Below are 57,356 nucleotides of genomic sequence, written 5' to 3'. Positions count from 1 at the left end.
CATGGTGGACGGCCAGTGAATTTCGCGGGTCACGCCGTCGACCTGGCGGACGGTCGGCCGGTTCACCTGGTAGTCGTAGTAATCCTCGGAGTCCAGCTCGGCGAGCGGCTGCGCGTCCCAGATCAACTCCAGATGCTCGACTGCTCCACTCGCCGCATCCGCCGCGTCGTTCCAGCCTTCGAATGCGGCGACAAGGATCGGATCCCGCAGCGTAGGCAGGTCCGAATCGGGTGGCACCGGGGGTTCACTGGCGTTCACCCGGTCAGCTTAGGGGGTTGGGCTCGCGGACGCGCCAGCGACGCGCAACCGTGCTGGTCGGCGGGGCGCACCTGGCTGGTGCGAAAGTGTTCGGAGAGAACTGCTGTGACGCCCGACCCGCCGTGCGGCGCGCGGGCCGTGCGGGTCTCGGAGCGGTCCGACGCCGGGATTGTCCCCGGCTCCCACTACTCTTGAGTACATGTCTGTGTCCCCACGCGCCGAGTTCGACACCACCCTACTCGACACGCTCAGTCGGCGTGTCGTCATCGGCGACGGTGCCATGGGCACGATGTTGCAGGCCGCTGATCTGACGCTCGATGATTTCCGTGGGCTCGAGGGCTGTAACGAGATCCTCAATGAAACCCGTCCTGACGTGCTCGCGAGCATTCACCGTGCCTACTTCGAGGCGGGCGCGGACGCGGTGGAGACCAATACCTTCGGCTGCAATCTGCCCAACCTCGCCGACTACGACATCTCCGATCGCATTCGTGATCTGTCCGAGCGCGGCACCCGGATCGCGCGGCAGGTCGCCGATGAGATGGGTCCGTCCGTGGACGGGACTCCTCGGTATGTGCTCGGCTCGATGGGGCCGGGTACCAAACTGCCGACCCTGGGCCATGCGCCCTATGCCTCGCTGCGCGATGCCTATGCCGAGGCCGCGATGGGCATGCTCGAGGGTGGCGCGGACGCGATCCTGGTCGAGACCTGCCAGGACCTGCTGCAGGTGAAGTCGGCGATCGTCGGCAGCCATCACGCCATGGCCCGGGTGGGTCGCAAGATCCCGATCATCACGCATGTGACGGTGGAGACCACCGGCACCATGCTGGTGGGTTCGGAGATCGGTGCGGCGCTGACCGCGCTGGAGAACCTGGGCATCGACATGATCGGATTGAACTGCGCCACCGGCCCGGACGAGATGAGCGAGCATCTGCGCCATCTGTCCAAGCACGCCAACCTGCCGGTCTCGGTCATGCCCAACGCCGGTCTGCCGGTGCTCGGCGCGCATGGCGCGGAGTACCCGCTCACGCCCGAAGAGCTCGCGATCGCGTTGAGCGGCTTCGTCTCCGAGTTCGGTCTGGCGCTGGTCGGCGGCTGCTGCGGTACGACACCGGAGCACATTCGACAGGTCGCCGAAGCGGTGCGCACCACGACGCCCGCGGTGCGTGAGCCCGTGCACGAACCCTCGGTGTCCTCGATCTACAGCCAGGTGCCGTTCGAACAGGACTCCTCGGTGCTGATGATCGGTGAGCGCACCAATGCCAACGGCTCCAAGGCATTCCGTGATGCCATGCTGGCGCAGGATTGGCAGAAGTGCCTCGATATCGCCAAGGATCAGATTCGCGACGGCGCGCACATGCTGGATTTGTGCGTGGACTACGTGGGTCGCGACGGCGCGGTCGATATGACCGAGTTGGCCTCGCGCCTGGCCACGGCCTCGACGCTGCCGATCATGCTCGACTCCACCGAATTGCCGGTGCTGCGTGCGGGTTTGGAGCAGCTGGGCGGGCGTTGCGCGATCAACTCGGTGAACTATGAGGACGGCGCCGGGCCCGAGTCGCGCTTCCAGCAGACCATGGCGCTGGTCGCCGAACACGGTGCGGCCGTGGTGGCTTTGACCATCGACGAGGAGGGCCAGGCGCGCACCGCCGCGACCAAGGTCGCCATCGCCGAACGCCTCATCGAGGACATCACCACCAATTGGGGGCTGGCCGAGTCCGACATCATCATCGATACGCTGACCTTCACCCTGGGCACCGGCCAGGAGGAGTCGCGCAAGGACGGCGTCGAAACCATCGAGGCCATCCGGCTTTTGAAGTCCAAGCACCCGAATGTGCAGACCACGCTGGGTCTTTCGAATATCTCCTTCGGTTTGAACCCGGCCGCGCGCCAGGTGCTGAACTCGGTGTTCATGCACGAATGTGTCGAGGCCGGACTGGATTCGGCGATCGTGCACGCCTCCAAGATCCTGCCCATGGCGCGGATTCCCGAGGACCAGCGCAAGGTGGCCCTGGATCTGGTGTACGACCGCCGGACCGAGGATTACGACCCGCTGCAAGAGCTGATGGCCATGTTCGAGGGCGTATCGACGGCCTCGTCCAAGGCCTCGCGCGCCGAGGAGTTGGCGCAGCTGCCGCTGTTCGAGCGCCTGGCCCGCCGCATCGTCGACGGTGAGCGCAACGGCCTGGAAGCGGACCTCGACGAGGCCATGAAAGAGGTTCCGCCGCTTGCGATCATCAACGAGACGCTGCTCTCGGGGATGAAGACCGTCGGTGAGCTGTTCGGTTCGGGTCAGATGCAGCTGCCGTTCGTGCTGCAGTCCGCCGAGGTGATGAAAACCGCTGTGGCGCACCTGGAACCGCATATGGAGGCCACCGACGACTCCGGTAAGGGTCGCATCGTGCTGGCCACCGTCAAGGGCGACGTGCACGATATCGGCAAGAACCTGGTCGACATCATCCTGTCCAACAACGGCTACGAGGTCGTGAATCTCGGTATCAAGCAGCCGATTTCGGCGATTCTGGATGCCGCGGTGGACAAGAAGGCCGATGTGGTCGGCATGTCCGGGCTGCTGGTCAAGTCGACGGTGGTCATGAAGGAGAACCTCGCGGAGATGAACGCGCGCGGTGTCGCGCAACAGTTCCCGGTGCTCCTGGGCGGTGCCGCGCTCACCCGCGGCTATGTCGAGAACGATCTCACCGAGGTCTACGAGGGCGATGTGCACTACGCCCGCGACGCCTTCGAAGGTCTGAACCTGATGGATCAGATCATGACCCGCAAGCGTGGCGGCGGACCAGATCCCGACAGTCCCGAGGCCCTGGCGGAGGCGGCCAAGGTCGCCGAACGCAAAGCCCGGCACGAACGGTCCAAGCGCATCGCCGCCGAGCGCAAGGCCAACGAGGTGCCGGTCGAGGTGCCCGCGCGCTCGGACGTCGCCGCGGACCTGGCGGTGCCGACTCCGCCGTTCTGGGGCACCCGGATCGTGAAGGGCCTGTCCGTCGGCGAGTACTCGGGTCTGCTGGACGAGCGCGCGCTGTTCCTGGGGCAGTGGGGGCTTCGCGGTCAGCGCGGCGGCGACGGACCCTCCTATGAGGAGCTGGTGGAGACCGAAGGCCGTCCGCGCCTGCGGTATTGGCTCGATCGTTTGATCGCCGAGGGTGTGCTCCAGCATGCCGCGGTGGTGTACGGGTACTTCCCGGCCGTCTCCGAGGGCGATGATGTGATTGTTCTCACCGAGCCGAAACCCGATGCGCCCGAACGGTATCGGTTCACCTTCCCGCGTCAGCAGCGGGACCGGTTCCTGAACATCGCCGACTTCATCCGTTCACGGGAGTTGGCCGTACAGACCGGTCAGGTCGATGTGCTGCCGTTCCAGCTGGTCACCATGGGCCAGCCCATCGCCGACTTCGCGAATGTGCTGTTCGCCCAGGACAATTACCGTGATTACCTCGAAGTTCACGGTATCGGCGTCCAGCTCACCGAGGCCCTCGCCGAGTTCTGGCATCGCCGCATCCGGGAAGAGCTCGTACTGGAAGGACATTCCGTCGCCGATGACGACCCGACCGATGTGCTCGAGTACTTCAATCTCGGCTACCGTGGCGCTCGGTACTCGTTCGGATACGGTGCCTGCCCCAACCTGGAAGACCGAGCGAAACTCGTTGACCTGCTGGACGCGGGCCGGATCGGAGTAGAGCTGTCGGAGGAGTTGCAATTGCATCCGGAGCAGTCGACGGATGCGTTCGTACTGCTGCACCCGGAGGCGAAGTACTTCAACGCCTAAGATTCGCACAAGGGTTCAGTCGGGCTTGTCGCGCAATGTTGCAGGGTGGCTCGGTGCGACAAGCCAGCAGGAGGGGCACAACCACATGACATCAGACCGGCTGATTACGGGGCGGTACCGACTAACGGATCCGATCGGCACCGGTGCGATGGGGGTCGTGTGGCGCGCGACCGATGTTCGACTGCGGCGCACCGTCGCGGTCAAGCAGTTGCTGTTGGGACCGGGGCTCACCCGGTCGCAGGCGATCGAGGCCAAGATGCGCGCGATGCGGGAGGGTCGTATCGCGGCACGGCTGCACCATCCCAACGCGGTCACAGTCTTCGACGTGGCGGAGGAGGACGGCCAGCCCTGGCTGGTCATGGAGTACGTCGACGCCGTCTCGCTGGCGGCGCTCATGCGGGAGAAGGGCAATCTCGCACCCACCGAGGTGGCGCGGATCGGGGCCAAGGTGGCGGCGGCGCTGGCGGCCGCGCACAAGGCCGGAATCGTGCACCGGGATGTGAAGCCCGCCAATATCCTGGTGGCCGATGACGGGACGGTGAAGATCACCGACTTCGGCATCTCGCGTGCCATCGGTGATGTGACGGTGACCTCCACCGGATTCCTCGCCGGGACGCCCGCGTATCTGTCGCCGGAGGTGGCGCGCGGGGAGAATCCGGAGCCGCCGTCGGATGTATTCGCTTTGGGTTCAACGCTTTACGCGGCAGTGGAGGGAATGCCGCCGTTCGGTGAGGGCGATAATCCGCTCGCCGTACTGCATTCGGTGGCGCGGGCGCAGGTGCCCGAGCCCCGGCATGCCGCCGCGCTCGGGCCGGTGCTGATGGAGCTGCTGGCCGCCGAGGCGCAGGATCGCCCGACCATGGAGCAGGCGGCCGAACGACTCCAGGAGGTCGCGGACGGCCGGGTGACCGCGCCGATTCAGGCGACCAAGGTATTGCCAGCGGTGAAAAGTGGTGCTGCCGTGGACGGTTCGGCGCCCACCACGGTGCTCTCCACCTCGCGGACCGGGCAGTCGACGGGGAACTCCGCCGATGAGACCGTGCATATCGATATGGCCGAGCCTTCGGCTCGCAACACCATTCCGGGGACGCCGGTACCGCCGGGGTCTGGATTCTCGGCCAAACTCGGTGGCGGGGACGGGAATCGGCGGCAGCTCGGGCTGGTGGCCGTGGGTGTGGTCGCCGCGCTGTTGATCGCCGCGGTGGTGGCGTACGCGGTGAGCCGGAATTCGGGTAGCGAGACTCCCAACGCCAATGGGACGACTTCGGTTGCGGCACCGGTGAATCCGGGGCCGGGTCCGGCGACCTCACAGGCCGTCGGACCGGCCGACAGCGGTGCGGGCGATACCACCGCGCCGAGTCAGAGCGCGGCGCCGGTCACACAGCCGCCCAGCACGACTCCGGCGCCGACCACGACCCCGGCGCCGACCACGTCCGCCAAGCCGAGTACGACCACGACGGCGCCGCCGACCACGACGCCGGCGGGTCCGCCCTCGGCGGCCTCGGTGACCTCGTTCATCCAGGGTTACTACGGGATGCTGCCGGGCAATGTCAGTGGTGCGTGGGGCATGCTCTCGCCGAGCTATCAGGCGCAGACCGGCGGGTTCGGTTCGTACTCGCAGTTCTGGGGGAGTATCTCCTCGGTCAGCGTCGGCGGGGTTACCCCGACCGGTGACAACCGGGCCGTGGTGAATCTGACGTACCGGATGAAGAACGGGCAGGTCAACAGCGAGAGCCGGTGGATTCAGGTGGATTCCTCCAGCGGCCGAATGGTGATCGCGGCCTCCGGGCTGTAATCGATCGCGCCGCCTCGCAGTCACCTCGGGGCGGCCCGATACCCTGAACAGCGCCTCGCCTTCGCGAGCGCCAGTGGGAGTGGATGACAGGAGTGGTGGTTCCGGTGACGCGGTTGGACGCGGTGTTGTGGGATATGGACGGGACCCTGCTCGACTCGGAGAAGCTCTGGGATATCGCGGTGCGCGAACTCGCGGGCGAGTTGGGGCATGAGATGGACGATGCGATGCGGCATGCGCTCATCGGCGCCTCGGGGCCGAATGCCATGCACATCATGTTCACCGGGCTCGGGATCGATCCCACTCCCACGGCATTGGACGACGCGGGGGAGTGGATCGAGCGGCGCATCATCGAACTGTTCCAGGATCCGGTGCCGTGGCGGCCGGGCGCGCAGGATGTGCTGTCCACCCTGCATACGGCGGGTATCCCGATGGCGCTGGTCACCAATACCAAGCGGTCGCTGACCGAGTACGGACTGGACACCCTGGGTAGGCACCACTTCGGTGCCACCGTCTGCGCCGACGAAGTGCCGCAGGGCAAGCCCGCACCGGATGTCTACCTGCGCGCCGCCGAGCTGCTGGGTGTCGCGCCGGAACATACCGTGGCCATCGAGGATTCGCCCACCGGTGCCGAGGCCGCCGCCCTGGCGGGCTGCAATGTCCTGGTAATCCCCTGTGAGATAGCGGTTCCCGAGGCTCCGGGCCGCACCTTCCGGGAATCGCTGGTCGGTCTGACCCACGATGAATTGCTCGGTCTCATCCTCGCCCGTTGAGCTGAGCGTGTGCCGGGGGTACGGCCCCGTGATAGAAGTAGCGGCCCAATCCGACCGTGAAGATGAGGATTCCGTACACCGAATGCTCGACCGACGCGGTGAACAGGGACTGGCTCCGCAGGTAGCGGGTGGCGAAAATCCACCCGCCCACCCCGCTGGCGGCGACCGAGAACCAGCTGCCGAAGACGATATGCACGTATCCGAAGGCCGCCGCACTGGCGGCCACAATGCCCGGCCCCGTGCCGAAAACCGGTGCGTACCTGTGGAACAGGAATGACCGGAAGATCAACTCCTGCGGGTATACGCTGAGCGCCGGATACAGCACCAGCACCGCCAACCAGATCCCCGGGTTGCGGCGCGGCAGATCGAACAGATCCTCCCGCCGCCGCACCGCGACCGCCGCGGTGAGCGCGAGCGCGCTGGCCCCGGCCAAGGTCGCCATCGACCGGCCCTGACCGCGCAGCGCTTCCGTGCGCCACAGTGCGGCCCGGTCGAAATCGGCGGACCGCCGCAGATAGAGGGTTGCACCCGCCCCCAGCGCGAGCAGCGCCGGAATCGGCGACTTCCCACGCAGAAACGCGTTGTAAACGGTTGTCCCACCGAAGAAGAGCGCTCCGTACTCGGCCGCCAGATACACCCGCCGCCAGGGTCGAATCCTCATGCCCACACCCTAGGTTCCGCACGGCGAACGCGCTGACCGGGTGCATCGGCGCCACCGCTGCGCCGTTCGCCCACCGCACCGACACGCGTGGTCAGGGAACGTTCGGGAGGGAGCGGAGTTGGGCTACCGCGCGGACGTCACCGTCGATGGTGAACCAGAGGGTTTGGGCTTCGGGGGTGCGGTGGGTGTGGATGGTGAGGGGTTCGCCGTGGCGGATGGGTTTGTTGTACTCGAGGATGAAGCGGTGCGGGGAGGCGGTGAGATCGGTGGCTTCCGTGGTGAATTCGTGTACCGCGTGCCAGTAGGCGGTATTGGTTACGTGCTGGAAGTGGTCGATATCGGTGCGGCGCAGGGGGAATAGTGCGGGCGCTACCGGGGGCAGGGGTGCGGTGAGCCATTGTTGCCAGCGGAGGCGTTGTTCCGAGGTTGTGGTGCACATCAATTCGAAGAACTTGTCGTCCACTCTGGACGGGCTCATCGTCTCCTTGTTCATGTGGATCCAGAAGCCTTCGGTTTCTATGCGGCCGCCGGAGTCGGAGTCGATGCGGACGCGCATGGTGCACCAGCGGGGGGAGATGCCCGAGCACCAGCGGCGGGTGCGGAGCTTCGCGGGCCAGGTGATGGGGCGGATCACGTCGATGACGGTGCGGCGGACTATCCAGTGCGGGTGGGATTCCAGGGCTCCGCAGTGCACCAGGTGATCGACACCCGCCTCTTGGATGTGGCGGGCGATGCCGTCGACGCGCAGGCCCTCGTTCTCATCCATATCGACGGTGCCCAGACGGCCGGGAAAATCGAAGATGTGGCCCGAATCAGGGACGGGGGCCAGCGGGCGGAGCATGGGATGGTCGGAAAGCACCGGGAGGACCGGTGGTGGATCGGCGAGCTGGTTCATCATCGGCAAACCTCCGGGGCATCCATCCGAGTGGCGGGGCGGGGAGTGCGAAAAGGCCGCGGCGGCAATGCCGGGGCGCGATGAAAACAGCGTAATGCAGATCCGGGCGCGGGACCGGGTGAGGCCGGCCCGCGCCCGGTGGCGTGTCACCATTGCAGCAGATCCTGCCGTCACGGCTACGACATCGAGTCAGCGCCTTTCAGCACACACTGCCCGTGCCCGCGCGCGGCCCACTGGTCGATCCCGACGTCCTCACCGTCATCGCCACCGCCTGCCGCGATCGTGAACGCCTGCGCTTGGACTACGAATCGAACGGTGGTGCGGCTACCCGCCGCGAAATCGAACCGTATCGCCTGGTCAGCCTGCGGCAACGCTGGTACCTGTTGGCATGGGATCTGGGACGCGACGATTGGCGCACCTTCCGAGTCGACCGGATCCACCCGCGCACCCCCGCCGGCTCGCGCTTCACCCCGCGCGCCATGCCGCCCGACGCGGATATCGCCACCCGCGTGGAACGCGCTGTGGGCGAGTCTGTTTGGCGATTCCGGGCCCGAGTGATCGTGCACGCGCCGGCATCGCATGTGCGGCAACGTCTTCCGATCCAGGTCGATGTCGAATCATTGGGGGAGAACCGCTGCGCCTTCGAACCCGGTTCGGACGACCCGCAACAACTCGCCCGCTACCTGGGCATGCTCGACGCCGACTTCGAGATCGTCGAGTCCCCGGAGTTGGCCGCGGCCCTGCTTACCTTGATCGGCCGATATCAGCGGGCCCTGGCCGACCCCACCGCGGCAAGCCGCGACCCCGTTTCATAACGCTTCCCATTCGTACAAGTCCGCGCCCGAGCTGACCGATTAGCCTTCGGGCATGGGTGAACCCGTCGAATCCCTGCGTGCCCTGTGTACCGCCCTGCCCGAGGTCACCGAACGCCTCAGCCACGGCGAACCGACCTGGTTCGTGCGCGGTAAGAAGACCTTCGTCATGTTCGCCGACCACCACCATGACGACCGCCTCGGCTTCTGGTGCGCGGCCCCGCCCGGCGTCCAGGAGGAGTTGGTCACCGCCTACCCGGTCCGTTACTTCCGCCCGCCCTATGTGGGTCACCGCGGCTGGCTCGGTGTCTACCTCGACGTCCCCGTCGACTGGTCCGAAATCGCCGAGATAGTGGAAGACGCCTACCGCCTGATCGCCCCCAAAAACCTGGTGGCCCAACTGGATTCCACCACCCATCCGTAGTCACAGGGCGGTCTGTCGACCGGGGGATAGGAGTGTGCGGAAGTGGGCGTCCAGGAGGGGGACCGGGTCGAGGTCGGGGATGTGGTGGCCCGCGTTGCAGTGGTCGGTGAGGTCCTTGCCGTCGCGGGCTTGGACTATGCGGAGTTCGTCGACGAGGTTGGTGAGTGATCGGGCGACTTTGGCGGCGTGGCGGTAGCCGGGGGCGTCGCGGTCGGCGATGATCCAGACTCGGTGGGCACCGGCGAGCCATGCGGCGTGATCGGGGTGCCAGCCTTGTGCGCCACCGGCATTGCAGGTGGCGGTCAGGCCCGCGCGGGTGGCGGTCAATACGTCCGCTTCGCCCTCGCAGACGAAGATGTCCTGGCCGGTGCGGACGGCGTCGAGCAGTTCGGGGAGATGGAATGGGATGTGGGCGAAACCGCCTGGTTCCCAACGGTTCTCGGTGCGGCGCTGCTGCCGGAAGGATTTCGCGTATCCGTGTAGGTGGGCGGTGTGAACGCGGATGACGCAACCGGCCGGGCGGCCATTCGGCCACCGGTATATATAGGTGGCCCTGCGCTGCGGGCGGGCCAGGCGCGGGCCCAGGTCGCGCCTGTGAACCTCTAGGGGCAGGCCCGCGACCTGTAGTGCTCGATCGGCCAATGCCGGTTCGGGAGAACGGGATTGGCGTCGGGCGGGGTGCGGGGTCTGTGGATTGTCGAAGAGATCGCGGACGCGCAGGCCGAGACGGTTCAGCACATCGGCATCGGAGCAGCCCGCGAAGCATCGCACCACGGTGCGCCCGCGCGAACGGTTGTAGACCACACCGAGCGACGGGTGGTGGTGACGGCCGTCGGATTCGTGGACGGGGCAGAGGTAGGTGGTCCAATCGCCGCCGCGCCTGCCCGGTCCGGAGACCCGGTTCAGGGCGGAGGTGATGGTGTCCCAGGATCGATTGGTGTCCATGACGCAGTCCTCTCTATACCGGTGTACCCGGATCGAGGGGAGTGTCAAACGGCGCGAAAACCGATGGAGTGCACGCTAAATCGTGCTTGCAGATGTGCACTTCGGGAGTCGGTCGGACGCTGCACGAATATGTAGATGGAAATATGCGCATCAAAACATGTGATGCGGCGTTTTGGACCTGAAGCCGGCAACCGTTGGGATGCGCGACTCGGTCCGGAATGCCTTCGGTACCGGCAAGGAGGAGCGGCCCTGCCCGCGATGTCTTCATCACGGGCAGGGGGAGTATCAGCGACCGGAGATGAGGTTGGCCATCTTGGCGATTCGCGAGGTGTGACCCAGGCGGGTCTCGCGATGGTCGGCGGCGCGGTAGAGGCTGTACATCAGCTGTACGCCGATCCAGCGCAGCGGCTCCGGCTCCCAGCGGCGCACCCGCCAGTTCACCCAGGGGAGTGAGGTGAGTTCGGTGTCCTGGCGAAGTACCAGATCACGGAGGGTGCGGCCGGCGAGGTTGGTGGTCGCGACACCGTGGCCGGTGTAACCGCCCGCGAAGCCGAGACCCGTCGTATGGTCCAGGGCCACACTGGAACACCAGTCGCGCGGGACCGCGAGCACCCCGGACCAGGCGTGCGCGAGCGGCGTCTCGGCCGCGGCCGGGAAGAAGTCGGTGAGCATCGAGCGCAGGACGTCGACGGTCCACTGCTGGGTGTGCCCGCCGTCGTCGATGCGGCTGCCGTACCGATACGGCTTACCGCGCCCGCCGAAGGCGATGCGCCCATCGGCCGTGCGCTGCGCGTACATGTAGTAGTGCGCCATATCGCCGAGCAGTTCGGCCTGCTGCCAGCCGATCTGCTCCCACGCCGATTCGGCCAGCGGTTCGGTGACGATCATCGAACTGTTCATGGGCAGCCAATCGCGATGTGTCGCACCGAAGGTGGCGGTGAAGCCCTCGGTCGCGCGAATCACGTAATCGGCGGTGACCGTGCCGCGCGCGGTGACGGCCGCGGCGGTACTGGATTCGGTGCGCGGGCGTACGGATTCCACGGTGGTGTCCTCGTAGATCCGCACTCCGCGGGCGCGCACCGTATCGGCAAGTCCGCGTGCGAGTTTCGCGGGCTGTACGCGTGCGCAATGCGGCGTCCAGAGCGCTCCGGTGGCGTCGGCGATGCGGATTCGCTCGTCGGTGCCGACGGTCATGAGATCGTCTTCGCCCCAGCCCCATTCGCGCGCGTGCGCCAGGGTGTCGCCGAGCCGGGTCTGCTGTGCGCTGTTGCGGGCCACGGTCAGCTGCCCGCTCTTGACCACATCGGCGTCGATGCCCTCGGCCGCGGTGACGTTCACGATCTCCTCGACCGTGTCGAACATGGTGCGCTGCAGGCGCACCGCGGCCTCGCGGCCGTGGGTGCGCGCATACACCTCGGCCGATCCCGCTATTTCTCCGACAACCCAGCCGCCATTGCGTCCGGAGGCTCCGTATCCGGCGAACTCCTTCTCCAGGATCACGATTCGCAGGTCCGGTTGCGCCTTTTTGAGGTAGTACGCCGTCCACAGCCCGGTGTATCCAGCTCCGATGATGCACACATCCGCCTGGGTGTGCCCGGGCAGCGGCGCTCCGGGGTCGACGGGGGCGAGCTCACGGAACCAATACGACACCGAACCATTGACAAAGGACATACCGACATCCTGAGCTATCGCCGAGCATTCGGCTACTCGGTATTTCAGATGGTCTCGGGGAGTGCGGCCCGGCGCGACCTGCGGTGCGCCGAGCATTCGGCGTGACGCATGAAATCTGTTGGTGCACAGGAATAGTGAATTTCCACAATCCCTGCGTATCCCGGGCGTGTCGGGCGATTTGCCATCCAGAATGGTCGGCATGGTTGCGACAGGGGGTAGGGCAGACGTGTGCGATACGGACGGTTCAGGGGTGGTGCGGACCGCTCCGGCGGGTACCGCGCTGCCCGGTGTGGATACCGACCGCTACCCGCTCGACGCGCGGTTGAGTCCAGCAGAATGGTGTACGAGCTGGCGGCCTGATCTGCCGCCGAGTCTGGCGTAATCCCCGGACAGCAAGGTGGTCACCGCGTGATCCTCGAAGGACCTCTCACAGTCTCTCGAAGGAGAACTCACGCGATGACCGATATCCAGCCTATCGACCCGACCGCCGTACTGTCCGAGCAACCGGACCTGCTGCGCGGGTTGTTGTCCACGTTCATCCAGTCCTTGATGAGTGCCGAGGCCGACGCGCTCTGCGGCGCCGACTACGGGCAACGCAGCGACGAGCGCGTCAACCAGCGCAACGGCTACCGCCACCGCGACTTCGACACCCGCCTGGGCACCGTCGATGTCGCGATCCCGAAACTGCGCTCGGGCAACTACTTTCCCGACTGGCTCCTCGAGCGCCGCAAACGCGCAGAGCGTGCCCTCACCAGCGTGGTCGCCACCTGCTACCTACTCGGCGTGTCCACGCGCCGGATGGAGAAGCTCGTCGAATCCCTCGGGGTCACAACACTTTCCAAGTCACAGGTCTCGATCATGGCCCGTGATCTGGACGCCCAGGTCGAAGCATTCCGCACCCGCCCCCTCGATGCCGGTCCCTACACGTTCGTCGCCGCGGACGCCCTGGTACTCAAAGTGCGTGAGAACGGGCGGGTGGTCAACGTTCACGCCCTGGTCGCGACCGGCGTCAATGCCGACGGGCACCGCGAAATCCTGGGGCTGCAGGTGGTTTCCGGGGAAAACAAGGCCGGCTGGCTGGCGTTCTTCCGTGACCTGGTCGCGCGCGGGCTGAGCGGGGTTGCCTTGGTGACCTCCGATGCCCATACCGGCCTCGTGGCCGCGATCGGGGCGACCCTGCCCGGCGCGTCCTGGCAGCGTTGCCGCACCCACTACACGGTCAATCTCATGTCGGTTTGCCCGAAATCGTCGTGGCCGTGGGTTCGCACGTTGTTGCACTCGGTATTCGATCAGGCCGACACCGAATCGGTTGCCGCCCAGTATGATCGGATGCTCGACGCGCTCGCCGGCAAGCTCCCGAAAGTCGCCGATCACCTCGATGGGGCCCGCGCGGATCTGCTGTCGTTCACCGCGTTTCCCAAACAGATCTGGCGCCAGATCTGGTCCAACAATCCCCAAGAACGGTTGAACAAGGAGATCCGCCGCCGCACCGACGTGGTCGGCATCTTCCCGGACCGCGGCTCGATCATCCGCCTGGTCGGGGCGGTCCTGGCCGAGCAACACGACGAATGGATCGAAGCCAAACGCTACCTCGGCCTCGAGGTGCTCGCCCGCTCACGCGGGCTGGCACCCACCGACGAACAGGAGGAACCAGCACCCACCGAACTCACCGCCTGACACGACAATTCGGATCCTGCGGTGACCACCGAGTTACACCACGCATTTGGACTTGACCCGACGCGCCCGGCAGTGTGGGCTGGCGGGACGCGGTGGCGGCCGCGCGCGCCGAACTGGCCGCCGACGGCTGCACGGTACTGCGCGGATTCATCCGTCCGGCCGAGGCCGAGACCATGCGCGAGGAGGGCGTGGCGCTCGCACCGCACGCCTACTACACCGTTGAGAACGTCAACGCCTACAACATCCCGCTCGACTCGGACCTACCGTCCGACCATCCCGGGCGGATTGTGTTGCGGCGCGGAAATGCTTTCGTCGCAAGGGATCTGATCCCTCTCGAGATGGTCATCCATCAGCTCTACGTCGATACGCGCTTCCAGCGTTTCATCGCCGATTGCTTCGGCCTGGCCGCGCTGTACGAGTTCACCGATCCGCTCGCCGGGCTGTGCCTGAATGTGGTGGCTCCCGGCATGTCGCATCCGTGGCATTTCGACACCAACGAGTTCACCGTCAGCATGCTCACCCAGGAGCCCGAAGCCGGCGGAAACTTCGAGTACTGCCCCGATATTCGCTCCCGCACCGCCGAGAACCTCGACGATGTGCACGCGGTACTCACCGGTCACGGCGAACATCTCATCCGGCGGCTCGAACTCTGCCCCGGTGATCTGCAGCTGTTCCAGGGTCGCTTCTCCCTGCATCGCGTCGCGCCCGTCGGTGGCACCGTGCAGCGGCATTCGGCGATCTTCGCGTACAGCGATACCCCGGGCGTCATCGGCACCGCCGAACGGACCCGGCAATTGTTCGGGCGGGTTCTGCCCGATCACCTCGCGGCCGATGCTGTCCGCGGCGACCGTCTGCTCGACTGAGAAGAGGACCTGCACGTGCCAGCCTCGTTCCGAAGCACCGTGCTGCACAGCACCGGGAAAGCGTCTTTCGACGACATCTATGACAGACCCGACCCGCGTGCCTACTACGCCCGCATGTCCGAATTGGATTATCGGATACCGGAACTGGCCAAACCGCATTTCCAGCAACTGCTCGCCGATCACCGCGCCGCGACCGGTATCACCGCGCCGGCGGTCCTGGATATCGGCTGCTCCTACGGGGTGAACGCGGCCCTGCTGCGACTGGACACCACCATGTCCGATCTGGTGGAGAGCTACGCCGAACCCGCCGCGCCCGATCCGGTGGCGCGCGACCGCGCCCGGCTCGCCGCCGAGGACACCCTGCCGGGTGTCCGATTCATCGGGATGGACGCCTCCGGTCCCGCACTGGATTACGCGCGCAGCGCGGGCCTGCTGCACGCCACCGTGCACGCCGACCTCGAGGCCGCCGACCCCACCGAGGCGCAGCGCCGCACCCTGGCCACCGCGGATCTGGTCATCTCCACCGGCTGCGTCGGCTATGTCACCGAGCGCACCCTGCTGCGGGTGGCCCGCGCGCACGGTGGAAAGCTGCCCTGGATGGCGCATTTCGTGCTGCGCATGTTCTCGTTCGACCCGATCGCCACCCACCTGGCCGCACTCGGTTACCGCACCGAACTGGCGCCCGGTGTCTTCCGGCAGCGTCGCTTCGCCTCGCCGGAGGAGCAGTCGCAGGTGTGTAATACGTTGGCGGCCAATGGAATCGATACGCACGGCATCGAGTCCGAAGGCTGGCTGTATGCCCAGCTCTATCTGTCCCGCCCGTCCCCGAACCTATCCATCGACCACGAGGACCTGCATTGAGCGAACGGACCTTCGCCCACGACGACCAGCTGCCGCGGGTGCCGCTCCCCACCTTGGAGGAGAGCTGCACCCGCTTCCTGCACTGGTGCGCGCCGCTGCTCACCGGCGACGAGTACGCCGCCACCGCGGCGACCGTCGAGGATCTGCTACGCCCCGACAGCCCGGCCCGCATCCTGCACGCGGATCTGCGGCGGTTCGACGCGGAACCGGGTGTGGGCAGCTGGCTGGACGAATTCTGGCCCTCGCGCTACCTGGGCCGCCGCGACCGAATCGCGTTGAACGCCAACTTCTTCTTCCTGTTCCGCGATGACACGGTGCTGGCATCGTCCACCGGCGCCGGACAGAGCGCGCGGGCGGCGGCGCTGATCAGCGCGGCGGTCGATTACAAGCTGCTGCTCGACGCCGAGGAGATCCCGCCGGTCACCCAGCGCGGGCAGCGACTCAATATGGCGCAGAACAAGTTCCTGTTCTCCGAGACCCGGATTCCCGGGACTCCGCAGGACACGGTGCGGGTGCCGTACAGCGACGAATGGCCCGGGCCTTCGGATGCTCGGCATATCGTTGTCCTGTACCGCGGCAATATGTTTCGGATGGACGTGCTCGGGCCGAACGGTGCGCCGTACTCGCCCGAGGATCTGGCCGCCGGACTGGAAGCGGTGATGAAGGCCGGGGCGCGGCGCGCACCGGTCAATGCCTCTGCCGGGCATCTGACCACCCTGGCCCGTAAGGACTGGGCTCCGCTGTACGAGCAACTGCGCACGACCAACGCCGCCGCCTTCGATACCGTCGAAACCGCGCTGTTCTGTCTCTGCCTGGAGGATTTCACCCCGCGTGACACCCTGCACGCGTGTGATCAACTCCTGCACGGGGACAGCGGGAATCGCTGGTTCGACAAGGCGGTGTCGTTCATCGTCTTCGCCGACGGCCAGGCCGGAATCAATATCGAGCACTGCGGGCTGGACGGCACCACCATCCTGTCCTTCGTCGACGCGCTGCTGGAGACCCCGGTCGCTGAGCATGCCGCGCGATCGGGTGCGCAGCCGCAGGGGCTGCCCGCCTCCGAGCCCATCGAATTCGTCCTCGATGACACGCAGAAGTCCCGAACGGCCGCCGCGGCAGCGGCTTTCGCGCAGTACGAGTTGGACAATGCCACGAGTACGGTGTCGTTCGACTTCGGCACCTCGCATATCAAGACCCTGGGTATCTCCCCGGATGCGTTCGCGCAGTTGAGCTATCAGCTCGCGCACAAGCGCAGCAAGGGGCTCACCGGGGCCACCTATGAATCCATCGCCACCCGGCAGTTCCGTAACGGCCGCACCGAGGCCATGCGCGTGGTGACCCCGGAGATTCTGGAATTCATTGCCGCCATGGAGAATCCGGCCGCCAATGACGACCGCAAGCGGGAGGCCGTGCGGGCGGCCGCCACCGCGCATGTGCGGCGGGCGCAGGAGTGTCAGCGCGGTGAGGCTCCCGAGCAACACCTCTGGGAGTTGCAGATGATCCAGGGGCGGCGCGGTGACAAGCTCGGCGCCACAGCGCCGATGGCGTTCTACGACAGTCCGGGCTGGCGGATCGCCCGCGACGATTTCCTGAGCACCAGCTCCGCGCCCTCGGTGAATATCCAGTACTTCGGTTTCGGCTCCACCAGCCCGACCTGTATCGGCATCGCCTATGTGCTGCTGCCCGATCGCTGGAACCTCTACCTGGCCACCCCCAAATCCGTTGCGCAGCAGATGCACGATTTCGCGGCGCAACTGCGAACGGCCGCAGCGGAGTTGGAGAACTTGCTGGCCGGATGAGATTCGAGTCCACCACTGCTGTCTGATTTGTCGGTAACGTGACAATCGTGATTACGCTCAAGAAAGAAGACGGCGCAGCGGATCTCGGCGGCATCACCAAGATGAGTGTCGGGGTGAGCTGGGATCCGTCAGCCGGAAGCAGTGGTGGACTACTCGGTATCGCACGCCGCAAGAAGGGCGTCGATCTGGATCTGATCGCAGTACTCATGCAGGGCAGCGAACCCGTGCGCTTCGCCGGCCTGGACTCCCTCGACCCGTTCGGCAACGGTTCGGTGCAGCACACCGGCGACGAACAGACCGGTGCGGCCTCCGGCGACGATGAGACCGTGCACGTCACCTTCGCCACGGTGCCGCCCGCCATCGACTCGATCATCTTCGTCGCGGCCGCCTTCAAGAAGGGCAGCAGCTTCGAGAAGGCCAACAACGTCTCGTTCAAGATCTACGACGCCACCGGCGGGACCACCCAGCAGGTGGCCGATATCTGGCCGTCCCTGCTCGGTGCCGACAATGCCAATGCCATCGCCCGGGCCTTCCGCAGCGGCCCGGCCTGGCAGCTCGAGGTCCTGGACCGCAAAGGCAAAGTGAAGCAGGGCGATATGCAGGCGCTGCTCCGATTCGCCATGGCCTGACCTGGGATTCGTTCCAGGGAGTGGGGCCCGCGCCCGCGCGTGCACGCGCGGGCGCACCGTCCGGACCGGGGACTTTGCAGGGCGGATGCCGGGGTCTGGAACAATGACTCACCGTGAAGTCTTTCGAAGCCCTGTTCGCCGAGCTACAGGATCGTGCTGTCAACCGACCCGATGGGTCAGGAACCGTCGCCGCTTTGGACGCCGGTGTACACGCGCAGGGCAAGAAGGTGTTGGAGGAGGCCGGCGAGGTATGGCTGGCCGCGGAGCATGAGAGCGATGAGTCGCTGTCGGAGGAGATCTCCCAGCTGCTCTATTGGGTTCAGGTGCTGATGGTGGGCCGCGGTCTGCGGCTCGAAGACGTGTACCGACATCTGTGATGCGCCGTTTCACCGCACAGCCCGTGCGGCCGATGACCCCGCGTCCACTGTCCTCACGTCCCCCCACCCGTCCCGAAAGGAACATCTATGCTTCGCGTCGCCGTCCCAAATAAGGGCTCGCTGTCGGAGATGGCCGTGGCCATCCTCGGCGAGGCCGGATACCGCGGTCGCAAGGATGCCCGCGACCTGACCGTGCTGGATCCGGTCAACCAGGTCGAGTTCTTCTTCCTGCGCCCCAAGGACATTGCCATCTACGTCGGCTCCGGTGAGCTCGACCTCGGCATCACCGGTCGCGACCTCGCATTGGATTCCGGTGCGCCCGTTCAGGAACGCCTGGCCCTGGGCTTCGGCGGCTCCACCTTCCGCTATGCCGCCCCCGCGGGGCGCGAATGGAAGGTCGAGGACCTCTACGACAAGCGCATCGCCACCTCGTACCCCAACCTGGTCCTGACCGATCTGAAGGCCCGGGGCATCGAAGCCGAGGTCATCCGCCTCGACGGCGCGGTCGAGATCTCCATTCAGCTCGGTGTCGCCGATGCCATCGCCGATGTGGTCGGCTCCGGCCGCACCCTGCGCCAGCACAATCTGGTCGCCTTCGGTGAATCGCTCGTCGACTCCGAGGGCGTGCTCATCGAGGCCAAGGGCGCCGATCAGCACAACAAGGCCCGCAACCAGTTGGTCGCCCGCATCCAGGGTGTCGTCTTCGCCCAGCAGTACCTGATGCTCGACTACGACTGCCCCAAGTCGCTGCTCGAGGCCGCCGTCGAGATCACCCCCGGCCTGGAGTCGCCGACCGTCTCCCCGCTGACCGATCCGGAGTGGGTCGCCGTGCGCGCCCTGGTCCCGCGTAAGAACGGCAACGAGCTGATGGACAAGCTCGCCGACCTCGGCGCCAAGGCCATCCTGGCCACCGACATTCGCTCCTGCCGCGCCTTCTAGTCGGTTCGAGTTCCGATACCCGCGCCCGCTGCGATTTCGCAGCGGGCGCGGGTGCGTCCGGGCCGAGTGAGCGTCAGTCGGCGGTCTCGGTGAGAACGGTTACGGTGTCCTCGATGGGGGCTGCGGTCGGGAAAGGCGGTGGGGTGCCGCCGAATTCGGGGCACAGCGGTTTGAAGTCGCAGTACTGGCAGAGCCAGGAGCGGCTGGGTGGGAAATCGCCTGTCTTGGACGCGGATTCGATGGCCTGCCAGAGAGCGGAGACTATGCGTTCGAAGCGGAGCAACTCTTCGGCATCCGGTTCGTAGCTCAGCACCTGTTCATCGGCCAGGTACATCAGGCGGAGTTCGGCGGGGGTTGTCCCGAGGGTGCGCATGAGGACCAGGGCGTAGAACTTGAGCTGGAAGAGGGCTCTGGTTTCACGTTCGGGGCTGGGGGAGCGGCCGGTTTTATAGTCGATGACGTGCAGGGATCCATCGGCCGAGGAGTCGATGCGGTCGACGAAGCCGCGCAGCGGCGTGCCATCGGGAAGTTCGGTCTCCACGAACGCCTCGAGGGATCGGGGTTCGAAGGCGGTGGGGTCCTCCAGCCGGAAATAGACCTCGACGAGGCTGTACGCCTCGGCCAGGAAGCCCGCCAGTTCCTCCTCGGCAATCAGGTCGACTGTTTCGGGGCGGGACTCCAGCAGGCGCGTCCACGCCGGGGCGATGAGATCGCCCGCGTGCGCGAGATCGCGCTCGGGGGCGGGTAGGCCGAAGAGCGCCTCCAGGACCGCGTGCACGAGCGTGCCGCGCACCGCCACGCGCGAGGGGGCCTCCGGAATCCTGTCTATGGCACGTAGCCGATACTTCAGCGGGCACTGTTTGAAATCCATTGCGCGCGAAGGCGAGAGTGCGAGCCTGCGCGGCTTGGCGCCCGCGGAGTCCGGGGTAGTGATCGCGGGTACCGACATACCTGGCAGGCTAAACGCAGGCACCGACAAGGTGCGAACCTGATTCACGCAGCAAAATCGCAGCGACTTTCGGCCCGCGCCGAAGTCGAACCAGAACGGAGATTCATGACGGCCAGACCGACCGGGCCTTTCCAGATCGGCGACCGGGTTCAGCTGACCGACGCCAAAGGGCGCAAGTTCACGGTCATCCTCGCGGAGGGCGGCACCTTCCACACCCACGCGGGCGAGATCGCGCACGACGATCTGATCGGTGCGGACGAGGGCAGCATCGTCACCTCCGCCAAGAACACCGCCTATCTGGCGCTGCGGCCGCTGCTGACCGACTACGTGCTCTCCATGCCGCGCGGTGCGGCGGTCATCTACCCCAAGGACGCCGCGCAGATCGTGCACGAGGGTGACATCTTCCCCGGTGCCAAGGTGCTGGAGGCCGGTGCGGGTTCGGGTGCGCTCACCTGCTCGCTGCTGCGCGCGGTCGGCCCGGAGGGCAAGGTCTTCTCCTGGGAGATCCGCGAGGATCATGCCGAACACGCCGTACGAAATGTGGAGCGGTTCTTCGGCGAACGCCCCGACAACTGGGAACTGACCCTCGGCGATCTCGCCGAGTACGAGGGCGAACAGGTCGACCGGGTCATCCTGGACATGCTCAAGCCGTGGGACACCCTCGAGGCCGTCGCCAAGGCGCTCGTCCCCGGTGGCGTGCTCATGGTCTACGTCGCCACCACCACCCAGATGTCCGAGGTGGTCGAGCACCTGCGCCGCATGGAGTGCTGGACCGAACCGCGCGCCTGGGAGTCCATGGTCCGCGGCTGGCATGTGGTCGGCCTGGCCGTGCGCCCCGAGCATCGCATGCAGGGCCATACGGCCTTCCTGGTGAGCGCTCGCCGCCTGGCAGACGGCGTGGTCGCCCCCAAGCCGCAGCGCCGCGCGGGCAAGGGCTAGTCACCGACAAGAACGCGCCCCCTGCCGAATTCGGCAGGGGGCGCGCCCGTTTCATCAGGTGCGAAATCGCACCGCGTGCATATCAGCAGGGGGCACGGCCCATCGACAGGATGGTGCAGCCGGTGTTCTCCGAGAGTTGCCAGCCCGCGGCGGTGTGCTGCCACGACATCGGCACGCCCGGCATGGTGCCGTGCGGGGAGATGATGGCGACCGAGGCATTGGCATTGTCGCCGTCGACCTGGATGTTCGAGACACCGAAGCCGATCTTGCCGTAGTTGCCCAGCTTCGAGGTCATGGTGTCGATATTGCTCGCGCGCCGCTCACCGCTCACCATGAGCTGCTCCTTGTCCACCGTGGCGACGGTGGGATCGACGAAGCGGTCGAGGGTGGACTGCAACTCCTCCGGCGAGGGCGCGGGCGCGTCGGCGTGGGCCAGGCCCGCACCGGAGGTGAGCGCGATGGTCGCGCCGAGGGCGGCCAGGGTGATGCGGGCGGAGTGAGCGAGCATGAGCGGAAAAGCCTTTCGTGCGATCAGAGAGTTCTGCTATTACGGCTGGCAGGCGGCGCGCGCCATACCGAGAATGGTGCAGGCGCCGGAGTCGGCGAGCTTCCAGGTGCCGTCCACGTACTGGAAGGACATCGGCACATCGGGCATGGTGCCGTGCGGGGAGACCACCGAAACCTTGGCCTCGGCCTTATCGCCGGTCGTCTTGATCTCGCCCACGGTGAACGACACCGCGTAATGCGCGAGCCCCTGATTCATGGTGTCGATGAGCGCGATCCGCTTATCCCCGTCGACCACCAATTTCGCCTTGTCCGCAGCGGGTTCGGCCGGATCGGCGAAGGCGGTCAAAATGCCCTGGAGCTGCTCGGCTGTGGGCGCGGGTGCGACGGCCGCGGCGGTCACGCCGACCGAAGTGCTGGCGGTCGTCTCGGCCGAGTTCTTGTCATCCGAGCCGCAGCCAGCCAAAGTGGCGGTAACGGCCAGGGCTGCCGCAACGGTAGCCACGGAAACACGAAGCGTCCGCGAGGCGTTGCGCATACCAGAAGTTCGACTGGTGGGAAGGAGCATCAACGGCAGCCTTTCGGATCGGCCGGCGATTAACTCGCCGGAAATATGTTAGGGCAGGCTAACATGTTCGTCCGGTCCGTCGGCCGCAGCCTAGATGTGATCACGACGAAACCATGTCGGAAAGCGAGAACGGTTATCGCCCGGTAGCGTTGATAGACCGGGACTGGGAGGAGCAGCATCATGAGCCCCAACGAACATTCGGATTCGGCAGCCTGGAGGGAACTCGAGGCGGTACGTGCCGAGGCGGCTGCACTCCGGAGGCAACTCGCCGACTCGCCGGATCGCTCACGGGAATTGGAAGCGCGCGTAGATTCGCTGACGATTCGCAACACCAAACTCATGGACACTCTCAAGGAAGCGCGCCAGCAGCTTGTCGCGCTACGCGAGGAAGTGGACCGCCTCGGTCAACCACCGAGCGGTTACGGCGTTCTGCTTGGTGTATATGACGATCAGACGGTCGACGTCTTCACCTCAGGACGCAAGATGCGCTTGACGTGCTCGCCGAATATCGACACCTCCACCCTCATCTACGGTCAAACCGTGCGTCTCAATGAGGCACTGACCGTCGTCGAGGCTGGTCGTTTCGACCAAATCGGTGAAATCGGCACGCTGCGCGAAATTCTCGACGACGGACGTCGAGCTCTGGTGGTCGGCCATGCCGACGAGGAGCGAGTGGTGTGGCTCTCGGGTCCGCTCTCCGCGCTCGTCGACGTGGACGATATGGAGGATCCGGATCGCCCCATTCGCAAACTGCGCCCGGGTGATTCGCTGCTGGTCGACACCAAGGCCGGCTTCGCCTTCGAGCGGATTCCCAAGGCCGAGGTCGAAGACCTCGTGCTCGAGGAAGTCCCCGATGTCGACTACCACGACATCGGTGGCCTCTCGCGCCAGATCGAGCAGATCCGCGATGCGGTGGAACTGCCGTTCCTGCACAAGGATCTGTTCCGCGAGTACGCGCTGCGGCCGCCCAAGGGTGTGCTGCTCTACGGTCCCCCCGGTTGCGGTAAGACGTTGATCGCCAAGGCCGTTGCCAATTCGCTCGCCAAGAAGATCGCCGAGGCGCGCGGTGAGGATGCCAAGGAAGCCAAGTCGTTCTTCCTGAACATCAAGGGCCCGGAGCTGCTGAACAAGTTCGTCGGTGAGACCGAGCGTCATATTCGGATCATCTTCCAGCGGGCTCGTGAGAAGGCCTCCGAGGGCACTCCCGTGATCGTGTTCTTCGACGAGATGGATTCGATCTTCCGCACCCGTGGTTCGGGTGTCTCCTCCGATGTGGAGACAACCGTTGTGCCGCAGCTGCTCTCGGAGATCGACGGCGTCGAGGGCCTGGAGAACGTCATCGTCATCGGCGCCTCCAACCGCGAGGATATGATCGACCCGGCCATCCTGCGGCCCGGCCGCCTGGACGTGAAGATCAAGATCGAGCGGCCCGATGCCGAAGCGGCACAGGACATCTTCTCGAAGTACCTCACCGAGACGCTGCCCCTGCACGCGGACGATCTCGCCGAATTCGACGGTGAGCGCGCCAAGTGCGTGAAGGCCATGATCGAGCGGGTCGTGGATCGCATGTACGCCGAGAGCGAGGACAACCGCTTCCTGGAGGTCACCTACGCCAATGGTGACAAGGAAGTCCTGTACTTCAAGGACTTCAACTCCGGCGCCATGATCCAGAACATCGTGGACCGGTCCAAGAAGTACGCCATCAAGTCGGTGCTCGAGTCGGGCAATCCCGGTCTGCGCATTCAGCATCTCTACGACTCCATCGTGGACGAGTTCGCTGAGAACGAGGACCTGCCCAACACCACGAACCCGGATGACTGGGCTCGTATCTCGGGCAAGAAGGGCGAGCGGATCGTGTACATCCGCACGCTGGTGACGGGCAAGAACGCCTCCGCCAGCCGGGCCATCGACACCGAGTCGAATACCGGCCAGTACCTGTAGGTTCGCAAACGAAAGGCCGCGCTCCCCTTGGGAGCGCGGCCTTTTCGTGTCCCGGCATCCGTCATCCCGGTGCGCCGAACTGCCCGTCATCCCAGCATGCTTGTGGCCGGGATCCGGCCTGCTCGGTGGATTCAGCCCTGTGCGGCCGCGTCGAGTTCGGCGAGGATCTCGCGCAGGGTTTCGCGGCGTTCGGGGGAGAGGTTGGCGAACAGGTCCCGCGCGGCCTGAACGCGCGCATCGGCCATACGGGCCAGGAGCGCGTGCCCCGCTTCGGTGAGGCTGACCAGAATCGCGCGCCGATTGGCCGGATCGGGGGTGCGGGTGAGCAGGCTCGCGGATTCCAGGGCGTCCACGACGGTGGTGGCCGAGCGCGGCACGATGCCCAGGCGTTCGGCGAGATCGGACATGCGCAGCGGTTCGCCCGCGCGGGCCAGGGTCCGCAGCGCGCGGGCGCGCGCGGGTGTCAGGCCGAGCGGTTCGAGGTTGGCCATCTGGGCGTGCCGGATGCGCTTGGCGGTGCGTAGATACAGGTCGGGCAGGTCGCCGTCGGTCGCCTTCTCCATATCGCTGAGCATAGCTCACTGTTGTATGGAATAATTGTGAGTCTAGCTCAGTTATTGGGAGCGATTGTCTGTGGAAGGAGGCGCCTATGGCCGCCCGATCCGAACTTCGCCGGATACTCCGGCTGTTCCACCCGTATCGTTCCCGGCTCGCCCTGGTGGGTGCGCTGGTCGCCCTGTCCTCGATCGTGGGACTGGCCTCACCCTTCATGGTGCGCGGCGTCATCGACGACGCCCTGCCGCACGGACGGACCGGACTGTTGACGCTGCTGGCGCTCGGCATGATCGCGGTCGCCACGCTCACCGCCGTCTTCGGCGTCTTCCAGACCTACCTGTCGACCGCGGTCGGCCAGGAGGTCATGCATGATCTGCGCACCGCGGTCTACGCGCGGCTGCAATCCATGCCGCTCTCGTTCTTCACCGCGACCCGCACCGGTGAGGTGCAGTCGCGGATCGCCAATGACATCGGCGGTATGCAGTCCACGGTCACCTCGACCGCGACCTCGCTGATCTCCAACTTCACCTCGGTGCTCGCGGCCGTGATCGCCATGTTCGCCCTCGACTGGCGACTGACCCTGGTCTCGCTGCTCATGCTGCCGTTCTTCGTCTGGATCTCGCGCCGGGTCGGTTCCGAGCGCCGCCGCATCACCGGGCAGCGCCAGAAGCAGCTCGCCGGAATGTCCGCGATCGTCGAGGAGTCGCTCTCGGTGAGCGGAATCCTGTTGGGCCGCACCATGGGCCGGTCTCCGGCGCTGGTCGACGATTTCTCGAAGGAGTCACGTGGCCTGGTGGACTTGGAGATTCGCTCCAATATGGCCGGGCGCTGGCGGCAGTCGACCATCGCCATCGTCATGGCGGCCATGCCCGCGGTCGTCTACTGGGCGGCCGGATCGACCGTCGCCGCAGGACATCCGCTGGTCTCCATCGGCACCCTGGTCGCCTTCACGACCTTGCAGGCCGGGCTGTTGCGTCCCGCGGTCATGCTGCTCTCGACCGGTGTCGAGGTGCAGAGCTCGATGGCGCTGTTCGGCCGGATCTTCGAATACCTGGATCTGCGACCCGATATCGCCGAACCCGAACATCCCGTGCCACTGCCCGCCGAGGGTGTCACCGGTGCGGTGCGCTTCGACCATGTCGGCTTCGCCTACGACCCCGCCGGCCGGAATGTGCTGCACGACATCGATATCAGCGTCCCCGCGGGCACCAGCCTGGCGATCGTCGGTGAAACCGGTTCGGGTAAAACGACTCTCGGCTACCTCGCCGCGCGGTTGTACGACGCGAGCTCGGGCAGCATCACCGTCGACGGAATCGACGTGCGCGACTTGAGCTTCGCGGACCTGTCCGCCACGGTCGGGGTCGTCTCGCAGGAGACGTATCTGTTCCACGCCTCGGTGGCCGAGAACCTGCGCTTCGCCAAACCCGATGCGACGGACGAGGAACTGAACGCCGCCGCCCGCGCCGCCCAGATCCACGAGCATATCGCCGGACTCCCCGACGGCTACGACACCAAGGTCGGCGAACGCGGCTACCGCTTCTCCGGCGGCGAGAAACAGCGCCTGGCCGTGGCCCGGGCCATCCTGCGCAACCCGCCGATCCTGGTACTGGACGAGGCCACCAGTGCACTCGACACCCGCACCGAACGCGAGGTCCAAGCCGCCATCGACGCCCTGTCGCAAGGCCGCACCACCATCACCATCGCCCACCGCCTCTCGACCATCCGCAACGCCGATCAGATCGTGGTGCTGGACCGCGGCCGCGTGGTCGAACGCGGCACCCATGCGGAACTGCTGTCCCGCAACGGCTTCTACGCCGACCTGCTCGCCCGCGACGAGGTCCTCGCCGTGGCATGACCGGCACAGAAAAGGGCGCGCTCCGAAATCGGAGCGCGCCCTCGTCGTCCGTGCGAACTACCCGATGCCCGGAATGAACCCCGGGAACACGTAATGGCTGGCCCCGCCGCCCGGTGCGGCGGATCCGGTGAACGACGGGAAGTTGAACGGCAACGCGACCAACTTATGCGGATTCCCCTCCGCGTCGGCCTGCCAGCACCCGGTCGACACGCCATGGAACCCGGTGCACACAATGCGAGTACCGGTCCCATACGGCGAGGTCAGCCGCGGGCTGGTGTCGAGCGGATTCCAGTACCCGAGATCGGTGGGCGTCAGAAAGTTCTTGGTCTCGGTCACATAGATCGGACTGTTCGGCTGCTGCTCCGGCCACTCATCGGCAGCGGCCACCCCGGTCGCGACCGCGAAGGCGGTACCGGTGATGGCGGCCGTGGCGGCGAGGCGGGTAATACTCCGAGCAACTGTCTTCATAACCCCTCCATCGAACGTCGTGTGTCATACAGCGTCGCAGAGATCATCGATTCCCGATCATGGCGCTGTTACGTGAGTTATGACCTACCGACTCGATCGTGTTGTGTGGGTCACGCGGGATGGTGGCCGCCGCTTGGCGGCCACCATCCCGCGCCGCAGTGCCTTATCTATTCCATTGCCCGGCTTGCTCGTCCATCTGCCGTTGGTTGGTCGAGCCGTTCTGTACGGCACCGCCGATCCTGCACAGCGAGGGCTGAACGACGCACGGATCGACCGGTGGATTTGGATCGGCCTGAGCGGCACCGGCCCCGAGGACGGCCGCAGCGGTTCCCGCGATGACTCCCGCCGCAATCTTCATCTTGAAATTCATGCCCACCCTGCTTTCATGAGAATGAAAATGCCAGTGCGCCAATGTGATTCCCGCCCCGACATCTACGCCTGGCCATCGTATCGAACCTCCTGGATGGCGCAGCCCGTTTTCCGCTGCCGATCAGGGACGGCGTATGCGGCGGTAGGTGGGCGCTGCGGTGGCCGCGGTGGCGAGATGGGTTGCTATTTCAGGGATATCGGAAGGTTGGACGGCGGCGATGGTCAGACGAAGATGGTCGGTGTAAGGGTGTTCGGTTACCTCGAACGGCGCGCTCGGGGCAGCCTTGATGCCGACGGCGGCCAGGGAGATCATGGCAGCGTGTTCGTCGGCCACCGGGAGCCACAGGTTGATGCCGTCGCCTGGGGGAATGGTTATGCCGTGGTGGGTCAGAGACTTCCGGAGGGTGGTTGCGCGGGTTCGGTAGGTGTGGCGGGCGGTGGCGACGGTGTGGCGGGCGGTTTCGTCGGCGAGCATGTGGAGCAGGACGCGTTGGAGGAGGCGGCTGGTCCAACCGGGGCCCAGCATTCGGCGTTCGATGACCGGGTCGAGGAAGGTAGCGGGCCCGCCCACTACTGCCAGGCGGAGGTCGGCACCGTGGGATTTGGAGTAGGAGCGGATGTGGACTGTCTGGCGCGGGAGGCGGCTGCCCAAGGAACGCAGGGGTGTGTGGGCTATGCCGTCCGAGTGGTCGTCTTCGATGATCAGGAGTGTGGGGTCCGTGATGGCGTCGGTGAGTGCGCGCACGCGCCTGGTGGAAAGTGAAGCGCCGGTGGGGTTTTGGGCGCGGGGCTGGAGTAGCAGTGCTGTAGGAGAGTGAGTGGTGAGGGCGTGGGTCAGTTCGGTGGGGAGCAGACCGGATTCGTCCATGGCCACCGGGACGGGGCGGGCGCCGATGCGTGACAGGAGGTCCAGGAAGGGTGGGAAGCAGGGGTTTTCGACGAGTACGGCGTCACCCAGGCGGACGTGGGCGGAGAGGAGGCGGTCTACCGCGTCCAGGGCGCCGTCCAGGACGGTGAAGCGTTCGGCGCGCATGGGCCAGTCTGCTCGGACGGTGGCCTCGAGTTCGGGCAGCACGGGTTCGCCGAGGTAGGTGGCGGAGAGGTCGTCGATGGCGTTCTCCCCGCCCAGGGCGCGCAGGGCCGAGGTGAGATCGGGGAGCAGGGCGGGGTCGGGGACGCCGCGGGAGAGGTCGATGCGGAAGTTGTTGTCGGACTGGGAGTGCAGGCGCTGGTAGCGGCCCGCGGCGGTGATGGGGGGTGGTTGCGGGGGTGTGCCGACGAAGGTTCCGGCGCGGCCGCGGGCGACTATCGCCCCGGCGGCGGCCAGGGCGCGCCAGGCTTGGTTGACCGTGGCGGGGGAGACCTTCAGGACGCGGGAGACCTCGCGGACCGTCGGCAGGCGGGTGCCCGGCGGCAGGGCGCCGGAGCGGATACGGCGGCTGACGGCGGCGGCTATGCCCGCGGCGGTACGGTCGTGCACCCCTGACAGCAGGTCGGCGGCGTCGGGACCGGCCGGGATCGCCGTGGCGCTGGGAGCGCTATCGGGGACGACCGGGCCGAGTTCCGTTGTCACGCTTTCATTCTGCGATGGCGCATGCGTCGGGAACGGTGTCGTCCCCAGGATTTACGGTCACGAAACTGTTTCCGTCAACTTGTAACACAACGAAATTCGTTTCAGGTGCAGTATCACAAAGTATGGCAATCGTTCGAGCTGCGCTGGTCCAGACGAACTGGACCGGCGACAAAGAGTCCATGATCAAAGCGCATGAGGACTATGCGCGGCAGGCCGCTGCGGCCGGGGCGAAGGTGATCTGCTTCCAGGAGCTGTTCTACGGGCCGTATTTCTGCCAGGTCCAGGACGCCGAATACTACGAATACGCCGAATCCGTACCCGGACCCACGGTGGACCGGTTCGCCGCGCTGGCGCGCGAACTGGGCATGGTGATGGTGCTGCCGGTGTACGAGCAGGAGCAGTCCGGACTGCTGTACAACACCGCCGCGGTGATCGACGCGGACGGTAGTTACCTCGGCAAATACCGCAAGCATCACATTCCGCAGGTCAAGGGCTTCTGGGAGAAGTTCTACTTCCGGCCCGGAAACTCCGGCTGGCCGGTCTTCGACACCGCCGTCGGCAAGGTCGGCGTCTACATCTGTTATGACCGGCACTTCCCCGAGGGCTGGCGCGCACTGGGCCTGGCGGGCGCGGAGATCGTCTTCAATCCCTCGGCGACCTCGCGTGGTCTCTCGAGTTACCTGTGGAAGCTGGAGCAGCCCGCCTCCGCGGTCGCCAACGAGTATTACATCGGCGCGATCAACCGGGTCGGCATCGAGGAGCTCGGCGATGACGATTTCTACGGGACCAGCTACTTCGTCGATCCCGAGGGCAAATTCGTCGGGGAGGTCGCCTCGGACACCAGCCCGGAGCTGGTGGTGCGCGATCTCGATATGGATCTGATCAAGACGGTGCGCGATCGCTGGGCGTTCTATCGCGATCGCCGCCCGGACGCCTACGGACCGCTGGTGAACCCCTGATGCGCACCTTCATTCACGGCGGAACGGTGGTGTCGCCCACCGGATCCCAGCTGCTCGACGTCCTCATCGACGGGGAAACCATTGCGGCGGTGGTGCAACCGGGTAGCACCGCACTCGGTGCGGACCTGGCCGCGGCCGCCGATACGGTAATCGACGCCACCGGTAAGTACGTGATTCCCGGCGGCGTGGACTCGCACACCCATATGCAGATGCCGTTCGGCGGCACCGAAGCCTCGGACACCTTCGAGACCGGAACCCGGGCGGCGGCCTGGGGTGGCACCACCACGATCGTCGACTTCGCCATTCAGAAACCCGGTGAGCGCGTACAGGATTCGCTGGCGCTGTGGCATCAGAAGGCCGCCGGGAAATGCGCCATCGACTACGGATTCCATCAGATCGTCGGTGAGGTCAATGCCGAATCTCTCAAGGGCATGGCCGAATTGGTCTCCGAGGGCGTCACCAGCTTCAAACTCTTCATGGCGTATCCGGGCGTCTTCTACTCCGATGACGGGCAGATCCTGCGCGCCATGCAGACCGCCGGTGATCTGGGCGCGGTGCTGATGATGCACGCGGAGAACGGAATCGCCATCGACGTACTCGTCGAGCAGGCGGTCCAGCGCGGCGACACCGCACCGTATTTCCATGGGACGAGCAGGCCCTGGCAGCTCGAGGAGGAAGCCACCCACCGCGCCATCATGCTGGCGAACGTGACGGGCGCTCCGCTGTACGTCGTGCATGTCTCGGCGAAGCAGGCCCTGGAGCAGATCGCGACCGCACGCGGTAGGGGCCAGAACGTCTTCGGTGAGACCTGCCCGCAGTACCTGTACCTCTCCCTCGAAGAACAGTTGGGCGCACCGGGTTTCGAGGGCGCGAAATGGGTGTGCTCGACCCCGCTGCGCTCGCGCGAGGAAGGGCATCAGGACGAGCTGTGGCGGTACATCCGCACCGGTGATGTCGCCAATGTCGCCACCGACCACTGCCCCTTCTGTATGAAGGGCCAGAAAGAGCTGGGGCTGGGCGATTTCAGCAAGATCCCCAATGGCATCGGCGGCGTCGAACACCGCATGGATCTGATGTTCCAGGGCGTCAAGGATGGCCGCATCTCCCTGGAGAAGTGGGTGGAGATCTGCTGCACCACCCCCGCGCGCATGTTCGGTATGTACCCGCGCAAGGGCATCATCAGCCCCGGCGCGGACGCGGATGTGGTCATCTACGACCCGAACGGGCACACCAGCATCGGGCTCGGCAAAACCCATCACATGAATATGGATTACTCCGCCTACGAGGGCTTCGAGATCGACGGGCACGTGGACACCGTGCTCTCGCGCGGCCGGGTGATCATCGACGGCGGGGAGTACCGGGGCAGTACCGGGCACGGCCGATTCGTGAAACGCGCACTGTCACAGAACCTCATCTGAGTCGAACGGAGAGCTCCGCATGGATATCGGTGTGGTCCTGCAATGCACGCCGCCCGCCTCCCGGGTCGTGGAATTGGCGAGAGTGGCCGAGACACACGGCTTCTCGCACGTGTGGACGTTCGACTCACATCTGCTGTGGCAGGAGCCGTACGTCATCTACAGCCAAATCCTGGCCGTCACCCGGAAAGTCGTGGTCGGACCCATGGTGACCAATCCGGCCACCCGGGATTGGACGGTCACCGCCTCGACCTTCGCCACGCTCAACGAGATGTACGGCAATCGCACCATCTGCGGTATCGGACGCGGCGATTCGGCCGTGCGGACCCTCGGCGGGCGGCCCGCCAATCTGGCGACACTGCGCGAATCCATCGGTGTCATCCGGGAACTCGGCAATGGCCGGGCGGTCACCATCGGGGATACGGCGGTGCGATTGCCGTGGGCGGGCGATTCGCGACTGCCGGTATGGGTGGCCGGATACGGTCCGCGCGCCTTGGATCTCACCGGTGAGGTGGCGGATGGCTTCATTCTCCAGCTCGCCGACCCCGATATCACCGCGTGGACCATTGCCCGGGTGCGTGCTGCCGCCGAGCGCGCCGGACGTGACCCGAAGGATGTGACCATCTGTGTCGCCGCACCCGCGTACATCACCGATGGCAGCGAGGCGGGACTGAAACACGCACGCGAACAATGCCGTTGGTTCGGCGGCATGGTCGGTAACCACGTCGCCGATATCGTCGCCAAATACGGTGCCGACAGCGAGGTTCCGGCCGCGCTCACCGAATACATCGCGGGCCGACAGGGTTACGACTACAACCAGCACGGCCGGGCCGGAAACACGCACGCGGACTTCGTCCCCGACGCCATCGTCGATCGGTTCTGCATTCTGGGCACGCCCGATGAGCACCTGGTGCGGCTGCGGGAACTCGAAGCGCTCGGCGTGGATCAGTTCGCGGTCTACCTGCAGCACGACGCCAAGACCTCCACCCTCGAGGCCTACGGCGAATCGGTGCTGCCGCGGTTGGCGCACCCGGTCACCGCGACGGCGAGCGCGATATGAAAACCGATGTGGCGGCACGAGATTCGCCGACCTCGCGGACCCGGGAGTCGCGCGGGCGGTTGTTCGAAGCGAGAGATCGACTATGACGGACTCGACGACAGTGGCGGCTACCGGGCTCGTGCCCGAACCCGCGGCGGTGCTGCGGCCGCCGCGCGTGAAGTCCCCGTCCGGGCGCGGATCGATGGTGCGCGGGCTCGGCTATCCGATCGCCGCCTTCGGATTGCTGCTCGCGGTATGGGAATTGGTCAAGGTGCTGGTGCCCGCCAACGGCATCAGCATCGGAGATCAACGCATTCTGCCGCGCACCACCGATGGCGCGCTGCCGCACGTGTGGGCGGTGGTTACCGTGCTGGGGGAGAAGGACGGCAAGCGCACCGTCGGCGCGACACTGCTGCATACCGCCGGATTCACACTCGGGCTGGCACTCTCGGCGCTCGTGCTCGGCACCATCGTCGGGGTGGCCCTCGCGGTGCTCATGCAGCGGTTCTCCTTCGTGGAGCGCGGGCTACTGCCGTATGTGATCGTCTCCCAGACGGTGCCGTTGATCGCGCTGGCGCCGCTGGTGGCGGGTTGGGGTGGGCGCATCCACATCGGCGGACAGCCCTGGAAGCCGTGGATGAGCATCGTGGTGATCGCCGCGTACCTGGTGTTCTTCCCGGTCGCCATCGGCATGCTGCGCGGATTGCAGTCGCCCGCAAAGGCTTCCGTGGAACTGCTGCACAGTTGTGCGGCCGGATGGTGGGGCACCCTGCTGCATCTGCGACTGCCCGCCGCGGTCCCGCATCTGCTGCCCGCGCTGCGGCTGGGCGCGGCCGCCTCGGTGATCGGCGCGGTGGTCGCCGAGATCTCCACCGGCACGGCGGGCGGGATCGGCCGCCAGATCATCGTCTTCTCCCAGCAGTCCACCGGTAATGCGGCCCGGCTGTATGCGGCGGTATTCGCGGCGGCGCTGCTCGGGGTGGTGCTCACCGCGCTGGTGGGGCTGGCCGAGTTCGCCCTGCGCCGTTACAGCAGACCCGGCCATTCGTCAGGAGGTACCCGTTGACCGTCGAGACATCCCTGTCCGAAGAACCCTCGGCCACAGCGGAATCCGTGCCCGCCGTCGAATTGAGCACGGTGGGGAAGATCTTCACCGCCGGATCGGTCACCGCGCTCGAGGAGGTGAGCCTGACCGTCGCCGCAGGCGAATTCGTCTCCCTCATCGGACCTTCCGGATGCGGTAAATCCACCCTGCTGCGCATAGTCGCCGATCTGGAACAACCGAGTTCGGGAACCGTTGTGGTGCACGGCAAGACCGCGCACAAGGCCCGTCTCGACCAGGACTACGGCATCGCCTTCCAGCAGGCCGGGCTCCTGGACTGGCGGACCGTGCAGGAGAACGTCGAACTCCCACTCCAATTGCACGGCATCGGAAAACGCGAACGCCGCGCCCGCAGCGCCGAACTCCTGGAGATCACCGGCCTCACCGACTTCGCCCGCCGCTATCCGGGCGAACTCTCCGGCGGTATGCAGCAGCGCGTGGCCATCGCCCGCGCGCTGGCCCGGAAACCACCGCTGCTGCTGATGGACGAACCCTTCGGCGCACTCGATGAGATGACCCGCGAGCGCATGCAGGGCGAACTCCTGCGCATCGCCGAAGAGACCGGGGCCGCGGTCATTTTCGTGACGCACTCGATCCCCGAAGCCGTCTTCCTCTCCGACCGGGTCGTGGTCATGACACCGCGCCCGGGCCGCATCACCGCGGTGCTGGACACCGGCGGCTGGGATCGCACCGCCGAGACCGATGTGCGCTCCAGTGACGCCTTCTTCGCCTCGGTCGCCGCGGTGCGCGCCGCTCTGCATCAGGGGCATGGCACCGACCCGAATGAGACCGCGGGACGGGATATCCGGTGAAGCGACTGATCTCGACCGGCCTGCCGCCGGTGCTCTTCGGCGTGGGTATGCTGGTGCTCTGGCAGGTGCTCACCGTCGCGGCGGGCGTGCCCTCCTTCCTGCTGCCCGCACCGACGGCGATCGCCGATGCGTTCACCGGCAATCTCGATGCCATCACCAAGGCGGCCCTGGCCACCGGAACCAATGCGCTCATAGGGCTTTTCGTGGGCGCCTTGCTCGGCATCGCCGCGGCCATGGTGGCCGTGCGGTTCGAAGTGGTCGGCGGGCTACTCGGCGCACTGTCCGCCGGTGCGGCCGCCATCCCCATCGTGGCCCTGGCGCCGCTGCTGAACTCCATGTACTCCACCACGACCGACCTGCCCCGCCGCCTGGTCGCCGCGATCGTGGTCTTCTTCCCCGTATTCGTCAGCACCGCGAAGGGATTGCGTCAGGTCCCGCGCGTGCAGCACGACCTGATGACCGCGTACGCCGCCACCGGCTGGCAGATCACCCGCACCGTGCGGCTGCCCGCGGCGCTCCCGCACCTGTTCACCGGCCTGCGCATCGCCGCACCGGGCGCGGTGATCGCCGCCATCATCGCCGAGTACTTCGGCGGTCTACAGCACGGCCTCGGTAGCCGCATCACCTCCGCCGCGGCCAATACCGCCTATCCACGCGCCTGGGCCTATGTCGTCGCCGCCATGATCCTGGGCCTGATCTTCCTGGCCGCCGTTCTGCTGCTGGAACAGCTCACCCGCCGACCCCGCACCACCCTCTGGAGATCCACATGAGAAGCACCACACACAAATACCGCCTTCGGGCCTGTCTGGCCGTCGCGGCGCTGGGCCTGGCGGCGCTGACGGCATGCAGCACCACCGACAGCACCACCACCTCCGACGGCCTGACCAAGGTGAAGTTGCAGTTGCAGTGGTTCAAACAGGGCCAGTTCGCCGGGTATCTCGCCGCCGTCGACCAGGGCTTCTACAAGGAGCAGGGCCTGGACGTCGAAATCCTGGACGGCGGAACCGATATCGTGCCGCAGACCGTGCTGGCACAGGGGCAGGCCGATTACGCCATCGCCTGGGTGCCCAAGGCACTCGCCTCGCGTGAGGCCGGGGCGGGTATCACCGATGTGGCGCAGATCTTCCAGCGCTCGGGCACCAAACAGGTCTCGTTCAAGACCGCGGGCATCAACGGCCCGGGCGATCTGCGCGGTAAGAAGGTCGGAAACTGGGGCTACGGCAATGAATTCGAGCTCTTCGCCGGGATGACCAAGTCGGGTATCGACCCGGCCAAGGACGTCAAACTGGTGCAGCAGCAGTTCGATATGAACGCCTTCCTCGCACACGATATCGATGCCGCGCAGGCGATGTCGTACAACGAGTACGCGCAGCTGCTCGAGGTGAAGAATCCGGCGACCGGAAAGCTGTACACCGCTGACGATTTCGCCACCATCGACTGGAACGACCAGGGCGTGGCCATGCTCCAGGACGCCATCTGGGCCAATACCGAGAAGTTGACGGACAGCAAGTACGCCGATCAGACGGTGAAGTTCATCGCCGCCTCGCTCAAGGGCTGGGCGTTCTGCCGTGACAATGTCGACAAGTGCCGCGATATCACCGTGGCGGCGGGATCGACCCTGGGCGCGAGTCATCAGCAGTGGCAGATCACCGAGATCAACAAGCTCATCTGGCCCTCGCCCAATGGCGTCGGGATGATGGACAAGGCCGCCTGGGATCGCACCGTCACCATCGCCAAGTCCACCAAGAATCAAGAGGGCGCGACCGTACTCACCAAGGATCCCGACAAGGACGCGTACACCACCGAATACGCCACCAAGGCGCTGGATCTGCTCGAATCGCAGGGTGTGGATGTGACCGGCGGTGGCTATACCGCCCAGCCCGTGGCCCTCGCCGAGGGCGGAAAATAACCCGCTCACCAGCAGTAACCGTGCCCGCTACGCCTCGCGTAGCGGGCACCCCTGTTTTCGGGGCTTCCTCTTTCCTGTCCGCATGGCATAAAATTTGGCCGTGCGGTCAGAAAATGAGCCAGGCGATCAGCCGAGATCGTTCATCGAGGAGGCGCGACGGCGGCAGATCATCGCCGCGGCCGTCGAGGTGATCTCCGAGATCGGTTACGGCAATGCCTCACTGGCGCGGATCGCCGCGCACGCCGGAATCTCGAAGGGTGTCATCTCCTACCACTTCGACGGCAAGGACGACCTGATGCGACAGCTGGTCATCCAGCTGTACGTCTCCGGGGCGGAGTACATGACCCCGGTCATCACCGCGGTCGAGGGCTGGCGCGGCAAGGTGCTGGCCTATATCGAATCCAATCTGGACTTCATCGACGCCAATAAACGCTATGTGACCGCCATGACCGATGTGGTGCTCAATCTGCGTGACGCCGAGGGCAAATCGGTCTTCGCCACCCCCGAGGGTGCGGACGAGATTCTCATCCCGCTCGCCGACATGCTGCGAGAAGGTCAGCGCGAGGGCGTCTTCGGAGAGTTCGATGCCGTGCTCATGGCCAAGTCCATTCGCGACGCCATCGACGGTATCGCCGGAAGGGCCATCAGTGAACCGGATTTCGACGTGCGCGTCTACGCGGCACATGTCTGCCGCATCTTCGATTTGGCAACGGGTAAACAGGGGGAGAAGTGACACGAACGTTCGATACCGCGGCCGTGCGGCAGGAAACACCGCGTGAGCTACCGCCGTTCGCGCTCGGCTGGGTGCTGGGCATCGCGGCGGTCGGTGCGATCGCGTTACTGGCCACGCTCGGCCAGTACGGATTCTTCGGCGACGAACTGTACTTCGTCTCGGCGGGGCACCGGCTCTCGGTCGGCTACGCCGATCAGGGGCCGCTGGTCCCCGCCATCGCCTGGTTCATGGATCTGCTCGCACCGGGATCGATGGTGGCGCTGCGACTTCCGTCGGTGCTGGTGACCGTGGCCGCCATGGTGCTCAGCGCGCTCATCGCCCGGGAGTTCGGCGGTTCGCGCGCCGCGCAGGTACTCACCGCGATCGCCTACGCGACCTCGCCGTTCCTGCTGGTGCAGGGAATACAGTTGTCCACGAACTCGATCGACACCGCGCTGTGGGTGCTGATCAGCTGGCTGGTCATTCGGTGGGTGCGCACGCGGCGGGACGCGCTGCTGCTGTGGGCGGCCGCGGTGACCGCGCTCGATCTGCAGGTGAAGTGGCTGGTGCCGTTCCTGTGGGCGGCCATCGCCATCGGCGTGCTCTGTTACGGTCCGCGTGAAATGCTGCGCCGTCCCGCGCTATGGGCCGGTGCCGCAGGGGTTTTCGTCACCATGCTGCCCACCCTGATCTGGCAGGCCCGGCACGGCTGGCCGCAGCTCGGGATGGGCGCTCAGGTGGCGGCCGAACAGGACAGCATCGGCGGACGGCTCATGTTCGTGCCGATGGCGCTGGCCTCGGCCGGGGTGATCGGCACGATCCTGCTGCTGGGTGGTGTCTGGGCGTTGCTGCGTATGCCGCAGCTTCGGCCCTACCGGTTCCTCGGATTGGTTCCGGTCCTGCTGACCATCGCGTTCGTAATCACCGATGGCCGAGCGTATTACGTGGTCGGCTGCTACGGCGCGGTGATGGCGGCCGGTGCGGTATTCGCCACCCGCAAGGCGCAGGGGTGGCGGCGCTGGGTGGGCGGTGTGCTCGTACTGGTCTCGGTGGTATTGGTGGCCGCGGCGCTGCCGTTGCAGCCGGAGTCCGAGGTGCGACCCGCCGCATCGGAGAGCGCCGCGTGGCAGCAGCTCAGCGTGTACGGGCGGTTCGGGTGGGAAGATCTGGCGCAGGCCACCGAGCAGGCGTATCTGGCGCTGCCCGCCGCCGAGCGTGCGAACGCCGTGGTGATCACCGACTCCTATTGGCAGGCAAGCGCATTGGATCTCGATCGCGCCGAACACGGCCTGCCGCCGATCTACAGCCCCAACCGTGGCTTCGGCTACTTCGGCACGCCGCCGGATGCCGCCACCACCGTGATCTGGGTCGGTGGTGACGGCAGCGAACCCCGCGAGCACTGCGCCGAGGTCACCGCCGTGGGTAGAGCCGATGCGCGACTGGGCATTCCGGGTGTCACCCGGGATATCACGCTGTGGCGCTGTGACCACCCGCGCGCACCGTGGTCGCGCGAGTGGCCGAATATGTTGCGCCTGGGGTGAACTCGATCCCGCTCAGCCCTGTGACGTGGTCACCATGTTCAGGCTGACGTCCGCGGCCGGGGTGCCGTCGCCGGAACCGTCCTGGACTCCGGCGGCGGCAATGTTCTGCAACACGTCGAGGCCGCCGGTGATCCTGCCGAACGGGGTGTAGTTCGGGGGCAGCTGGGAGTCCTTGTACACCAGGAAGAACTGGCTGCCATTGGTGTTCGGCCCGGCATTGGCCATGGCCACGGTGCCCGCGGGATACGCCGCGCCCGCGAGGTTCTCATCGCCGAACTTGTAGCCCGGACCGCCGGTGCCCTTCGCGGTCGGATCACCGCACTGCAGTACGAAGATGCCCTGCGTGGTCAGCCGGTGGCATTTGGTGTTGTCGAAATACTGCTGCCCGGACAGGAATACGAACGAGTTCACCGTGTGCGGTGCGCGCGCGGCATCGAGAGCGATGGTGATGTCGCCGCAATTGCTCTCCAGAGTTGCGGTGTACGCGGCATTGGTATCGATGGTCATCGCCGGTTCGCCCTGCCACTGCAGACCATTGGGCTGGGCGGTCGAGGAGTTGGCGCAGCCCGGCGCGGTCTCGAGCCGCGGGGCCGGGGTGGCCTGGGCGCGACCGGTGACCAGCACGGCGACCGCGACGGTCACGCCGAGCATGCCGATCCGCCGTAGCGCCTTGCGGTCGAGGCGGATTCGGCGCGGCCGGGCGGTATCGCCATCGATGGTGTGCGCGTGCGGTTCGATATTCACCGGCGGGGGTCTCCTTCATTCGAGGATTGCGCTCTGGATCGCATATTGATCAAACTATGCGGTCGGCATCATTCCATCTCTCGACCGCGCGCGGAGCGGGTTGACCGGACCGGGCCGAGCGGACGCGCCGATATCACTCCCATTCGCCGGGTTCTCGCTGCTAACGTTCGCGCCCATGAAGGTTCAACTGCGGCATCAACCGTCGTCGACCATTGCGCGCTGCTTCCTCGCGGGCGGTGAGCCCATGCGGGTCGAGAGTGGTGCCATGGTGGCGCACTCCGCCGGAGTCACCTTGGCAGCCAAGGCCGAGGGCGGCATCATCGCCGGGCTCAAGCGTTCGGTGCTCGCGGGCGAATCCTTCTTCGTCTCCACCTTCACCGCGCCGCCCGCCGGCGGCTGGGTCGATGTGGCACCCGCGCTGCCCGGAGATATGTTGGCGCTGACCATTACCCAGGATCGGCCGTACTTCATCAGCCGCGGCGGCTGGATCGCGAACTCGCACGGGGTGACCGTCGAGGCCAAATGGGGTGGCCTGGCGAATCTCTTCGGCGGTGAGGGTGGTTTCGGCCTGCGCGCCCACGGTGACGGTGAGGTGGTGCTCGGCGTCTTCGGGGCCATCGACGTCATCGACCTGGCCCCCGGCGAACCGGTCACCATCGACACCGGCCACGTCGTCGCCTACGACCTGGCGATGAACTTCACCATCCGCCGCGCCGTCTCCGGCCGTTCCCTGCAATCGCTCAAATCCGGCGAAGGCTTCGTCTTCGACTTCGTCGGCCCCGGCCGCGTCCTGCTCCAAACCCGCAATCCGGGCGCCTTCGCCGCCTGGGCCGGTTCGTCAGCCTCCTCCGGCTAGACGTTATGACGTACATCACTTTTCTGTCGATCTCGCATAACCGCAGTTGGAACAAGTTCTACTAGTTCCGCCCGTCGACGGGCTGGGATTTTCCCCCCGAAAATCCCTCCCCAATAAAGTGAATCGTGCATGATTCACAAGTCGACATGTCATTTCATAGATGAGGAGTAGCGCGTGTCCGGATCCGCCTCGGATTTCCTGTCTCAGGTACTGATCAAGACCCTCCAGGGCCTGTTCACCGGTAGCACCGGCCAGTAACTGCAAGACGCGGAAACGCAAACGGCCCATTTCGATCGCGCGGGATCGAAATGGGCCGTCCTCGTTTCCGGGGCAGCTCGACTCAGCGGTCGAAGGCGGCGAAGTCGATGTCGAGCGGGTAGGGCTCGCTGACTGTGAGCCGGTCGCGGTACTCGCCGGTCCTGACGTACGAGCCGGTCGCTCGATCGAGGGCGAAGGTGGTGACCGTCGGCCGAAAACCCTTGTCCTGGTCGATGATCCAGAAGTGCCGGATGCCCGCCTGGGCGTACTTCAGGGGCTTGATCTCGCGGTCGCGCTCCTCGGACTCCTCCGAGATCACCTCACCCACGAGGACTACTTCCCACGGGTCGTAGTAGGTCCGGTCGGGGTCGGGCGGGGATGTCACGAGCAGGATGTCTGGTTCGGGTCGGTTTCTGGTGTCGATGCGCACGCTCATCTCGCTGTCGGCATGGCAGCCCGGTGGGAGCTGCGACTCCAACGCCGAGTGGAGGGTGCGAACAGCGTGGGCGTGGAAGGACCGCTGGGCAGCGTTCACGATCAGGTCTCCGTGCAGCAGCTCGAGGTGTCGGGGTGCTTCGGGAGGCAGGCGATCGAGATCCTCGGCTCGCCATCCACCTCGCGGCGGCCGGAACCACTCCGGGATCGGCTCTTCGCGGGGTGACGCTGTCATGCGAATGTCCTCTCGGCCGGTGTCGGTTCCAGGGTAATCGCTTGCTTCGGAATCGAATCTCAGCGCAGCAGGTGGGGGATGAGGGTGCGGGTGTCGGGGACGAAGGGCCAGTTCGGGTCGGACAGGTGGGCGCGGAGTTCGGCGTCGGTCCACCACCAGGCGTCGGCCACCTCTTCGGGTTGGTGGCGGAAGGGGCCGTCGGAGCGGACTTCGTAGGCGAAGAGGTGGCAGCGCATGGGTTTTCCGGCCCATTCGCCATCCCAGGAGGTGGTGATCAGGTGGGTGGGGTGCGGGTCGGTGGGGCCGATGGCGATGCCCAACTCCTCGCCCAGTTCGCGGATCGCGGCTTCGGCGGGATCCTCGCCCGGATCGAGGACGCCGCCCGCCAGGCAGTCGTGCATGCCCGCGAAGACCGCTTTGGTATCGGTGCGGCGGTGGACGTAGACGCGGGTGCCGTCCAGGGAGCGGACCAGGACGCCCGCGCTGGCATGCCAGAGGCCCTCGGCGTAGACGATGGCGCGTTCCTCCGCGCCGATCTCCTTGCCGGCGGCGTCGTACACCGCGATCATCTCGGACATGGCGCTCCCTTCGATGCCGCCGCGGGATCCGGCGGGCCTGTGGTGCAGATTAGCGAGCGGGCGGTATCCACATTCGGACGGATTCGGTGACGGGGGCGTAGCCTCTGGGGCGCAAACGTTTTCGTCAGAGAGGACGAGACCATGCCGCTGCCGCAGACACTCGCGCGAATCAATCGCCGGGTCAGCAATCCAGTGCTCGGTGTAATGGCCAGGATCGCACCGGGATTCGGGATCGTGATTCATACGGGGCGTAAATCGGGGCGGGTGTATCGATCACCGGTCATGGTGTTCCAGCGCGATGGCGGGTACCGGATCGCGCTCACCTATGGGCGAAATGTGGACTGGCTCAAAAATATTCGGGCCGCGGGGCGGTTCGAGTTCGAGACCCGGGGGCGCACCGTCACGCTCACCGATCCGACGGTGGGGCATGACGCTTCGGCGGGGTGGGCGCCACCGGGGGTCCGGCAGGTGCTGACGGCACTGTCCGCGGAGTATTACGTGCAGGCCCGTCGCGCGTAGGGGAGCGGCTCAGCGCGGGCCGCGGGGGTGATCGGCGGGCGCTCGGTGTTTCGTGTGCGGACGGGCCGACGGCGAAGCTGTAGATTTGCTGGCGACCGTATTGATCAGGCCGCGCAGTACCTCGCCGGGCAGGAGCACGCTGTTGACCGATGTGGTGGATGGTTCGGCCCAGTCGAGTTCTCCCGGGCGGCACCGGGCGGAACCGGATCGCCCGGCGGTGGCGTGGAAGGCCGTCGCGGCGGTCGCCCTCTCGGCTGCTGTGGTGTTGCTGCTCTCCGCGACCCGGTACGGCTACTTCGGCGACGAGCTGTACTTCCTGGCGGCGGGGCGACGGCCCTCATTCGGGTACGCGGATCAGGGGCCGGTATTGCCGCTGCTGGCGCGGCTGATGGACACCATCGCGCCCGGCTCGTACTTCGTGCTGCGATTGCCCGCGGTGGCATTGACCGTCACCGCGATCATCCTGTGCGCCTTGCTCGCCCGCGAATTCGGTGGTGACGCCTGGGCGCAGGTGCTCGCCGCCCTCGGCTACGCCACCTCCCCGTTCCTGCTGCTCCAGGGCACCATGCTCACCACGAACGCGGTCGATACCGCGCTGTGGGTGATCATCACCTGGCTGGTGGTGCGCTGGGTGCGCACCCGCAATGACTGGCTGCTGCTGGCCGCCGCACTGGTCACCGCGGTCGATATGCAGGTCAAATGGCTGATCCCCTTCTTCTGGCTGGCGGCCGCCGCGAGCAGTCTGGTCTTCGGACCGCGCGAACTGGTGCGCCGCCCGCTGCTGTGGCTCGGCGGCGCGATCGTGGTGATCACGACGGTGCCGGAGTTGCTGTGGCAGGCCCATCACGACTGGCCGCAGCTCGAGATGGGCCGCGTCATCGGCGCCGAGCAGGGGATTCTGGGCGGGCGGCTCATGTTCGTGCCCATGTCGGTGAGCCTGGCCGGATTCCTGGGCGCACTCCTGCTGCTGTGGGGTGTCTGGGTGCTGCTTGCATGGGAGTCGTTGCGGCCCTACCGTTTTCTCGGCGCGACCCTCATCCTGCTGTATCTGGCCTTCCTGATCACCGGCGGGCGCATCTACTACGCGGCCGGAATGTACGGCGTGCTGATCGCGGCGGGCGCGGTCGGCGTGGTCGCCACCGCCGAGCGCATGCGCACCGATCTGCGGCGGGCGCTCATTGCCGTCATCACGGTATTATCTTTGGGCGCAACGGCTTTCGTGCTGTATTCGACCCCGTGGCGATCCGCCGATCAGGTGCGTCCACCCGCCGATGACGCCGAGGCCGCCATCAATATCGGCGTCTACGGCTCATTCGGCTGGCATGAACTCACCGATGAGGTGGAGCGCGTCTACAACGGGCTCACCCCGCAGGAGCGATCCAAGGCCGTCATCCTCGCCGACACCTACTGGCAGGCAAGCGCATTGGATGAACTCGGCCGCGATCAGCTCCCGCCCATCTACAGCCCGAGCCGTGGCTTCGGTTACTTCGGCGCCCCACCGGACGATGCCACCGCGGTCATCGCCGTCGGCGGCTACGAAGCGTTCATGCACTATCAGTTCGAGCATGTGGAGCCGGTCGGAAAGGTGAATACCCGGATCGGATTCTCCGGCAATACCCAGGATGTGACGATCTGGAAATGCGGCGGGCTCAAGAATTCATGGTCACAGGTGTGGCCGAATCTGATGCATCTGTAACCGGCCGCCGCATACCCTCCCCGAGATGGAAACGCTCCAGCGCCTGCGCGAATCCCGGTAGGGCCGTGGATAATTCGTCCCGCAGCGGCCCCTCGGTACCCAGCTGCGCCAATACGCCGACGGTCGCCAGAATGGCGCGCCCGATCGGCGTGTACTCCGGTGGTGAGGTGAGCTGCCTGCCCACATTCGACAGACTGGGTTCGATGGACCGGCGGACCTGCTCACGCAGCCAGGGTTTGGTCAGCCGAATGGTGTGCGGGAAGAACATTTCCCGAATGGGTTCGGCCACGGCGCGCAGCGCCACGATATCGAAGTCCTGGCCGTCGGCAATGAACCCGTGCCTGCGCATCGCCGCCTCGACATCGGCGTCCACGCCGTTGAAGGCGGCATCGGCGAGATCACCGACGACCTCGGGAAACCCGATCGGAAAGACCGGGCAGGCGCCGAAATCCACCACACCCAGGCGGCCGTCCCGCAGCACCCGGAAGTTCCCCGGATGTGGATCGGAGTAGAGCATTCCGGTGCGCACCGAGCTGGACATCACGAATCGCAGGACCAGCAGCCCGATTCGATCCTTCTCCTGCTGTGCGCCGGTGGCGATGACGCGGGAGAGTGGGATCCCGTCGAGCCACTCGCTGACCAGGACATCACCCTCCTGATGCACGATGCCGGGTACCACGAAATCCGGATCGTCGGCGTAGGCGTCCGCGAAGACGCGCTGTGTCTCGGCCTCTTTCGCGTAGTCGAGCTCATCGCTGATGCAGTCGGCGAAGGCGTCGGCGAGCGCACGGGTATCCGCGCCGGGCGCGAAGACGGTGGCCAGCGGCGCGAGCCGGCGAATCTGCTCGAGATCGGAGTGCACCGATTCGCGTGCACCGGGGTACATGAGCTTGACCGCCACCGCCCGCCCGTCCTCCCAAACCGCGCGATGCACCTGGCCCACCGAGGCGGCCGCGCTGGAGCGAAGAGCGAAGTCGCAGAAGCGATCCCGCCACTCCGGCCCCATGTTCGCGGCCATGGCGGCCGATACCGCGCCGGGGAGCATGGCAGGGGCGGAGTCCTGTAGACGGCTCAACGCCTCCTGATAGGGCTCGCTCAACTCCGGCGGCAGTGCGAGTTCGTAGAGTGCGAGCAGCTGACCGAATTTGGTCGCGCAGCCCTTGAGCTCACCCAGCACCTCGAACATATGCTGCGCGGTGCGGGCCTGGATATCGATCTCCACCCCGTGTCTGGGCTGTCCCATGGCGCGGCGGCCGAGTCCGCCCGCACGACGTGCCGCATACGCCACCGGCAGTGTGACGATCTTGGCATTGCGCACCGCCGCACGCGTCGGCGGTTGTCCGGTCGCCTCCGGATCGCTGCGGCGGCGCAGTCGGCGGAGACCGCCCTGGCGCGGTTCGAGCATCGAGGACCTCCCAAGATCGGGTGTCTCAGTGTGTCATGCGGCCGATCGCCACGGGTAGGCATACCGGGCATGGGATTTGATCGACAGCTGCCCGGAATGGCGATTCCGGCAGCCGTTTTCAGTAGTCGCAGCGGCGAAGTAGATAATTGTCTGAGCCAGGCCGCGCTCGGCCATGAGTGTGCCGAAGGCGCGGGAGTCGTGGACGACGCCGAACAGGTTGATATCCAGCACCCGTTTGAAGCTCTCGCCGGGGGTGCGCGGGAACGGCGCAGCCTGGGCGGCGCCCGCGTTGTTGACCAGTACGTCGGGGACGCCGTGTAGCGCGGCCACCTGATCGGCGTGCGCCCGCACGGCGGCCTCATCCGATACATCGAGGGCGTAAGGGTATGCGGTGCCGTCGAATTCGGCGATCAGCGCCACTGCTGCCTCTTCTGTCTCAGGCAGGTTAATCGCCGTCCGACTTGGCGCTCGAAAAGGCGGGTGTCAATGGATCGCGCCCGGTACGCGAAGGGTGGTACGGCGGCGGCGACCGGCCGTACCACCCATCCCCGGTCCCCCCGGGTTCATGGATGCGCGCTCAGTGCGTGAGCGCACCCGCCGGTGCGAGCGGCAGCACCAGGCTGGACGGCCACACCGAATTGCGCTGCAACTGCTGCGAAGTGCCCAGCAGGCGCGGCAGATCCGTCGGAATCGGCATGGTCGAGGGGAAGGTGCCGGTCGAAATGCGCAGGCGCAGGGCGTGACCCGGCTCCAGCCGGTAGAAGGTGGGGCGCAGCTTGATATCCACCTTCACCACCTCACCGGGCGTGAGCAACCGCTGATTCTCCTGGAGCAGGGCGTGCTCGGGGGCGTACACGGTGCCGTCCGGAGTGCGCCAGGTCTTGTCCTCGCTCAGCGTGCGCTGACTCGCCAATTGCGAACCGCCGGTGATATTCACGGCCGAGCCGTCCGGCGCCACATCGTCCAGCCACACCTGGAAGGCCGCATCGGTGCCGGTGGAGGAGGCGTACAGGCCCACACTCGACGGTCCGGCCAGCACGGTCGGCTCGGTCACCGGATCGCCGGTGTACCTCAGGCCCGCCGTCGGCTCCAGCGCCTGCTCCGTGCAGGGGTTGTAGGCGGTGAAGACGCGGAAGACGAAGTCGAGCAGACCCGCGGTGTACTGGCCCAAACTCTGCCTGTTGCACAGATTGTCGATACCGGAGTAGTCCAGCCGATCGGCGGCATCGGTCACCGTCGGGGGCTGCGCGGTGAGTCGATTGCCATCGAAGAAGCGCTGTACCACGGTGGTCTGCTCGAACGGATACCGCGCGGCATCGGCGGCATTATTGCCCGGATCGATGACGTGCAGCGGCTTATCGGTATTCTCGACGCCGTTCGGAATATCCTTGAGCCAGCGGTCGAACCAGGCCAGGGTGATCATATCGGTGTCCAGTCGCGAACCCGGGCCGACGCCCAATCCCACGTGATACCAAGGGCCCATGAGCAATTGGTAACGCCCGTCGGACCTCTGATCGCCCGCCATCGGCGCGAACTGATCGCGTCCGGCCGAAAGATTCTGCAGCTGAGCGTAATTGCGGAACGGACCCTCCTGATACAGGTCCCACAGCCCGCCCACCTGGTACATGGCGATGCCGTTGTCGACGAGATTGTGCAGGTCGGTCTCGAAGCGGCGCTCCTGCCACCACGAGGTGTCATAGGCCAAAGGCCCGCCCGCGTACGCCTCCAACAGCAGTTTGATGGTGGAGTCCGAGGACACCAGCGCCTGAATATGATCCACCAGCGATTTCACGAAGGTCTGCGGTGACACCACCGCGGTCATGAACGGGCCCATCAGGCTCAGATACGGCACCATGAGCGAGATCGCGGTGAGCAGGATCGGGCTCATCATACCGTCGTGGCCGAGTACCTCATTGAAGATATTGTTCGGCATCGCCATGGGCACAATGGCTTTCAACGGCGAATCGGGGCCGACCGCCTCGGCCGTGCGCAGTGCGCTCAGGGCCGGGAACGAATACCCGTACATGCCGACCTTGCCATTGGAGCCCGGTAGCCCGGCCGCCCAATCCACCAGCTGCACACCGTCGATCCCGTCCTGGCGGGACGCGGGATTCCACGCCCCCGTGGAGCCGCCGGTGCCGCGCACATCCGCGATCACCTCGATATAGCCGTGCCGCACCAGCATGTCCTGCGCACTGGTGGCCTGATTGATCACGCGCCGAACGTCTTTGATCTGATCCGGCAACTGGAGGTGCAGTTCGTCGATGACACTGGTCAGCACCGCGGTGAGGGCACTGGTGACCGCGCCGTAGGTGGTGAAGTTGACCACCACCGGGAAGGGTCCGGTCGCGCGCTGTCCGGTCGCCGGATCGGTCGGGTACCGCACCTCGGCCTGCAATTGGGTGCCATCGGAGAGCGGAACCACGTGTCCGAGTTCATAACTCACGCCGTACGGAGCGGGCGTCGCCGCGTAGTCGGCGGGCAGCCCGAAGTTCACCGGCGCGGTCGGCACCGGCCCGGTGGTGGGCACCGCCCCCGCGAAGGTGGAGCTGGATACGGTCATGGCGAGCGCGGAGAATCCCGCGACCGCGAGGGGGGCCAGACGGCACCGGCGGGGCGGCCGTGACTTGCTGCTCAACGATCTACCTTCTGCGGATGGTCAAAAGGCCGTCGGGCATCTCGCCCCGCGACCTCGTCGTCGGACTTCAGCACACCGCACAAGCCCCACCCGCGACCACCGCCAATCCCCAAGACTCCGGCCCGGCTCCTTGTGCACTCGACCAAGGTCGAGTTACGGGGCGAAGGCGGCGGATTCGAGGCGGCGGGCAATGCGGGCCGCGGACAGCGTCATGGCATCGATGGGTCGGTGCGGGTCCAGACCGGTGAGTTCGTGGATGCGGGCCAGGCGGTAGGTGACCGTATTGCGGTGGATGTTCAACAGGCGGGCCGTCGCCAACTGGTTGAAGCCGCTGTCCACGAAGACCGCCAAGGTCTCCGCCAGTAGCGGCTGCGGGTCGAGTGGGAGCAGTACCGCGGCCAGGCCCGCGCGGGCGGAACCGCCCGCCGCGACGGTGTACTCGAACATGAGATCGGCGCGGCGGCAGAGCATTTGCGGGCGCTCCAGGCAGCGGCCCAATTCGGCGAGCATGCGGGCCTCGGCGAAGAGCGCGGGGACTTCGGCGCGCGCGGAGGCGACCGCGACGCCGACCCAGAACGGCGCTGGTTTGTTTGCGCATGCGGGCGAATCGGAGTGCGGGGCGGCCTGATTGGTGTCCGAGGCGGATCGAGCGGTCACGGTGCCGGGTTGCCGGGTTTCGCGCTGGTCGGCATGGGCCGGTTGCAGGCGGGCGGTGAGGGCCGCGGTGGTGGCGGTGCCGTCATCGCCAGGGTGCAGGGGTAGTAGCGCGGTCCAGCCGCCACTGTCCAGGCGGAGGAACACCCCGGGGATGGCCTCGATCCGGTGGCGCAGATCGCCGGTGTCGGCGATACGCGCCGAACTCAGGCGGAAGACCGCGATGACGAAGGCATCCGGGACCGCGATCGCGGGTTCGTCGGCCCATTCGATCGGATCACGCCCGGTGAGCAAGGCGTCGGCGATCGCGCGTCGGCGTTCGAGGAGTTCCCAGCGCGGGTCGTGCGCGCGATGCACGCACGCGGTGGCGATGCGGGCGGTCAATACGGTGATGTAGTGCAGGAGCGGGAGTGTGGCGTCGGCGAGGAGTTCGCGTTCGGACTCATCGGCGGTGGCACGAATATGCGACCAGATGAACTCCGCGGCGATGCGATAGCGCCCCAGCACCTCTTCCAGGGGTTCGCCGTCCCGGACCCGGCCCAGGGCGATCTCCACCACCTCGCGGGTCTCCTCCTCGCCCGGGGTGATTCCGGTGCGCAGGAATTCGAAGAACAGGTCCACATTGAGTTTGCTACCGCGCTCGAACCCGCTGGCTACCAAGGGGTGCGGCAGTGTTCGATACGGCGGTATCGCGGCGGGGAATTCCTCCCGCACCGCGACCGCGCGCCGGTACAGCTGTTCCAGCGCCCGGTCCCTGTTCAACGCTCGCATAACTCCCCTATTACCCGTACAGCGAGTCGATAGTAGCCGCGTATGCGATAGCTATCGGTTTGCGCCTCAATTTTCCGGTCGCGGTGAGGCAATCGCTGCCCGGCAACCACACATCGGGCAGCACCGCGAACTTCTTGATCTGCTCCACCCGGGAGAGCTTGGCGTTCGCCGCGTCGACGCCCTCCCGCAACGACTTCAGCACGACCGGGTCCCGGGCCAGACCGGCAATGCTTCGATCCGATAGCTGATGCCGTTCGGCGAAGGCGGCCGCCAGTTCCGGATCCAGGCAGATGAGCGCGGTGTTGTAGGCGCGGGCCTCGCCGATCACCGCGACCGCGCCCGCGAGCGGGGTGTTCTCGGTGATGGTGTTCTCGATATTGGTCGGCGACATATTCTTGCCCGCCGCGTTGATGATGAGTTCCTTCTTGCGGTCGACGATCTTCAGGAAGCCCTCGGCGTCGAGTTCGCCGATATCGCCGGTGTGCAGCCAGCCGTCCGCGTCGACGGTCTCGGCGGTCTTGTCCGGAGCGTTGCGATAGCCGCGCATGACCATGCGGCCGCGTACCAGCACCTCACCGTCCTGCGCGATCTTCACCTCCGCACCGGGTAGTGCGGTGCCGACGGTGCCGATCTTGATGCGCTGGGGACGCCCCACGGTCGCGCCCGCGGTGCATTCGGTCATGCCGTACCCCTCGCACAACGGCAGACCGAGACCCAGGAAGAACTCATGCGTATCCGGCGGAATGGGCGCGGAGCCGGTGACGGCGACACGAACCTTGTCCAGCCCCAGGCGTTCTCGCACCGTGGCCAGTACCAGGCGATCGGCCAGGCGATACTGGACGGTGTCGAACAGGCCCTGCGCGCGGCCGTCCGATACCGCGCGGGCGCGCGCCCGGCCGGTGCGAATCGCCCAGTCCACCAGTGCGCGGCGCACCGGACTCGGCTCGGCGGCGAAGCGATCCTCCAGGGCCGCTTTGACTTTCACCCACACCCGGGGAACACCCAGGAACACCGACGGATGCACCTCCGCCAGCGCCTCGGCGACCTGCTTGAGATCCGGGCAGGTGGTGATCTGCGCACCCCTGGTCATCGAGAGATAGTGCGCGAACCAGCGATTGGCCGCGTGCGCGTCCGGCAGGTACGAGACAACCTTGTCCTCGGGCCCGCCGCCGCCGAATTCATCGACCACGCGAGCGTTTTCGATGAAATTGGTATGGGTGAGTTCGACACCCTTGGGCGGTCCTGTGGTGCCGGAGGTGTACACGATGGTGAGCAGATCCTCGGGATCCACCGCGCGCCAGGACTTCTCGAAATCGAACTCCGGATCCGGGTCGCCCTCCACCGCGGTCAGCGCCAGAGTGCCAGCCGGCGCGTCATCCACGCAGATCACCTGCTCGACCGTAATGCCCTGTGCCGCGGCCTTCTCCACCGCCGCCAGGATCTGCGGTGCGAACTGGCGTTCACAGATCACGGCCTTGTTGCCCGCATTGCCGAACTGGTAGACCAGCAGATCCACCGGATTGGTGTTGTACACCGAGAACGGCGTCGCGCCGGTGTGCAGGATCGCGGTATCGCAGAGGTGGAACTCCGGGCGATTGGTGAGCATGATCGCCACCGTGTCCCCGTGCCCGATCCCCAGCTTGGCCAGGCCCGCGGCAATGGACCGCACCCGCTCACCGTATTCGCGCCAGGTGATGCTCTGCGCACCGCCGAGGGTGCGCAGCGCGACCCAATCGGGATAGGCCGCGACATTGGCCTGGAACGCCTCACACAGCGTGCGCGGCTGCACCGCCGACACCTTTGATGAACTCACGACCTACCTCTGACTCGCATTGTCGAGAGCGCTACCGCCCCCCAGGTGGCATCCAGCACACCGCACAAAGCCGGGTCCATACCAGTGGCAATCAAGCAGATATGCGATGACCGGTTTGTGCAAACTCACAAATGCCGGTCGTGACAACTGATTTAGTGAGGTGGGGTAACTCCTGGGGCACTCCCGGAATCGGGTGACATGGGAACGTTACTACGCGTACGAGACGGAGTACGGCTCCCAAGTTGGGCGCCAAAGTCTCGGGGAGGCGGTACCGTTTGGAACTAGCCAACAGGACCGCCGGACCCCGACCGGGCCGTCCGATCGGGTAGCGGTGCGGCTGTACGAGGAGCCCGCAGTGATCACCCCTACCGTCAACGGAGTACAGGACTACATCAGCGCCGAGGAAGTCGAGTACATCGACATCCGCTTCTGCGATGTTCCCGGTGTACAACAGCATTTCTCCATTCCCGCCAGTATGTTCGGGGCCGAACTGGTCGATGAGGGCGTCGCCTTCGACGGCTCATCGGTGCGCGGCTTCCAGGCCATCCACGAATCCGACATGCTCTTGCTACCGGATCTGCGTACCGCGCAACTGGATTCGTTCCGCCGAGCCAAGACGCTCAATATCAATTGTTTCGTCCATGATCCGCATACGCGGCAGGCGTACAGCCGCGATCCCCGGAATGTGGCGCGCAAGGCCGAGGATTATCTGCGCAGCACCGGCATCGCCGATACCGCGTACTTCGGGCCCGAGGCCGAGTTCTACATCTTCGATTCGGTGCGCTACGCCACCACCATGAATGGCGCGTTCTACGAGGTGGATTCGGTCTCGGCGAGCTGGAATACCGGGGCGAAGGTCAATCCGGACGGCAGTCTGAACCGCGGTTACAAGGTGCGCCCCAAGGGCGGTTACTTCCCCGTCGCACCCTATGATGCCGACGTCGACCTGCGAGATCGTATGTGCACCAACCTGATGCACGCCGGATTCGATCTGGAGAAGGGGCATCATGAGGTCGGCACCGCCGGACAGGCGGAGATCAACTATCGCTTCAATACGTTGCTGGCCGCCGCCGACGATCTACAGCTGTACAAGTACATCATCAAGAACACCGCCTGGGAGAACGGAAAAACCGTCACCTTCATGCCCAAACCGCTCTTCGGTGACAACGGCTCGGGCATGCATGTGCACCAATCCCTGTGGAAGGAGGGCACACCGCTGTTCTACGACGAGTCGGGTTATGCGGGTCTCTCCGATCTGGCTCGCCATTACATCGGCGGTCTGCTGCACCACGCGCCCTCGCTGCTGGCCTGGACAAACCCCACCGTGAACTCGTACAAACGCCTGGTTCCGGGCTATGAGGCACCCGTGAATCTGGTCTACAGCCAGCGCAATCGCTCAGCGGCCGTGCGCATTCCGGTCACCGGCGCGAGCGCACCCGCCAAACGCCTGGAATTCCGTTGCCCGGACTCCTCCGGCAACCCGTACCTGTCCTTCGCGGCCATGATGATGGCGGGCCTGGACGGCATCATGAACAAAATCGAACCCGCCCTCCCCATCGACAAGGATCTCTACGAGTTGACACCCGAGGAGTCCGCCGAGGTAACCCAGACCCCCGCCAGCCTCGCCGCGGTGATCGACCGTCTCGAAGCCGACCACGAATACCTCACGCACGGCGGCGTATTCACCGAAGACCTCATCGAAACCTGGATCCGCATCAAACGCGACAATGAGATCGCCGAGATAAACGTCCGCCCGCACCCGTACGAATTCGACCTCTACTTCGACGTGTGAGAAGGGCGCGCAGCGGTTGCGGCCCCGCACGGCTTTACCTGACGCGTAATCGCTTCCGCGCGCCGCAGCGAAGAAGCTTGATGCATGAGCGAATACGAGAACATCGCACAGCGGTACATCGACAGCTGGAACGAGAAGGAGGCCGGTAAGCGCCGGGCCCTCATCGAGGATCTCTACGCCCCCGACGTGATCTTCACCGACCCGCTGGTCGAACTCAACGGCACCGACGCCGTCGCCGAGATGGTCGCCGGCGCCCAGGAACAGTTCGCCGGACTGGAATTCGGCCTCGGCCCCGTCGACGGACACCACGATATCGCCCGATTCACCTGGACGCTGAACGCGCCCGGCGCCGACGAGCCGATCGTCGTCGGATTCGATGTGATCACCATCGCCGACGGAAAGATCCAGCGCGTGCACGGATTCCTGGACAAGGTGCCCGGCTGAGTGTTGAGTATGCGGTGGTGCGGGCGCGAATCGTGGCCGCACCACCGGATATTCGGTTGTGAGCCCGATCAGGGGGTGGTGCCGTCGGCGTAAGCGCGGCGGAAGCTGTTGTGGGGGAACGTAGTTGAGCGGTGGGGGAGGAGCAGTCCCGGCGACCGATGAAGGTCGCCGGGTGGCCGGTCATGCCCGCCCCCGCCAAACTATGACGTTTCCCTCACTGCCCGCGCGAGTCCGGTGGCGCGCCATACGATCCGGGCCTGAAGAAGGCGGGAAGGCGAAGAGGCCATGGATCGAAATGCGTTCGTCGAAGTGATGAACGAGGCGAGCGGCATGCTGGAGTCCGGACGTGCGACCGAAGCGCTCGCCAGACTGACGGCGTTCGACGACGCGCTGCTGAGCCCACCGGACCCCAAGGACTACGGCTGGGTCGTGTCCTACACCTTCCGATCCGCGTTCGCCGCGGGCGAATTCGAGCAGGCGCTGCGCATCGCCGAGAGCGGTCCGGCCCGCTTCCCGGCCGATATCCCGCCCGCCACCCTCGCCACCATGTACTCCATGGCCGTGGAGGCAGCCACCCAACTCGGCCGCCCCGAGAGCGCCGTCACCATGGCGGACCGCTGCATCGACATCCGCCGCAGCCACGGTGACCACGGCGAAGTCCTGATGGCCGCCATGACCGCCTGCACCCTGCTCGGCGATATCGAAAGACATGACCTGGCAAGCCGCTACGCGCAGCTGCTCATCGCCGAGGGCGACGGCGAACACCGTGCCTACGGCTACTACGCCGTATGCGCCGCCATCGAACACGGCGTCGGCGGACACCTCATCGACACCCTGCGCGCGGGCCGTGACTGGTTGCGGTCGCACGACAACGAATTCGCCCGCGAGGCGCTGCAGTACCTCGACAGCTCACCCGCTGTCGCCAACGGTGCCCCGCCGTCCGGCCTCCCCCAGATGGGTGTGGACGCCTTCCCACCGCCCCCCGGCTTTGCCCCGATCGGCTCGGACGCCTTGCCGCCTTCGGGCCAGGATCCGTTCGGCGCGCCGCCCGTGGGTCAGGACCCCTTCGCGCAACCTCCGCTGGGGCCCGATGCGTTCGCTCCGCCGCTGCCTGGTCAGGGACCGATCGATCTGCCGCCTCCGGTCAACGGAAACTCCTTGCCGCAGGCCCCCTTCGGTGGCGATCCGCTGGGGCCCGACACGTTCGCTCCGCCGCTGCCCGAGCCGGTGCTGATCGATCTGCCGCCGCTCGGCCCGCCCCTCGGTGAGGTGGCGCAGACCGAATTGCTGAGCGTCTCCGGGAACGGCATCGAATCGATCACCGGCCCGAAACAGCCACCGGCGGACCAACTCGCGGGTGGTGAGACCGCCGACGCGCTCCTCGAGGCGCAGCGGCCGGGCATCGCCGCCGCCGCGTACCGCGCGCTGATCGACGATGCCCTCGCCACCGGCAATCCGGATCCGCTGATCGTGGGCAAGGCCGTACTCGGCATGCTCATGGCACTGATCTTCGACAATCGGGTCGGCGAGGCGCACGCGGTGTGGATCGACGAGCAGGGCCCGACCTACCTCGGCGTCTGGGCGCTGGAGAACGGTCAGACCTCCGTACACGACGCCATGGCCTACAACCTGGTCGCCGCATTCCTGCACTCGCTCAGCACCGGTGACCCCAATGCCGCCAACCACGCCGTCGACACCCTCATGGGCCGCTGCGTGAACTGGGCCTTCGGCACCGACCCGCAGGTCGTGCCCGCCATGCTCAACACCTGGCGCCGGCACCTCTACGAAATCCACGAGGGCGAACCCGCCCCCGAGTACCGCTGGGAACTCGGCCAGGCCGAACAGCGCTGGGGCGGACCACTGCCCGAGTCCGGCCTCTACTGGATGCGCCCCTACCCCTGGGTCGTCGACTGGCTGTGATTCGCGGGAGTGCCGATCGCTAGGCTGCCGGTATGGCAACCGAGATCTGGCACAACCCGAAGTGCTCGAAGAGCCGTACCGCGAAGGCGACGCTCGACGAAGCCGGTGTCGAATACGTCGAGCGCCGCTATCTCGACAACCCGCCGACCGCCGCCGAAATCCGCACGGTACTCGGCAAACTCGGTATGGAGCCGTGGGATATCACCCGTACGGCCGAGCCCGAAGCCAAGGAGCTGGGGGTCTCGGCGTGGGGCCGAACCACTGCCGACCGCGATCGCTGGATCGACGCCCTCGCAACGCATCCGCGCTTGATCCAGCGTCCCATCGTCCTCACCGATGACGGCCGTGCGTTCGTCGCCCGCGACGACGACACCCTCGAAGCGCTGCGCTGAACAAACCCCACCCCGACCCGAGTTCTAGGTGGGGTTGTTCGTTCGGGCGTCAGGAGAGTTCGAAGACCGGGAATCCCGGTGCGATGGCGACCAATTCGGCGTCGGTGGAGTTCTTGTCGAGGCCTTCGAAGAAGCGGCCCACTTCCCAGCCCCAGCGGTCGAGGTAGGCGCGCAGGATCGGGAGTTTGTCGGCGTCGGGCAGTTCGCGGGCGGTGAAGAGTTCGGCCTTGCGGCCCAGGCGCAGCTCGCCGACGGGGGTGACCCGCAGATTCTTGACCCACTGGGTGTGTCCGCGCGGGGCCACCAGGTAGCGGGTTCCCTCGACGGTCAGCAGGTTGACCATGGTGGTGCGCCATTCCCCGCTCTTGCGGCCCCGCACGGCGAGCAGGCGCGATCCGGCGACGCTGATGCCGAGTTTGGGCAGGGTGTTGAAGATGCGGTTCATGATCGGATCCAGGCCGCTGGGGCCGATGTACCGGGTGGCGAGGTCGTTCATCGTGAGCTCCCCTTCTCGTTTCGAGAGCGGCGCTCTCTGATGTGATCAGTGTGCGCGCACGGTGACGGACTTGTCAAGAGCGGTGCTCTCATTTGATTCGTGTGCTCCGAACCGTGGCACACTGTTCGCATGAGCGTTCCTCGCACTGCCCGTGAACGGGCCCGCGCCGAGATCACCCGCGAGATCACCGACGCCGCACGTCGTCAGCTCGCCGAATCCGGCGCCGCGGCACTCTCACTGCGCGCCATCGCACGCGAGCTCGGTATGGTCTCCTCGGCGCTGTACCGGTACTTTCCGAGCCGCGACGACCTGCTCACCGCGCTGATCATCGAGGCGTACAACGCGATCGGCGAGGCGGTCGAGGAGGCGGTGGCCACCGGTGATACCCCGCGGGCGCGCTGGCGGGCGGCGGCAGCGGCGGTGCGGCACTGGGCGATCGGGCATCCGCACGAGTACACGCTGCTCTATGGGTCGCCGGTGCCGGGATATCAGGCACCGCAGGACACGATCGGGCCCGCGTCGCGGGTACCGATCGCGGCGCTCGGAATCGTCGTGAAGGCGTGGGAGAGTGGGGAACTCGCCGCCGGTGCGGGTGGTATGTCCGATGAACTGACCGCGCAGTCGACCGAGATCGCCACGCAGATCGCGCCCGGACTGCCGCCGGAGTACGTCGCGCGCACCGTCGTGGCATGGACGCAGCTGTACGGTGCGGTGACCTTCGAATTGACCGGCCAGTTGGTCGGCAGTATGGATCCGGCCGGGCCGTTCTTCGAATACGCCGTGGAGGTAATGGCAGACCTCATCGGCCTGCCCGGCTGATTCGCCCGGCAGTCAGCGGGTGCCGGGGTGAATCTCGGCCTGCTCCAACGGGAATGGCGGCGTGCCGATTCCTACTATCCGCAGGTTGCCCCACGGATCACGCTCCTGGAGCACCCCGCGCGCGGGTGTGCCACCGGGCAGGGTGAGGAAGACCTGCCCGCGCCCGGGATCGGGCAAATCGCTGCCCTCCGGCGCGGAAACCCGGCCATACCAGTGAAAATTGCCGTCTATCGGGTCCACGTGGCCGTTCAGGCTCACCGTCACCGCGAGTTCGGTGCCCGGCGCGTCCAATAGCGCCGGGCCCGAATACTCCGGTGCGGGTACGGGATTCGGGTAGTCCGCCTCCTCGGTCACCGCCCGCCGCGAGCGCCTCACAGCAGCCCCCTGCGCTGCCAGATGCGCTTACCGATCGGCCCGATCAAGCCCTGTTTGTCCAGGAACGCACCGAGATTCGCGGCCCCGATACCGAGCGCCCGCCGGGCCTGCGGATTGGCGCGCGCCATCCGCCGGGCCGCGCGGCCGTCCTC

55 protein-coding genes (2 of these 55 cut by a window edge) are annotated in these 57,356 nt (G+C 66.3%); 32 read left to right on the top strand and 23 right to left on the bottom strand.

The features are described from left to right. Window positions 1-258, bottom strand: partial view of a PAC2 family protein gene (locus tag OHB26_RS32780; RefSeq protein WP_330181123.1) — the beginning only. Its footprint begins 636 nt before the window's first position; only the first 258 of its 894 coding nucleotides appear in the window; its start codon is at window positions 256-258; the stop codon falls past the left edge of the window. Window positions 259-457: 199 nt separating this feature from the next. Between OHB26_RS32780 and metH the strand changes: the two genes are divergently transcribed. From metH to OHB26_RS32765, 3 genes are all read left to right on the top strand, one after another. Further along, complete coding sequence (gene metH, locus OHB26_RS32775) at window positions 458-4,036, top strand: methionine synthase (RefSeq protein ID WP_330181122.1); 3,579 nt, start codon at window positions 458-460, stop codon at window positions 4,034-4,036. Between the two features lie 85 nt (window positions 4,037-4,121). After that, the gene (locus OHB26_RS32770; RefSeq protein WP_330181121.1) at window positions 4,122-5,831 is read left to right on the top strand and encodes a serine/threonine-protein kinase; all 1,710 of its coding nucleotides are present in this window, start codon (window positions 4,122-4,124) and stop codon (window positions 5,829-5,831) included. An 83-nt stretch (window positions 5,832-5,914) separates the two neighbouring features. Beyond that, entirely contained in the window at window positions 5,915-6,601 is a 687-nt protein-coding gene (locus OHB26_RS32765) for an HAD family hydrolase (protein ID WP_330181120.1), read from the top strand. On the opposite strand, the gene OHB26_RS32760 is transcribed toward OHB26_RS32765, so the two are convergent. After that, window positions 6,585-7,262 carry a CPBP family intramembrane glutamic endopeptidase gene (locus tag OHB26_RS32760; RefSeq protein WP_330181119.1) on the bottom strand — a complete coding sequence of 226 codons (678 nt, stop codon included), beginning with the start codon at window positions 7,260-7,262 and terminating at the stop codon, window positions 6,585-6,587. The genes OHB26_RS32765 and OHB26_RS32760 overlap by 17 nt on opposite strands. Before the next feature lie 91 nt (window positions 7,263-7,353). After that, window positions 7,354-8,103 carry an acyl-[acyl-carrier-protein] thioesterase gene (locus OHB26_RS32755; protein WP_442943055.1) on the bottom strand — a complete coding sequence of 250 codons (750 nt, stop codon included), beginning with the start codon at window positions 8,101-8,103 and terminating at the stop codon, window positions 7,354-7,356. A 269-nt stretch (window positions 8,104-8,372) separates the two neighbouring features. Here OHB26_RS32755 and OHB26_RS32750 point away from each other — a divergent pair, with 269 nt between their 5' ends. Together OHB26_RS32750 and OHB26_RS32745 are read left to right on the top strand one after the other, a co-directional pair. Beyond that, window positions 8,373-8,972, top strand: a complete 600-nt coding sequence (locus tag OHB26_RS32750) for a helix-turn-helix transcriptional regulator (protein ID WP_330181117.1) — start codon at window positions 8,373-8,375, stop codon at window positions 8,970-8,972. 52 nt (window positions 8,973-9,024) lie between these two features. Then, entirely contained in the window at window positions 9,025-9,393 is a 369-nt protein-coding gene (locus OHB26_RS32745) for an MmcQ/YjbR family DNA-binding protein (protein ID WP_330181116.1), read from the top strand. Here the strand turns inward: OHB26_RS32745 and OHB26_RS32740 are convergent, their stop codons facing one another. Both OHB26_RS32740 and OHB26_RS32735 read right to left on the bottom strand, forming a co-directional pair. After that, window positions 9,394-10,338: a toprim domain-containing protein gene (locus tag OHB26_RS32740; RefSeq protein ID WP_330181115.1), complete on the bottom strand. Its 945-nt coding sequence runs from the start codon at window positions 10,336-10,338 to the stop codon at window positions 9,394-9,396. Between the two features lie 285 nt (window positions 10,339-10,623). Next, entirely contained in the window at window positions 10,624-12,009 is a 1,386-nt protein-coding gene (locus tag OHB26_RS32735) for an NAD(P)/FAD-dependent oxidoreductase (protein ID WP_330181114.1), read from the bottom strand. Window positions 12,010-12,465: 456 nt separating this feature from the next. Between OHB26_RS32735 and OHB26_RS32730 the strand changes: the two genes are divergently transcribed. The 7 genes from OHB26_RS32730 to hisG all read left to right on the top strand — a co-directional run bounded on the left by OHB26_RS32730 (window position 12,466) and on the right by hisG (window position 19,154). Then, the gene (locus tag OHB26_RS32730; protein ID WP_330181113.1) at window positions 12,466-13,686 is read left to right on the top strand and encodes an IS256 family transposase; all 1,221 of its coding nucleotides are present in this window, start codon (window positions 12,466-12,468) and stop codon (window positions 13,684-13,686) included. A gap of 74 nt (window positions 13,687-13,760) precedes the next feature. Further along, window positions 13,761-14,549: a HalD/BesD family halogenase gene (locus OHB26_RS32725; protein ID WP_330181112.1), complete on the top strand. Its 789-nt coding sequence runs from the start codon at window positions 13,761-13,763 to the stop codon at window positions 14,547-14,549. Between the two features lie 15 nt (window positions 14,550-14,564). Continuing rightward, on the top strand, window positions 14,565-15,410 hold the full coding sequence (locus tag OHB26_RS32720; protein ID WP_330181111.1) for a class I SAM-dependent methyltransferase: 846 nt from the start codon (window positions 14,565-14,567) through the stop codon (window positions 15,408-15,410). Then, window positions 15,407-17,209, top strand: coding sequence for a choline/carnitine O-acyltransferase (locus OHB26_RS32715; protein WP_330181110.1), 1,803 nt, complete (start codon window positions 15,407-15,409; stop codon window positions 17,207-17,209). Before OHB26_RS32720 ends, OHB26_RS32715 begins: the two co-directional genes overlap by 4 nt. A gap of 47 nt (window positions 17,210-17,256) precedes the next feature. Continuing rightward, on the top strand, window positions 17,257-17,838 hold the full coding sequence (locus tag OHB26_RS32710) for a TerD family protein (RefSeq protein WP_330181109.1): 582 nt from the start codon (window positions 17,257-17,259) through the stop codon (window positions 17,836-17,838). 113 nt (window positions 17,839-17,951) lie between these two features. Next, window positions 17,952-18,215: a phosphoribosyl-ATP diphosphatase gene (locus OHB26_RS32705; protein ID WP_067562892.1), complete on the top strand. Its 264-nt coding sequence runs from the start codon at window positions 17,952-17,954 to the stop codon at window positions 18,213-18,215. 87 nt (window positions 18,216-18,302) lie between these two features. Then, entirely contained in the window at window positions 18,303-19,154 is an 852-nt protein-coding gene (gene hisG / locus OHB26_RS32700) for an ATP phosphoribosyltransferase (protein WP_330181108.1), read from the top strand. Window positions 19,155-19,227: 73 nt separating this feature from the next. Here hisG and OHB26_RS32695 read toward each other — a convergent pair whose 3' ends face one another. Next, a complete protein-coding gene (locus OHB26_RS32695; protein WP_330181107.1) occupies window positions 19,228-20,103 on the bottom strand; it encodes a RecB family exonuclease in 876 nt (291 codons plus the stop codon). Window positions 20,104-20,208: 105 nt separating this feature from the next. Between OHB26_RS32695 and OHB26_RS32690 the strand changes: the two genes are divergently transcribed. Next, window positions 20,209-21,042 (top strand): tRNA (adenine-N1)-methyltransferase, encoded by an 834-nt coding sequence (locus OHB26_RS32690; protein WP_330181106.1) that lies wholly within the window; start codon window positions 20,209-20,211, stop codon window positions 21,040-21,042. Between the two features lie 82 nt (window positions 21,043-21,124). On the opposite strand, the gene OHB26_RS32685 is transcribed toward OHB26_RS32690, so the two are convergent. Next, window positions 21,125-21,550, bottom strand: coding sequence for a hypothetical protein (locus OHB26_RS32685; protein ID WP_330181105.1), 426 nt, complete (start codon window positions 21,548-21,550; stop codon window positions 21,125-21,127). A gap of 39 nt (window positions 21,551-21,589) precedes the next feature. Next, window positions 21,590-22,051 (bottom strand): hypothetical protein, encoded by a 462-nt coding sequence (locus OHB26_RS32680; protein ID WP_330181104.1) that lies wholly within the window; start codon window positions 22,049-22,051, stop codon window positions 21,590-21,592. 243 nt (window positions 22,052-22,294) lie between these two features. On the opposite strand from OHB26_RS32680, the gene arc reads away from it, so the two are divergent. After that, window positions 22,295-24,055, top strand: coding sequence for a proteasome ATPase (gene arc, locus OHB26_RS32675; RefSeq protein WP_067562790.1), 1,761 nt, complete (start codon window positions 22,295-22,297; stop codon window positions 24,053-24,055). 131 nt (window positions 24,056-24,186) lie between these two features. Here the strand turns inward: arc and OHB26_RS32670 are convergent, their stop codons facing one another. Further along, the gene (locus OHB26_RS32670) at window positions 24,187-24,618 is read right to left on the bottom strand and encodes a MarR family winged helix-turn-helix transcriptional regulator (RefSeq protein WP_330181103.1); all 432 of its coding nucleotides are present in this window, start codon (window positions 24,616-24,618) and stop codon (window positions 24,187-24,189) included. Window positions 24,619-24,704: 86 nt separating this feature from the next. Between OHB26_RS32670 and OHB26_RS32665 the strand changes: the two genes are divergently transcribed. After that, on the top strand, window positions 24,705-26,465 hold the full coding sequence (locus OHB26_RS32665; protein ID WP_330181102.1) for an ABC transporter ATP-binding protein: 1,761 nt from the start codon (window positions 24,705-24,707) through the stop codon (window positions 26,463-26,465). Between the two features lie 57 nt (window positions 26,466-26,522). On the opposite strand, the gene OHB26_RS32660 is transcribed toward OHB26_RS32665, so the two are convergent. The 3 genes from OHB26_RS32660 to OHB26_RS32650 all read right to left on the bottom strand — a co-directional run bounded on the left by OHB26_RS32660 (window position 26,523) and on the right by OHB26_RS32650 (window position 28,875). Continuing rightward, complete coding sequence (locus OHB26_RS32660) at window positions 26,523-26,933, bottom strand: hypothetical protein (protein WP_330181101.1); 411 nt, start codon at window positions 26,931-26,933, stop codon at window positions 26,523-26,525. A gap of 163 nt (window positions 26,934-27,096) precedes the next feature. Continuing rightward, complete coding sequence (locus OHB26_RS32655) at window positions 27,097-27,303, bottom strand: hypothetical protein (protein WP_330181100.1); 207 nt, start codon at window positions 27,301-27,303, stop codon at window positions 27,097-27,099. A 120-nt stretch (window positions 27,304-27,423) separates the two neighbouring features. Beyond that, window positions 27,424-28,875, bottom strand: a complete 1,452-nt coding sequence (locus OHB26_RS32650; RefSeq protein WP_330181099.1) for an aminotransferase-like domain-containing protein — start codon at window positions 28,873-28,875, stop codon at window positions 27,424-27,426. A gap of 122 nt (window positions 28,876-28,997) precedes the next feature. On the opposite strand from OHB26_RS32650, the gene OHB26_RS32645 reads away from it, so the two are divergent. The 9 genes from OHB26_RS32645 (at window position 28,998) to OHB26_RS32605 (ending at window position 38,364) form a co-directional block, all read left to right on the top strand. Further along, complete coding sequence (locus OHB26_RS32645; protein ID WP_330181098.1) at window positions 28,998-29,834, top strand: nitrilase-related carbon-nitrogen hydrolase; 837 nt, start codon at window positions 28,998-29,000, stop codon at window positions 29,832-29,834. Continuing rightward, window positions 29,834-31,252, top strand: a complete 1,419-nt coding sequence (gene hydA / locus OHB26_RS32640; RefSeq protein ID WP_442942773.1) for a dihydropyrimidinase — start codon at window positions 29,834-29,836, stop codon at window positions 31,250-31,252. Before OHB26_RS32645 ends, hydA begins: the two co-directional genes overlap by 1 nt. Before the next feature lie 19 nt (window positions 31,253-31,271). Then, complete coding sequence (locus tag OHB26_RS32635) at window positions 31,272-32,309, top strand: TIGR03842 family LLM class F420-dependent oxidoreductase (protein ID WP_330181097.1); 1,038 nt, start codon at window positions 31,272-31,274, stop codon at window positions 32,307-32,309. 82 nt (window positions 32,310-32,391) lie between these two features. Beyond that, a complete protein-coding gene (locus OHB26_RS32630; protein ID WP_330181096.1) occupies window positions 32,392-33,354 on the top strand; it encodes an ABC transporter permease in 963 nt (320 codons plus the stop codon). Beyond that, window positions 33,351-34,202 carry an ABC transporter ATP-binding protein gene (locus OHB26_RS32625; protein WP_330181095.1) on the top strand — a complete coding sequence of 284 codons (852 nt, stop codon included), beginning with the start codon at window positions 33,351-33,353 and terminating at the stop codon, window positions 34,200-34,202. Before OHB26_RS32630 ends, OHB26_RS32625 begins: the two co-directional genes overlap by 4 nt. Then, the gene (locus OHB26_RS32620; RefSeq protein WP_330181094.1) at window positions 34,199-34,972 is read left to right on the top strand and encodes an ABC transporter permease; all 774 of its coding nucleotides are present in this window, start codon (window positions 34,199-34,201) and stop codon (window positions 34,970-34,972) included. The genes OHB26_RS32625 and OHB26_RS32620 overlap by 4 nt, the downstream gene beginning before the upstream one ends. Beyond that, complete coding sequence (locus OHB26_RS32615) at window positions 34,969-36,111, top strand: ABC transporter substrate-binding protein (RefSeq protein WP_330181093.1); 1,143 nt, start codon at window positions 34,969-34,971, stop codon at window positions 36,109-36,111. The genes OHB26_RS32620 and OHB26_RS32615 overlap by 4 nt, the downstream gene beginning before the upstream one ends. A gap of 100 nt (window positions 36,112-36,211) precedes the next feature. Continuing rightward, a complete protein-coding gene (locus OHB26_RS32610) occupies window positions 36,212-36,844 on the top strand; it encodes a TetR/AcrR family transcriptional regulator (protein WP_330181092.1) in 633 nt (210 codons plus the stop codon). Beyond that, entirely contained in the window at window positions 36,841-38,364 is a 1,524-nt protein-coding gene (locus OHB26_RS32605; RefSeq protein WP_330181091.1) for an ArnT family glycosyltransferase, read from the top strand. Before OHB26_RS32610 ends, OHB26_RS32605 begins: the two co-directional genes overlap by 4 nt. Before the next feature lie 12 nt (window positions 38,365-38,376). Here OHB26_RS32605 and OHB26_RS32600 read toward each other — a convergent pair whose 3' ends face one another. After that, window positions 38,377-39,108 (bottom strand): peptidylprolyl isomerase, encoded by a 732-nt coding sequence (locus OHB26_RS32600; RefSeq protein ID WP_330181090.1) that lies wholly within the window; start codon window positions 39,106-39,108, stop codon window positions 38,377-38,379. Window positions 39,109-39,283: 175 nt separating this feature from the next. Between OHB26_RS32600 and OHB26_RS32595 the strand changes: the two genes are divergently transcribed. Then, on the top strand, window positions 39,284-39,964 hold the full coding sequence (locus OHB26_RS32595; protein WP_330181089.1) for a TIGR00266 family protein: 681 nt from the start codon (window positions 39,284-39,286) through the stop codon (window positions 39,962-39,964). A 340-nt stretch (window positions 39,965-40,304) separates the two neighbouring features. On the opposite strand, the gene OHB26_RS32590 is transcribed toward OHB26_RS32595, so the two are convergent. Both OHB26_RS32590 and OHB26_RS32585 read right to left on the bottom strand, forming a co-directional pair. Then, the gene (locus tag OHB26_RS32590) at window positions 40,305-40,892 is read right to left on the bottom strand and encodes a Uma2 family endonuclease (protein ID WP_330181088.1); all 588 of its coding nucleotides are present in this window, start codon (window positions 40,890-40,892) and stop codon (window positions 40,305-40,307) included. Between the two features lie 59 nt (window positions 40,893-40,951). After that, entirely contained in the window at window positions 40,952-41,470 is a 519-nt protein-coding gene (locus tag OHB26_RS32585; protein WP_330181087.1) for an NUDIX hydrolase, read from the bottom strand. A 141-nt stretch (window positions 41,471-41,611) separates the two neighbouring features. Between OHB26_RS32585 and OHB26_RS32580 the strand changes: the two genes are divergently transcribed. Continuing rightward, on the top strand, window positions 41,612-41,989 hold the full coding sequence (locus OHB26_RS32580; protein ID WP_330181086.1) for a nitroreductase family deazaflavin-dependent oxidoreductase: 378 nt from the start codon (window positions 41,612-41,614) through the stop codon (window positions 41,987-41,989). A gap of 151 nt (window positions 41,990-42,140) precedes the next feature. Continuing rightward, complete coding sequence (locus OHB26_RS32575) at window positions 42,141-43,685, top strand: glycosyltransferase family 39 protein (protein ID WP_330185850.1); 1,545 nt, start codon at window positions 42,141-42,143, stop codon at window positions 43,683-43,685. Here the strand turns inward: OHB26_RS32575 and OHB26_RS32570 are convergent. The 5 genes from OHB26_RS32570 to OHB26_RS32550 all read right to left on the bottom strand — a co-directional run bounded on the left by OHB26_RS32570 (window position 43,639) and on the right by OHB26_RS32550 (window position 50,966). Continuing rightward, the gene (locus OHB26_RS32570; RefSeq protein WP_330181085.1) at window positions 43,639-45,090 is read right to left on the bottom strand and encodes an ABC1 kinase family protein; all 1,452 of its coding nucleotides are present in this window, start codon (window positions 45,088-45,090) and stop codon (window positions 43,639-43,641) included. The genes OHB26_RS32575 and OHB26_RS32570 overlap by 47 nt on opposite strands. A 33-nt stretch (window positions 45,091-45,123) precedes the next feature. Further along, the gene (locus tag OHB26_RS32565) at window positions 45,124-45,534 is read right to left on the bottom strand and encodes an SDR family oxidoreductase (RefSeq protein WP_442943054.1); all 411 of its coding nucleotides are present in this window, start codon (window positions 45,532-45,534) and stop codon (window positions 45,124-45,126) included. Between the two features lie 133 nt (window positions 45,535-45,667). Next, the gene (locus tag OHB26_RS32560) at window positions 45,668-47,728 is read right to left on the bottom strand and encodes a CocE/NonD family hydrolase (protein WP_330181084.1); all 2,061 of its coding nucleotides are present in this window, start codon (window positions 47,726-47,728) and stop codon (window positions 45,668-45,670) included. Window positions 47,729-47,881: 153 nt separating this feature from the next. Beyond that, window positions 47,882-49,144, bottom strand: a complete 1,263-nt coding sequence (locus tag OHB26_RS32555; protein WP_330181083.1) for a PucR family transcriptional regulator — start codon at window positions 49,142-49,144, stop codon at window positions 47,882-47,884. Between the two features lie 19 nt (window positions 49,145-49,163). Then, a complete protein-coding gene (locus OHB26_RS32550; protein ID WP_330181082.1) occupies window positions 49,164-50,966 on the bottom strand; it encodes an AMP-dependent synthetase/ligase in 1,803 nt (600 codons plus the stop codon). Between the two features lie 355 nt (window positions 50,967-51,321). Here OHB26_RS32550 and glnA point away from each other — a divergent pair, with 355 nt between their 5' ends. From glnA to OHB26_RS32530, 4 genes are all read left to right on the top strand, one after another. Next, window positions 51,322-52,758 (top strand): type I glutamate--ammonia ligase, encoded by a 1,437-nt coding sequence (glnA, locus tag OHB26_RS32545; RefSeq protein ID WP_330181081.1) that lies wholly within the window; start codon window positions 51,322-51,324, stop codon window positions 52,756-52,758. 84 nt (window positions 52,759-52,842) lie between these two features. Continuing rightward, window positions 52,843-53,202 (top strand): nuclear transport factor 2 family protein, encoded by a 360-nt coding sequence (locus tag OHB26_RS32540; RefSeq protein WP_330181080.1) that lies wholly within the window; start codon window positions 52,843-52,845, stop codon window positions 53,200-53,202. A gap of 285 nt (window positions 53,203-53,487) precedes the next feature. Then, a complete protein-coding gene (locus OHB26_RS32535) occupies window positions 53,488-55,122 on the top strand; it encodes a hypothetical protein (protein ID WP_330181079.1) in 1,635 nt (544 codons plus the stop codon). Between the two features lie 32 nt (window positions 55,123-55,154). Continuing rightward, entirely contained in the window at window positions 55,155-55,514 is a 360-nt protein-coding gene (locus OHB26_RS32530) for an arsenate reductase family protein (RefSeq protein ID WP_330181078.1), read from the top strand. 49 nt (window positions 55,515-55,563) lie between these two features. Here OHB26_RS32530 and OHB26_RS32525 read toward each other — a convergent pair whose 3' ends face one another. Beyond that, window positions 55,564-56,010: a nitroreductase family deazaflavin-dependent oxidoreductase gene (locus tag OHB26_RS32525; protein ID WP_330181077.1), complete on the bottom strand. Its 447-nt coding sequence runs from the start codon at window positions 56,008-56,010 to the stop codon at window positions 55,564-55,566. A gap of 129 nt (window positions 56,011-56,139) precedes the next feature. Here OHB26_RS32525 and OHB26_RS32520 point away from each other — a divergent pair, with 129 nt between their 5' ends. Next, on the top strand, window positions 56,140-56,829 hold the full coding sequence (locus OHB26_RS32520) for a TetR/AcrR family transcriptional regulator (RefSeq protein WP_330181076.1): 690 nt from the start codon (window positions 56,140-56,142) through the stop codon (window positions 56,827-56,829). Window positions 56,830-56,841: 12 nt separating this feature from the next. Here the strand turns inward: OHB26_RS32520 and OHB26_RS32515 are convergent, their stop codons facing one another. Both OHB26_RS32515 and OHB26_RS32510 read right to left on the bottom strand, forming a co-directional pair. Then, window positions 56,842-57,204 carry a DUF4873 domain-containing protein gene (locus OHB26_RS32515; RefSeq protein WP_330181075.1) on the bottom strand — a complete coding sequence of 121 codons (363 nt, stop codon included), beginning with the start codon at window positions 57,202-57,204 and terminating at the stop codon, window positions 56,842-56,844. Further along, window positions 57,201-57,356 carry the 3' end of an AurF N-oxygenase family protein gene (locus OHB26_RS32510; RefSeq protein WP_330181074.1) on the bottom strand. It continues 762 nt past the right edge of the window, so the window shows 156 of its 918 coding nt (coding positions 763-918); its start codon lies off the right edge, out of view; it ends in the stop codon at window positions 57,201-57,203. The genes OHB26_RS32515 and OHB26_RS32510 overlap by 4 nt, the downstream gene beginning before the upstream one ends.

The organism is Nocardia sp. NBC_01503, from assembly GCF_036327755.1.
Lineage (GTDB): Bacteria > Actinomycetota > Actinomycetes > Mycobacteriales > Mycobacteriaceae > Nocardia.
Note: the sequence above shows the minus strand (reverse complement) of the source record. Positions and strands in the feature narration are given on the sequence as shown.

Bases quoted from the DNA above. Each gene is read 5' to 3' on its own strand.
- metH (WP_330181122.1), top strand. From the start codon at position 458: ATGTCTGTGTCCCCACGCGCCGAGTTCGACACCACCCTACTCGACACG.
- OHB26_RS32770 (WP_330181121.1), top strand. From the start codon at position 4,122: ATGACATCAGACCGGCTGATTACGGGGCGGTACCGACTAACGGATCCG.
- OHB26_RS32765 (WP_330181120.1), top strand. From the start codon at position 5,915: ATGACAGGAGTGGTGGTTCCGGTGACGCGGTTGGACGCGGTGTTGTGG.
- OHB26_RS32760 (WP_330181119.1), bottom strand. From the start codon at position 7,262: ATGAGGATTCGACCCTGGCGGCGGGTGTATCTGGCGGCCGAGTACGGA.
- OHB26_RS32755 (WP_442943055.1), bottom strand. From the start codon at position 8,103: ATGCTCCGCCCGCTGGCCCCCGTCCCTGATTCGGGCCACATCTTCGAT.
- OHB26_RS32745 (WP_330181116.1), top strand. From the start codon at position 9,025: ATGGGTGAACCCGTCGAATCCCTGCGTGCCCTGTGTACCGCCCTGCCC.
- OHB26_RS32740 (WP_330181115.1), bottom strand. From the start codon at position 10,338: ATGGACACCAATCGATCCTGGGACACCATCACCTCCGCCCTGAACCGG.
- OHB26_RS32735 (WP_330181114.1), bottom strand. From the start codon at position 12,009: ATGTCCTTTGTCAATGGTTCGGTGTCGTATTGGTTCCGTGAGCTCGCC.
- OHB26_RS32730 (WP_330181113.1), top strand. From the start codon at position 12,466: ATGACCGATATCCAGCCTATCGACCCGACCGCCGTACTGTCCGAGCAA.
- hisG (WP_330181108.1), top strand. From the start codon at position 18,303: ATGCTTCGCGTCGCCGTCCCAAATAAGGGCTCGCTGTCGGAGATGGCC.
- OHB26_RS32695 (WP_330181107.1), bottom strand. From the start codon at position 20,103: ATGTCGGTACCCGCGATCACTACCCCGGACTCCGCGGGCGCCAAGCCG.
- OHB26_RS32690 (WP_330181106.1), top strand. From the start codon at position 20,209: ATGACGGCCAGACCGACCGGGCCTTTCCAGATCGGCGACCGGGTTCAG.
- OHB26_RS32685 (WP_330181105.1), bottom strand. From the start codon at position 21,550: ATGCTCGCTCACTCCGCCCGCATCACCCTGGCCGCCCTCGGCGCGACC.
- arc (WP_067562790.1), top strand. From the start codon at position 22,295: ATGAGCCCCAACGAACATTCGGATTCGGCAGCCTGGAGGGAACTCGAG.
- OHB26_RS32670 (WP_330181103.1), bottom strand. From the start codon at position 24,618: ATGGAGAAGGCGACCGACGGCGACCTGCCCGACCTGTATCTACGCACC.
- OHB26_RS32665 (WP_330181102.1), top strand. From the start codon at position 24,705: ATGGCCGCCCGATCCGAACTTCGCCGGATACTCCGGCTGTTCCACCCG.
- OHB26_RS32660 (WP_330181101.1), bottom strand. From the start codon at position 26,933: ATGAAGACAGTTGCTCGGAGTATTACCCGCCTCGCCGCCACGGCCGCC.
- OHB26_RS32655 (WP_330181100.1), bottom strand. From the start codon at position 27,303: ATGAATTTCAAGATGAAGATTGCGGCGGGAGTCATCGCGGGAACCGCT.
- OHB26_RS32645 (WP_330181098.1), top strand. From the start codon at position 28,998: ATGGCAATCGTTCGAGCTGCGCTGGTCCAGACGAACTGGACCGGCGAC.
- hydA (WP_442942773.1), top strand. From the start codon at position 29,834: ATGCGCACCTTCATTCACGGCGGAACGGTGGTGTCGCCCACCGGATCC.
- OHB26_RS32635 (WP_330181097.1), top strand. From the start codon at position 31,272: ATGGATATCGGTGTGGTCCTGCAATGCACGCCGCCCGCCTCCCGGGTC.
- OHB26_RS32630 (WP_330181096.1), top strand. From the start codon at position 32,392: ATGACGGACTCGACGACAGTGGCGGCTACCGGGCTCGTGCCCGAACCC.
- OHB26_RS32615 (WP_330181093.1), top strand. From the start codon at position 34,969: ATGAGAAGCACCACACACAAATACCGCCTTCGGGCCTGTCTGGCCGTC.
- OHB26_RS32595 (WP_330181089.1), top strand. From the start codon at position 39,284: ATGAAGGTTCAACTGCGGCATCAACCGTCGTCGACCATTGCGCGCTGC.
- OHB26_RS32590 (WP_330181088.1), bottom strand. From the start codon at position 40,892: ATGACAGCGTCACCCCGCGAAGAGCCGATCCCGGAGTGGTTCCGGCCG.
- OHB26_RS32585 (WP_330181087.1), bottom strand. From the start codon at position 41,470: ATGTCCGAGATGATCGCGGTGTACGACGCCGCCGGCAAGGAGATCGGC.
- OHB26_RS32580 (WP_330181086.1), top strand. From the start codon at position 41,612: ATGCCGCTGCCGCAGACACTCGCGCGAATCAATCGCCGGGTCAGCAAT.
- OHB26_RS32570 (WP_330181085.1), bottom strand. From the start codon at position 45,090: ATGCTCGAACCGCGCCAGGGCGGTCTCCGCCGACTGCGCCGCCGCAGC.
- OHB26_RS32540 (WP_330181080.1), top strand. From the start codon at position 52,843: ATGAGCGAATACGAGAACATCGCACAGCGGTACATCGACAGCTGGAAC.
- OHB26_RS32535 (WP_330181079.1), top strand. From the start codon at position 53,488: ATGGATCGAAATGCGTTCGTCGAAGTGATGAACGAGGCGAGCGGCATG.
- OHB26_RS32530 (WP_330181078.1), top strand. From the start codon at position 55,155: ATGGCAACCGAGATCTGGCACAACCCGAAGTGCTCGAAGAGCCGTACC.
- OHB26_RS32525 (WP_330181077.1), bottom strand. From the start codon at position 56,010: ATGAACGACCTCGCCACCCGGTACATCGGCCCCAGCGGCCTGGATCCG.
- OHB26_RS32520 (WP_330181076.1), top strand. From the start codon at position 56,140: ATGAGCGTTCCTCGCACTGCCCGTGAACGGGCCCGCGCCGAGATCACC.